The sequence below is a fragment of the Sphingomonas sp. Leaf62 genome (assembly GCF_001421915.1).
In the GTDB taxonomy this organism is placed as follows: domain Bacteria; phylum Pseudomonadota; class Alphaproteobacteria; order Sphingomonadales; family Sphingomonadaceae; genus Sphingomonas.
Genome location: NZ_LMLN01000003.1, coordinates 39850 through 96984 on the forward strand (window position 1 = coordinate 39850; position 57135 = coordinate 96984).

The 57135-nt window shown below is 67.3% G+C and carries 52 protein-coding genes and 3 tRNA genes (1 of these 55 only partly in view); 24 read left to right on the plus strand and 31 right to left on the minus strand.

What is annotated here, in order from left to right:
- Positions 1-91: 91 nt before the first annotated feature.
- The 5 genes from lgt to ASE91_RS02495 all read left to right on the plus strand — a co-directional run bounded on the left by lgt (position 92) and on the right by ASE91_RS02495 (position 4976).
- Complete coding sequence (gene lgt / locus ASE91_RS02475) at positions 92-991, plus strand: prolipoprotein diacylglyceryl transferase (protein ID WP_056003567.1); 900 nt, start codon at positions 92-94, stop codon at positions 989-991.
- A gap of 202 nt (positions 992-1193) precedes the next feature.
- Entirely contained in the window at positions 1194-2240 is a 1047-nt protein-coding gene (locus ASE91_RS02480) for a class I SAM-dependent methyltransferase (protein ID WP_056622364.1), read from the plus strand.
- Positions 2237-2746 (plus strand): GNAT family N-acetyltransferase, encoded by a 510-nt coding sequence (locus ASE91_RS02485; RefSeq protein ID WP_056622365.1) that lies wholly within the window; start codon positions 2237-2239, stop codon positions 2744-2746. The genes ASE91_RS02480 and ASE91_RS02485 overlap by 4 nt, the downstream gene beginning before the upstream one ends.
- Before the next feature lie 11 nt (positions 2747-2757).
- Complete coding sequence (pgeF, locus tag ASE91_RS02490) at positions 2758-3528, plus strand: peptidoglycan editing factor PgeF (RefSeq protein WP_056622528.1); 771 nt, start codon at positions 2758-2760, stop codon at positions 3526-3528.
- A 128-nt stretch (positions 3529-3656) separates the two neighbouring features.
- Positions 3657-4976 carry a cystathionine gamma-synthase family protein gene (locus ASE91_RS02495; RefSeq protein ID WP_056622367.1) on the plus strand — a complete coding sequence of 440 codons (1320 nt, stop codon included), beginning with the start codon at positions 3657-3659 and terminating at the stop codon, positions 4974-4976.
- A 137-nt stretch (positions 4977-5113) separates the two neighbouring features.
- Here the strand turns inward: ASE91_RS02495 and ASE91_RS20040 are convergent, their stop codons facing one another.
- Positions 5114-5275, minus strand: coding sequence for a hypothetical protein (locus ASE91_RS20040; RefSeq protein WP_200911176.1), 162 nt, complete (start codon positions 5273-5275; stop codon positions 5114-5116).
- Between the two features lie 70 nt (positions 5276-5345).
- Between ASE91_RS20040 and tgt the strand changes: the two genes are divergently transcribed.
- The 6 genes from tgt to ASE91_RS02525 all read left to right on the plus strand — a co-directional run bounded on the left by tgt (position 5346) and on the right by ASE91_RS02525 (position 12411).
- Positions 5346-6479 carry a tRNA guanosine(34) transglycosylase Tgt gene (gene tgt, locus ASE91_RS02500; protein ID WP_056622369.1) on the plus strand — a complete coding sequence of 378 codons (1134 nt, stop codon included), beginning with the start codon at positions 5346-5348 and terminating at the stop codon, positions 6477-6479.
- A 21-nt stretch (positions 6480-6500) separates the two neighbouring features.
- Positions 6501-6701, plus strand: a complete 201-nt coding sequence (locus ASE91_RS02505; protein WP_056003549.1) for a hypothetical protein — start codon at positions 6501-6503, stop codon at positions 6699-6701.
- A gap of 118 nt (positions 6702-6819) precedes the next feature.
- Positions 6820-9654: a M16 family metallopeptidase gene (locus tag ASE91_RS02510; RefSeq protein WP_056622371.1), complete on the plus strand. Its 2835-nt coding sequence runs from the start codon at positions 6820-6822 to the stop codon at positions 9652-9654.
- A 183-nt stretch (positions 9655-9837) separates the two neighbouring features.
- Positions 9838-10758, plus strand: coding sequence for a cell wall hydrolase (locus tag ASE91_RS02515; protein ID WP_443024517.1), 921 nt, complete (start codon positions 9838-9840; stop codon positions 10756-10758).
- Between the two features lie 57 nt (positions 10759-10815).
- Positions 10816-11769 carry a glutathione synthase gene (gshB, locus tag ASE91_RS02520; protein ID WP_056622375.1) on the plus strand — a complete coding sequence of 318 codons (954 nt, stop codon included), beginning with the start codon at positions 10816-10818 and terminating at the stop codon, positions 11767-11769.
- 36 nt (positions 11770-11805) lie between these two features.
- Positions 11806-12411, plus strand: coding sequence for a DedA family protein (locus ASE91_RS02525; RefSeq protein ID WP_056003534.1), 606 nt, complete (start codon positions 11806-11808; stop codon positions 12409-12411).
- Positions 12412-12559: 148 nt separating this feature from the next.
- Here ASE91_RS02525 and ASE91_RS02530 read toward each other — a convergent pair whose 3' ends face one another.
- The 4 genes from ASE91_RS02530 to hisS all read right to left on the minus strand — a co-directional run bounded on the left by ASE91_RS02530 (position 12560) and on the right by hisS (position 17363).
- Positions 12560-13561 carry a DUF4167 domain-containing protein gene (locus ASE91_RS02530; protein ID WP_327196753.1) on the minus strand — a complete coding sequence of 334 codons (1002 nt, stop codon included), beginning with the start codon at positions 13559-13561 and terminating at the stop codon, positions 12560-12562.
- A gap of 243 nt (positions 13562-13804) precedes the next feature.
- Positions 13805-14623, minus strand: coding sequence for a peptide chain release factor N(5)-glutamine methyltransferase (gene prmC / locus ASE91_RS02535; RefSeq protein WP_056622380.1), 819 nt, complete (start codon positions 14621-14623; stop codon positions 13805-13807).
- Positions 14624-14857: 234 nt separating this feature from the next.
- Positions 14858-15928: a peptide chain release factor 1 gene (prfA, locus tag ASE91_RS02540; protein ID WP_056622382.1), complete on the minus strand. Its 1071-nt coding sequence runs from the start codon at positions 15926-15928 to the stop codon at positions 14858-14860.
- 112 nt (positions 15929-16040) lie between these two features.
- Entirely contained in the window at positions 16041-17363 is a 1323-nt protein-coding gene (gene hisS / locus ASE91_RS02545) for a histidine--tRNA ligase (protein ID WP_056622384.1), read from the minus strand.
- Between the two features lie 161 nt (positions 17364-17524).
- Here hisS and ASE91_RS02550 point away from each other — a divergent pair.
- Positions 17525-17598: transfer RNA gene (locus tag ASE91_RS02550), tRNA-Gly, on the plus strand.
- 193 nt (positions 17599-17791) lie between these two features.
- Here ASE91_RS02550 and ASE91_RS02555 read toward each other — a convergent pair.
- On the minus strand, positions 17792-18133 hold the full coding sequence (locus tag ASE91_RS02555; RefSeq protein WP_443024518.1) for a YnfA family protein: 342 nt from the start codon (positions 18131-18133) through the stop codon (positions 17792-17794).
- Positions 18134-18155: 22 nt separating this feature from the next.
- A tRNA-Tyr gene (locus ASE91_RS02560) sits at positions 18156-18242 on the minus strand.
- Positions 18243-18378: 136 nt separating this feature from the next.
- On the opposite strand from ASE91_RS02560, the gene ASE91_RS02565 reads away from it, so the two are divergent.
- Both ASE91_RS02565 and rlmB read left to right on the plus strand, forming a co-directional pair.
- On the plus strand, positions 18379-19974 hold the full coding sequence (locus tag ASE91_RS02565) for a M20/M25/M40 family metallo-hydrolase (RefSeq protein ID WP_056622386.1): 1596 nt from the start codon (positions 18379-18381) through the stop codon (positions 19972-19974).
- Position 19975: 1 nt separating this feature from the next.
- Positions 19976-20728 (plus strand): 23S rRNA (guanosine(2251)-2'-O)-methyltransferase RlmB, encoded by a 753-nt coding sequence (rlmB, locus tag ASE91_RS02570; protein WP_056003516.1) that lies wholly within the window; start codon positions 19976-19978, stop codon positions 20726-20728.
- A gap of 352 nt (positions 20729-21080) precedes the next feature.
- Here rlmB and ASE91_RS02575 read toward each other — a convergent pair whose 3' ends face one another.
- Complete coding sequence (locus ASE91_RS02575) at positions 21081-21398, minus strand: 2Fe-2S iron-sulfur cluster-binding protein (protein WP_056622387.1); 318 nt, start codon at positions 21396-21398, stop codon at positions 21081-21083.
- 59 nt (positions 21399-21457) lie between these two features.
- On the opposite strand from ASE91_RS02575, the gene ASE91_RS02580 reads away from it, so the two are divergent.
- Positions 21458-22102, plus strand: a complete 645-nt coding sequence (locus tag ASE91_RS02580) for a DNA-3-methyladenine glycosylase family protein (RefSeq protein WP_056622389.1) — start codon at positions 21458-21460, stop codon at positions 22100-22102.
- A 259-nt stretch (positions 22103-22361) separates the two neighbouring features.
- Here the strand turns inward: ASE91_RS02580 and ASE91_RS02585 are convergent, their stop codons facing one another.
- The 4 genes from ASE91_RS02585 to ASE91_RS02600 all read right to left on the minus strand — a co-directional run bounded on the left by ASE91_RS02585 (position 22362) and on the right by ASE91_RS02600 (position 26598).
- On the minus strand, positions 22362-22994 hold the full coding sequence (locus ASE91_RS02585; protein WP_156357620.1) for a hypothetical protein: 633 nt from the start codon (positions 22992-22994) through the stop codon (positions 22362-22364).
- Between the two features lie 44 nt (positions 22995-23038).
- A complete protein-coding gene (locus ASE91_RS02590; protein ID WP_056622393.1) occupies positions 23039-23353 on the minus strand; it encodes a hypothetical protein in 315 nt (104 codons plus the stop codon).
- Positions 23350-25014 carry a DNA repair protein RecN gene (gene recN, locus ASE91_RS02595; RefSeq protein WP_056003504.1) on the minus strand — a complete coding sequence of 555 codons (1665 nt, stop codon included), beginning with the start codon at positions 25012-25014 and terminating at the stop codon, positions 23350-23352. The genes ASE91_RS02590 and recN overlap by 4 nt, the downstream gene beginning before the upstream one ends.
- A gap of 576 nt (positions 25015-25590) precedes the next feature.
- Positions 25591-26598 (minus strand): outer membrane protein assembly factor BamD, encoded by a 1008-nt coding sequence (locus tag ASE91_RS02600; protein ID WP_082453765.1) that lies wholly within the window; start codon positions 26596-26598, stop codon positions 25591-25593.
- A gap of 128 nt (positions 26599-26726) precedes the next feature.
- On the opposite strand from ASE91_RS02600, the gene ASE91_RS02605 reads away from it, so the two are divergent.
- Both ASE91_RS02605 and ASE91_RS02610 read left to right on the plus strand, forming a co-directional pair.
- Positions 26727-27551, plus strand: a complete 825-nt coding sequence (locus ASE91_RS02605; RefSeq protein WP_056622394.1) for a class I mannose-6-phosphate isomerase — start codon at positions 26727-26729, stop codon at positions 27549-27551.
- 93 nt (positions 27552-27644) lie between these two features.
- A complete protein-coding gene (locus tag ASE91_RS02610) occupies positions 27645-28208 on the plus strand; it encodes a glycine zipper 2TM domain-containing protein (protein WP_056622396.1) in 564 nt (187 codons plus the stop codon).
- 12 nt (positions 28209-28220) lie between these two features.
- Here the strand turns inward: ASE91_RS02610 and rarD are convergent, their stop codons facing one another.
- Together rarD and ASE91_RS02620 are read right to left on the minus strand one after the other, a co-directional pair.
- Positions 28221-29123, minus strand: a complete 903-nt coding sequence (gene rarD, locus ASE91_RS02615) for an EamA family transporter RarD (protein ID WP_056622399.1) — start codon at positions 29121-29123, stop codon at positions 28221-28223.
- A 4-nt stretch (positions 29124-29127) separates the two neighbouring features.
- Positions 29128-29349: a hypothetical protein gene (locus ASE91_RS02620; RefSeq protein ID WP_056622401.1), complete on the minus strand. Its 222-nt coding sequence runs from the start codon at positions 29347-29349 to the stop codon at positions 29128-29130.
- A gap of 124 nt (positions 29350-29473) precedes the next feature.
- On the opposite strand from ASE91_RS02620, the gene ASE91_RS02625 reads away from it, so the two are divergent.
- Complete coding sequence (locus ASE91_RS02625; protein ID WP_056622403.1) at positions 29474-30184, plus strand: hypothetical protein; 711 nt, start codon at positions 29474-29476, stop codon at positions 30182-30184.
- Between the two features lie 49 nt (positions 30185-30233).
- Entirely contained in the window at positions 30234-30680 is a 447-nt protein-coding gene (locus ASE91_RS02630) for a hypothetical protein (RefSeq protein ID WP_056622405.1), read from the plus strand.
- Positions 30681-30946: 266 nt separating this feature from the next.
- Here the strand turns inward: ASE91_RS02630 and ASE91_RS02635 are convergent, their stop codons facing one another.
- The 6 genes from ASE91_RS02635 to ASE91_RS02660 all read right to left on the minus strand — a co-directional run bounded on the left by ASE91_RS02635 (position 30947) and on the right by ASE91_RS02660 (position 40724).
- Positions 30947-32521 (minus strand): efflux transporter outer membrane subunit, encoded by a 1575-nt coding sequence (locus ASE91_RS02635; protein ID WP_056622406.1) that lies wholly within the window; start codon positions 32519-32521, stop codon positions 30947-30949.
- On the minus strand, positions 32518-35706 hold the full coding sequence (locus ASE91_RS02640) for an efflux RND transporter permease subunit (protein WP_056622408.1): 3189 nt from the start codon (positions 35704-35706) through the stop codon (positions 32518-32520). Before ASE91_RS02640 ends, ASE91_RS02635 begins: the two co-directional genes overlap by 4 nt.
- Before the next feature lie 45 nt (positions 35707-35751).
- Positions 35752-36966: an efflux RND transporter periplasmic adaptor subunit gene (locus ASE91_RS02645; protein WP_235530283.1), complete on the minus strand. Its 1215-nt coding sequence runs from the start codon at positions 36964-36966 to the stop codon at positions 35752-35754.
- Positions 36967-37115: 149 nt separating this feature from the next.
- Positions 37116-38396: an L-fuconate dehydratase gene (locus tag ASE91_RS02650; RefSeq protein ID WP_056622410.1), complete on the minus strand. Its 1281-nt coding sequence runs from the start codon at positions 38394-38396 to the stop codon at positions 37116-37118.
- Between the two features lie 628 nt (positions 38397-39024).
- Positions 39025-39855, minus strand: coding sequence for a glycosidase (locus tag ASE91_RS02655; RefSeq protein WP_056622532.1), 831 nt, complete (start codon positions 39853-39855; stop codon positions 39025-39027).
- A 119-nt stretch (positions 39856-39974) separates the two neighbouring features.
- Positions 39975-40724 carry an SDR family oxidoreductase gene (locus ASE91_RS02660; protein ID WP_056622411.1) on the minus strand — a complete coding sequence of 250 codons (750 nt, stop codon included), beginning with the start codon at positions 40722-40724 and terminating at the stop codon, positions 39975-39977.
- Between the two features lie 230 nt (positions 40725-40954).
- On the opposite strand from ASE91_RS02660, the gene nadC reads away from it, so the two are divergent.
- Genes nadC through ASE91_RS02675 form a run of 3 tightly spaced genes read left to right on the plus strand, consistent with a single transcriptional unit; the run spans position 40955 to position 42979 of the window.
- Positions 40955-41797: a carboxylating nicotinate-nucleotide diphosphorylase gene (gene nadC, locus ASE91_RS02665; protein WP_056622413.1), complete on the plus strand. Its 843-nt coding sequence runs from the start codon at positions 40955-40957 to the stop codon at positions 41795-41797.
- Between the two features lie 31 nt (positions 41798-41828).
- Positions 41829-42263, plus strand: a complete 435-nt coding sequence (locus ASE91_RS02670) for a hypothetical protein (protein WP_056622415.1) — start codon at positions 41829-41831, stop codon at positions 42261-42263.
- Positions 42260-42979, plus strand: coding sequence for a ribonuclease T2 family protein (locus ASE91_RS02675; protein WP_056622417.1), 720 nt, complete (start codon positions 42260-42262; stop codon positions 42977-42979). Before ASE91_RS02670 ends, ASE91_RS02675 begins: the two co-directional genes overlap by 4 nt.
- Here ASE91_RS02675 and ASE91_RS02680 read toward each other — a convergent pair whose 3' ends face one another.
- The 10 genes from ASE91_RS02680 to ASE91_RS02725 form a co-directional block, all read right to left on the minus strand.
- Positions 42980-43405: a DUF4112 domain-containing protein gene (locus ASE91_RS02680; RefSeq protein ID WP_056622419.1), complete on the minus strand. Its 426-nt coding sequence runs from the start codon at positions 43403-43405 to the stop codon at positions 42980-42982. It lies immediately after the preceding gene.
- Positions 43406-43410: 5 nt separating this feature from the next.
- Positions 43411-44802, minus strand: a complete 1392-nt coding sequence (locus ASE91_RS02685) for an ABC transporter substrate-binding protein (protein ID WP_056622421.1) — start codon at positions 44800-44802, stop codon at positions 43411-43413.
- 42 nt (positions 44803-44844) lie between these two features.
- Positions 44845-44930 (minus strand) — tRNA-Leu (locus tag ASE91_RS02690).
- 51 nt (positions 44931-44981) lie between these two features.
- Positions 44982-45857, minus strand: coding sequence for a 3-hydroxyisobutyrate dehydrogenase (gene mmsB, locus ASE91_RS02695; RefSeq protein ID WP_056622423.1), 876 nt, complete (start codon positions 45855-45857; stop codon positions 44982-44984).
- A gap of 170 nt (positions 45858-46027) precedes the next feature.
- Positions 46028-46804: an enoyl-CoA hydratase gene (locus ASE91_RS02700; RefSeq protein WP_056622425.1), complete on the minus strand. Its 777-nt coding sequence runs from the start codon at positions 46802-46804 to the stop codon at positions 46028-46030.
- Positions 46805-46927: 123 nt separating this feature from the next.
- Entirely contained in the window at positions 46928-47965 is a 1038-nt protein-coding gene (locus ASE91_RS02705) for an enoyl-CoA hydratase/isomerase family protein (RefSeq protein WP_056622427.1), read from the minus strand.
- On the minus strand, positions 47962-49101 hold the full coding sequence (locus tag ASE91_RS02710) for an acyl-CoA dehydrogenase family protein (RefSeq protein ID WP_056622429.1): 1140 nt from the start codon (positions 49099-49101) through the stop codon (positions 47962-47964). The genes ASE91_RS02705 and ASE91_RS02710 overlap by 4 nt, the downstream gene beginning before the upstream one ends.
- Positions 49098-49493, minus strand: coding sequence for a RidA family protein (locus tag ASE91_RS02715; protein WP_056622431.1), 396 nt, complete (start codon positions 49491-49493; stop codon positions 49098-49100). Before ASE91_RS02715 ends, ASE91_RS02710 begins: the two co-directional genes overlap by 4 nt.
- Positions 49490-50431 carry a polysaccharide deacetylase family protein gene (locus ASE91_RS02720; RefSeq protein ID WP_082453767.1) on the minus strand — a complete coding sequence of 314 codons (942 nt, stop codon included), beginning with the start codon at positions 50429-50431 and terminating at the stop codon, positions 49490-49492. The genes ASE91_RS02715 and ASE91_RS02720 overlap by 4 nt, the downstream gene beginning before the upstream one ends.
- Before the next feature lie 307 nt (positions 50432-50738).
- A complete protein-coding gene (locus ASE91_RS02725; protein ID WP_056622433.1) occupies positions 50739-52268 on the minus strand; it encodes a CoA-acylating methylmalonate-semialdehyde dehydrogenase in 1530 nt (509 codons plus the stop codon).
- 271 nt (positions 52269-52539) lie between these two features.
- On the opposite strand from ASE91_RS02725, the gene ASE91_RS02730 reads away from it, so the two are divergent.
- On the plus strand, positions 52540-54042 hold the full coding sequence (locus tag ASE91_RS02730) for a tryptophan halogenase family protein (protein WP_268795935.1): 1503 nt from the start codon (positions 52540-52542) through the stop codon (positions 54040-54042).
- Between the two features lie 113 nt (positions 54043-54155).
- The gene (locus ASE91_RS02735; protein ID WP_056622435.1) at positions 54156-56681 is read left to right on the plus strand and encodes a TonB-dependent receptor domain-containing protein; all 2526 of its coding nucleotides are present in this window, start codon (positions 54156-54158) and stop codon (positions 56679-56681) included.
- A gap of 342 nt (positions 56682-57023) precedes the next feature.
- On the opposite strand, the gene ASE91_RS02740 is transcribed toward ASE91_RS02735, so the two are convergent.
- Positions 57024-57135 carry the final stretch of a glycoside hydrolase family 68 protein gene (locus ASE91_RS02740; protein WP_235530271.1) on the minus strand. 1034 nt of this gene lie beyond the right edge of the window, so 112 of the gene's 1146 nt are visible here — the last part of the coding sequence; its start codon lies beyond the right edge, outside the window; the stop codon is at positions 57024-57026.

Sequence of the window (57135 nt, forward strand, 5' to 3'; positions counted from 1 at the left end):
CTGGTCCCCCTCCCCGTGCCGGGGAGGATCGGGTGTTCCCCTGCACGCGCTTCCCCGATATTACCCGCCGCCACACAGCCGGAGCGTTCCCTTGATCCTTTCCACCCTCGCCGCTGCGACCGGCGATATCGGCATGGCCGCGGGCCATATCCGCTACAGCGATCTGGGGCTGGACCCGGTCGCACTGAACCTCGGCTTCTTTCAGCTCAAATGGTATTCGCTAGCCTATATCACCGGCATCCTCGCCGGCTGGTGGTATATGCTCAGGCTCCTCGACCAGCCCGGCGCGCCGATGGCGCGGCGGCATGCCGACGATCTTGTCTTCTATGCGACGCTCGGCATCATCCTCGGCGGGCGGATCGGCTACGTCCTGTTCTATGCGCCGGAAATGATTACCGACCCGATCAAGATCCTGCGCCTGTGGGATGGCGGCATGTCGTTCCATGGCGGGATGGTCGGCCTGATTCTCGGCATCTGGTGGCTGTCGCGCAAACACGGCCTGCGCGCGCTTCGCGTCACCGACTATGTCACCTGCGTCGCGCCGATCGGCCAGTTTCTCGGCCGGCTCGCGAATTTCGTGAATGGCGAGCTGTGGGGCAAGCCCAGCGACGCACCATGGGCGATCGTGTTCCCGCGCACCGTCGCCGGTGGTCTCGATCCGGCGCGTCACCCCAGCCAGCTGTATGAGGCGATGGGCGAAGGGCTGATCCTGTTCCTGATCCTCGCCTTCCTCTTCTGGCGGACCGATGCGCGGTACAAGCCGGGCTTCCTGCTCGGCACCGGCATGGCCGGGTTCGGCGTGGCGCGGTTCGTCATCGAATTCTGGCGCGAACCCGATGCCCAGCTGGTCGAATTCGCACAGGCGACCGGGCTGCATATGGGCCAGTGGCTGACCCTGCCGATGATCGCGGTCGGCGCGTACCTGATGGCGACCGCCAAGAAGCGCCGCGTCCGCGTGGAGCCGATTGCGGGCACGGAGAGCGTGGCATGAAGCTCCTCCCCGGCACGGAGCATCGGGTCGGCCATGCCCCGCATGGCCGAGGATCGTCCGGGGGACGATCCGACCCGATGCTGGGGACCATGCGCAGCATGGTGGAGGGGGTTCGCCTGCTCCACCACGGCTGCGTCTGCGGATACCCCCCTCCACCGTCCTGCGGACGGTCCCCCTCCCCGCGCAGCGGGGAGGATTTCGCATGACCGACGCCGCCCTGCCCGAACGCCTCGCCCGCGCGATCACGCTGGCCGGGCCGATCAGCCTCGCCCAGTTCATGGGGGCGGCCAACGCCCATTATTATGCCACGCGCGACCCGCTCGGCGCGAAGGGCGATTTCACGACCGCGCCCGAAATCAGCCAGATGTTCGGCGAGCTGATCGGCCTGTCGCTGGCCGACGGGTGGGATCGCGCCGGGCGACCTGCGGCGCGCTATGTCGAATTCGGTCCGGGTCGCGGCACCCTCGCCGCCGATGCGCTCCGTGCCATGGCATCGGCGGGCTGTACCCCCGGCGTCCATTTCGTCGAGACCTCGCCGACGCTGCGGGCCGAACAGGCGAAACGCGTGCCGCAGGCCGAATGGGCGATGGACGGGGTCGGCCTGCCCGACGACGGAGCGCTGCTGGTCGTCGCCAACGAATTTTTCGACGCGCTGCCGATCCGGCAACTCGTGAAGACGGCGGAGGGCTGGCGCGAACGGCTGGTCGCGTGTCAGGATACGCTGTTCCTGCCGATCGTCGGCACGCGTGGTTTCGACCCGATCATCCCCCCGCATCTGCAGGGGGCGCCGCTCGGCTCGGTCCTCGAAACCGCCCCGGCCGCCGTCGCCATCCTGCGCCAGCTGGCCAAGCGGATCGTCGCGCAGGGCGGCTGCGCGCTCATCATCGACTATGGCTATAGCGGCCCGGCGATCGGCGACACGTTGCAGGCGGTGCGCGGGCACGGCTTCGTCAACCCGTATGAAAACCCGGGCGAGCAGGACCTGACCGCGCATGTCGACTTCGCGACGCTCGCCGAAGCCGCGCGGGCCGAGGACGCTATGGCCTATGGCCCGGTCGAACAGGGCGCGCTGCTGAAGGCGCTTGGCATCGATGCGCGGGTACAGGCATTGTCGGCGCGGTCGCCCGACCGCGGCGCCGGGCTGCGTGCCGATCGCGACCGGTTGGTGGAGGACGAGCAGATGGGCAGCCTGTTCAAGGCGATCGCGATCACCAGCCCCGGCTGGCCGGTTCCGGCGGGGTTCGCATGACCCCGGTGCTGCGCCCGGCAACCGCCGCCGATGCCGCGCTGCTGGCAAGGATCGGGGCGGAAACCTTTACCGAGACGTTCGGCACGCTCTACGACCCGGCCGATCTCGCCGCATTCCTGACCAACCACACGCCCGACAAGTGGACCGGGGAACTGAGCGATCCGCGCTTCCATGTCGTGATGGCGATGGCCGGCGACAACGCGGCCGGCTACGCCAAGCTCGGGCCGCCGTCGCTGCCGTTCGAACCGCGGGGACGGCCGATCGAATTGCGCCAATTCTATGTGCGAACCGCATGGCAGGGCAGCGGGCTCGCCGCGCGGATGATGGAGCATATGCTGGCGACGGCGCGCGCGACCGGTGCCGACGAACTCTATCTGTCGGTGTTCGTCGACAATCATCGCGCCCGGCGGTTTTACGAACGTTATGGTTTCGAACGGGTCGGCAGCTACGACTTCATGGTCGGCAATCATCGGGATGTGGATGACGTGATGCGGGTGGCCCTGTGACAGACAAGGACGTGCACGATGTCGAGGTGATCCGCGCCGCTGCGCTGGACGGCGTGGCGCACGGCTTTCTCGGGCGGCGCGGCGGCGTGTCGAGCGGGGTCGTTGCCGGCCTCAATGTCGGCCTCGGCTCGGCCGATAATCCGGCGGCGGTGGCGGAAAATCGCGCGCGGGCCGTGGCGGCGGTACTGCCCGGCGCGGCGTTGTGCGGGCTGTACCAGACGCATTCGGCCTCGGTCGTGCGGGTGCTGACCGCCTTTCCCGATGCCGACCGGCCGCAGGGCGACGCGATGGTCACCGAACGGCCCGACATCCTGCTCGGCATCGTCACCGCCGATTGCGCGCCGGTGCTGCTCGCCGATCCGGAGGCCGGCGTAGTCGGTGCGGCCCATGCCGGGTGGAAAGGCGCGCTGGCGGGCATTACCGACGCGACGATCGCGCAGATGGAAAAGCTCGGGGCGCGCAGCGGCCGGATCGCCGCCGCGATCGGCCCGTGCATCGCGCGGGCAAGCTATGAGGTCGATATGGGCTTCGTCGAACGCTTCTGTTCGACCGATCCGGCCAATGAGCGGTTCTTCGCCGAAAACCGACCCGGCCATGCCCGGTTCGATCTGGAAGCCTATGTGGTGCACCGGCTGGCAGCGGCGGGCGTGCGGCGGATCGAGGCGCTGGGGCTCGACACCTATGCGCAGGCGGATCGCTTTTTCAGCTTCCGCCGCGCGACGCATCGCGGCGAGGCGGATTATGGCCGGCAATTGTCGGTGATCGGGATCCCCCAACCGTAACGCTCGTCATCCCGGCGAAGGCCGGGATCCATTGTGTCGGGTGCTCCCGTTTTTGCCGCGACGTCACCCGATTTGGTTTCTCCCGTAACTATCGCTACGCTCTCCCGAAAAAGCAGGAGAGACTCACGATGTCCGACGAAACCGAAGCCGACCTGACCGGCGTTCCGCCGCGCCGTCGCCCCAAGCCTTCGGTCGACACCGTCGGCGGTCGCCGGCTGAAGCCCGCGACGCTGATGATGGGCCATGGCTATGATCCGGTCCTGTCCGAAGGATCGCTGAAACCGCCGATCTTCGCGACCTCGACCTATGTCTTTCCCAACGCAGCGGCAGGCAAGCGCCATTTCGAGGGCGTGACCGGCAAGCGGCCGGGCGGTGCGGAGGGGCTGGTCTATTCGCGCTTCAACGGCCCCAATCAGGAAATCCTCGAAGACCGGCTGGGCGTCTGGGAAGCGGCGGAGGACGCGCTGGTCTTTTCCAGCGGCATGTCGGCGATCGCGACGCTGTTTCTGGCGATGGTCCAGCCCGGCGACACGGTCATCCATTCGGGACCGCTCTATGCGGCGACCGAAACGCTGATCGGCCGCGTGCTCGGCCGCTTCGGGGTGAAGTATCTCGACTTCCCGGCCGGCGCGACCCGCGACGAGATCGAGGCGGTGCTGCGGCAGGCCGACGGTCCGGTACCGCTGATCTATCTCGAAAGTCCCGCCAACCCGACCAACGCGCTGGTCGATATCGAAGCGGTCGCGGCCGCCCGCGATGCGGTGTTCGGCGACGGGGCGGAAAAACCGCCGATTGCGATCGACAACACGTTTTTGGGGCCGCTTTGGCAGCAACCGCTGCAACACGGTGCCGATCTGGTCGTCTACTCGCTGACCAAATATGCCGGCGGACACAGTGACCTGGTGGCCGGCGGCGTGCTGGGATCGAAGGCACACATCAACACAATCCGCTCCATGCGCAACACCATCGGCACGATTTGTGACCCGAACACCGCATGGATGCTGCTGCGCAGTCTCGAAACGCTCGAACTCCGCATGAGCCGGGCGGGCGAGAATGCCGAAAAGGTCTGCGCGTTCCTGCGCGATCATCCGAAGGTCGAGCGCGTCGGCTATCTCGGTTTCCTTAAAGGTGCCGAAGGCATGGCGCGGCAGGCCGACATCTATGCGCGCCATTGCACCGGCGGGGGATCGACCTTTTCGCTGTACCTGAAGGGCGGCGAGCGCGAGGCGTTCGCGTTCCTCGACGCGCTGGTCATCGCCAAGCTGGCGGTCAGCCTTGGCGGGACCGAGACGCTGGCCAGCCATCCGGCGGGCATGACGCATCTGTCGGTGCCCGATGCGCGCAAGGCGGCGCTGGGGATTACCGACAATCTGGTGCGGATTTCGATCGGGGTCGAGGATGCGGACGACCTGATCGCCGATTTCGAGCAGGCTTTGGAAGCGATCTAGCGGAAAATCCTCGCCGCTCCGCGGGGAGGGGAACCAGCCGAAGGCTGGTGGAGGGGGGCTTCCGCAAGCGGAACGTATGCGGACACCCTCCTCCACCACCGCTTCGCGGCGGTCCCCCTCCCCGTGCCGGGGAGGATTTATGCGCCGCCGATGCCTTCGATCACCTTGCCGGTGCCGCCGCAATTTTGGCATTCGCCGCCTTCGATCATACCCTTGCCGCCGCAGCGCGGGCAGATATCCTCACCCGTCCCCGGCGTACCGGGGGCGGCGTCGTCGCCGGGATTGAGGGGTTCGGCCATGATCGTCTCCTCCACGAAACGGCGACAACGGTCGACAGCGCGGGTAAGGTCCGGCATGACGCGACCCCTTATGCCGCCCCGTTTCGCCTTCACCGTCACCGCCACCTCCGGCCGCGCCCGCACCGGCACGATCGCCATGCAGCGTGGCGAGATCCGCACCCCCGCCTTCATGCCGGTCGGCACCGCCGCCACGGTCAAGGCGGTCAAGCCGCAGGACGTGCGCGCCGCCGGTGCCGACATCCTGCTCGGCAATACCTATCACCTGATGCTGCGGCCCAGCGCCGAACGTGTCGCGCGACTGGGCGGGTTGCACGCCTTCATGGGCTGGGACCGGCCGATCCTGACCGACAGCGGCGGCTATCAGGTGATGAGCCTGTCCGAACTGACCAAGCGGTCGGAGGATGGCGTCGAATTCAAGAGCCATCTGGACGGCACCCGCCACCTGATGAGTCCCGAGCGATCGATGGAGATCCAGCGGTTGCTGGGCAGCGATATCGTCATGGCGTTCGACGAACTGGTACCGACGACGTCGACCCCCGACGTGCAGGCCCGCGCGATGGAGCGGTCGATGCGCTGGGCGCGCCGCAGCCGTGCCGGGTTCGATTCGGGCGAGGAGCACGCCTCACGCGCCGCCCTGTTCGGCATTCAGCAGGGAGCGCTCGACGAAAAGCTGCGCAAGGCGTCCGCCGATGCGCTGATCGATATCGGCTTCGATGGCTATGCGGTCGGCGGCCTTGCCGTGGGTGAGGGGCAGGAGGCGATGTTCGGCGTGCTCGATTATGCACCGGGCCAGTTGCCGGTCGACAAACCCCGCTATTTGATGGGGGTCGGCAAGCCCGACGACATCGTCGGGGCGGTCGAACGCGGCATCGACATGTTCGACTGCGTGCTGCCGACCCGATCGGGTCGCACCGGACAGGCGTTTACCCGCGGCGGCCCGATCAACATCCGCAATGCCAAATTCGCCGAGGATCTGGGCCCCGCCGACCCGGAATGCGCCTGTCCGACCTGCCGCAATTTTAGCCGCGCCTATCTCCACCATCTGGTCCGTGCCGGGGAGATTCTCGGCGCGATGCTGATGACCGAACATAATCTCTATTTCTATCAGGCGTTGATGGCCGATCTGCGGGCCGCCATCGCCAGCGACACGCTGCACATTTTCGCCGACGATTTCCGGGCACGCTACACGGCCGGCAAGCGTTGAGCATAAAAGAGGGAGAGGATCATGACCGAAAAAACCGCACTGAACGAGGTCGCCGCCGCGGCAAAGGAAGCCAAGCGCCTCGCCGACGCCGCGGCCGATACCCGGCAGCCGTCGAAGGGACAGGCATGGCCGCTGGTGCCGATCGGCGTCGGTATCGGCATCGGATCGGCCGCGCTTGCCGCTGCGCTGCTCTACGCCAATGCCGGCCGTAAAAAGGGCTGATCGGCCGGCGGGAGCGTCACGGGGGCTGATCCGGCGTGACGCCCGTAGCCGATGATACATTGACACCCGCCGCCCGCGCGGCCCACATCTCCGGCATTCTTCCTGTCGGAGTTTCCCAATGCGTCTCGGCCTTGCGTTGCTGATTTCGACCGCCCTGTTCGCCCCCGCCTATGCGCAGCCGCGTGCCGTGCCCGCGGCGGCGCAGGCGACGGTCCCGCCGATCGCCTATACCGAACGCACCCTGCCCAACGGCCTGCGCGTCTATGCCATTCGCGACACGTCGAGCGCGAACGTGTCGGTGCAGGTCTGGTACGATGTCGGGTCGAAGGACGATCCCGCCGGGCGGTCGGGCTTTGCGCACATGTTCGAACACCTGATGTTCAAGGCGACGCGCAATCTGGTGCCCGAACAGCTCGACCGGCTGACCGAGGATGTCGGCGGGTACAACAACGCGTCGACTGCCGACGACTACACCAATTATTTCGAGGTGGTGCCGGCCAACCATCTGCAACGGCTGTTGTTCGCCGAGGCCGACCGGATGGCGACGCTGGTCGTCGATCCCAAGACCTTCGCGTCGGAACGCGAGGTCGTGAAGGAGGAATTGCGCAGCCGCATCCTCGCGCAGCCCTATGGCAAGCTGTTCGGCCTGTATGCGCCGATGGTGTCGTATAGCCGCCATCCCTATGCCCGGCCCGGCATCGGATCGATCGCCGATCTGGACGCGGCGACGATCGACGATATCCGCGCCTTCCACGCGACCTATTACCGGCCCGACAATGCCGTGCTGGTGGTCGCCGGCAATTTCGATCCCGCGCAACTGAACCGATGGGTCGACCAGTATTTCGGTCCGATCGCCAAGCCCGGCCGCCCGATCCCCCGCGTGACGATCGACGAACCCGTTCGCCAGCAATCGGTGACGAAGACGGTGTACGAGGCGAACACGCCATTGCCCGCTGTCCTGATCAGCTATCCCCTGCCGCCCGCCAATCATCCCGATCAGGCGGCGCTCAAGGTGCTCGACGCGATCCTGTCGGGCAGCGACAATTCGCGGCTGCACCAGTCGCTGGTCTATCGCGACCAGATCGCGCAGGATGTCGGCGTCCAGCTCGACGCCAAACAGGGGCCGGGCACGCTGTCGCTTTACGCGATCCTTGCCGGCGGCAAATCGGTGTCGGATGGCGAGGCGGCGCTCAAGCGCGAGGTCGCCAGCCTGATCGCGACCCCGCCGACGGCGGCCGAACTGGCCGAGGCGAAGAACGAGATCACCACTGCCGAACTGCTGTCGCGCGAAACGGCGGAGGGCAAGGCGTCGGCGCTGGCGCAGGGTGTCATCGTCGAGCGCGATCCGCAGGCAGCGGACAAGGGCCTGGCCGCGATCGGCCGCGTCACCGCCGCCGATGTGCAGCGCATCGCCAGGACCTGGCTGGCTGCCAACCGCGCGGCGACCGTCCGCTATCTGCCCGAAACCGCCAAACCGACGAACGCGACCAGCGACACGATCGCCGTCGCCAGCAGCGTCGTCACCACGCCGCTGGCGGTGCCGCCCGGCATCGCGGTCTACACCCCTGCCCCCGAAGGCCAGCGCATCCTGCCCCCCACCCCGGCCGCACCGGTGCAGGTCGCGATCCCCATCCCCGTCGAACGTCGCCTGCCGAACGGCATGCGCGTCGTTGTGGTCGAGAAGCGCGGCCTGCCGGTCGTCACCGCCGCGTTGGTCGGTGGCGGCGGGGCGGTCGCCGATCCCGAGGGCCGTGCCGGCGTCGGCGAACTGACCGCCGGGCTGCTGACGCAGGGCACGAAGACCCGTTCGGCGACCGAGATCGCCCGCGCGGTTGAATCGCTGGGCGGCAGCATCGGCAGCGGCGCGGGCTGGGATTCGCAGAGCGTGACGCTGACCGTCGGATCGGCACAGGCCGCGCCCGCGCTCGCCATCCTTGCCGATGTCGCGCGCAACCCGGCCTTTGCTCAGGACGAGATCGAGCGGCTGCGGACACGGACCATCGACGGCGTGTCGGTGGCGCTGACCGATCCGGGGCAGCTGGCGGGCCTAGTCGCCGATCGTGTCGTGTTCGGCGCATCGCCCTATGGCCATCCGGCAACGGGCACGCCGACATCGCTGAAGGCGATCACGCGCGACGATGTCGTCACCGCCTATCGTCGGGCGTGGCAGCCGGCGGAGGCGACGCTGGTGCTGGTCGGCGATCTGACGGCGGACGCCGGGATGGCGCTGGCCACGCGATTGTTCGGCGACTGGACGGCGCAACCCGGGTCTGCCGCCGCGCCCGCGCCGGTATATGCGGCGCCGGAACCCCGCGTGATCGTGGTCGACATGCCCGGTGCCGGACAGGCGGGTGTGGTCGTCGCCCGCCCCGGCATCGCGCGGGACGACAAGGATTATTTCGCCGCCGCCGTTGCCAACGCGACGCTCGGTGTCGGTTTCTCCTCGCGGCTCAACCAGGAAATCCGCATCAAGCGCGGCCTCGCCTATGGTGCGCGATCCGAACTGGACGCCCGGCGCTGGGGCGGTGCCATCGGCGCGTCGACCCAGACCAAGAACCCGTCGGCACCCGAGGTGGTCAAGATCATCACCGACGAGTTCCGCCGACTGGGCAGCGAACCCGCGCCGCAAGCCGAACTAACGACGCGCAAGGCGGTGCTGACCGGCAATTTCGGGCGGACGATCGAACGGACCAGCGGTATTGCCGGCACCATCGCCACCTATGTCGCCGACGGCGTGCCGCTGGCGCGCATCGCGACCTTCCTCCCCTCGGTCGAGGCGGTCGGGCCGGCGGCGGTCCAGTCGGTTGCGGCGCGGGTCATGGACCCGAAGGCGGCGAGCATCGTCGTGGTCGGCGACGCCAAGCAGTTCCTCGAACCGCTGCGGGCGGCCTATCCCAGGCTGGTGGTGATACCGGCGGGGTCGGTCGATCTGGGAAGCGTGAACTTGCGTTGAAAGGCTCCTGCCTGCTCGCAGGGAGGGGGACCGCCGTGTAGCGGTGGTGGGGCTTTCGCAGGCGGACCGCTTGTGGACACCCCCCTCCACCAGCTGCGCTGGTCCCCCTCCCCGTGCCGGGGAAGATTTCGTTTACGGCGCGGGCAGCATTTTCGGGTAGAGCGCGACGGAATGGCGGCGTTCGTGACCCTTTCCAGGAACCGGTGGATCGTCATCGGCGGCGCGGCTTTCCTGTCCGCCGGGATCGCGCTCGCCGTCTTCGCATCGCGCGAACCACAACCCGCACCCCCGCCGGTCGGGTTCGGGTACGAAGCCGACGACCATTTTCCCGGTGCGGCGCTGTTGCTGCTCGACGCACCGGTCCGGCAGGGGGCGACGGGCACGACCGCCCTGCCCGCACTGCCGGTCCCCGCCGACGTCGCCGATACCTCCTTCCGTGCGGCACGGCCGTTCATCCTACGCGGCAGCCAGATCGACCGCGCCCGCGCGTTGCAGTGTCTGACGAGCGCGATCTATTACGAGGCCGGCAACGAACCCGATGCCGGGCAGCGTGCGGTGGCGCAGGTCGTATTGAACCGCGTGCGGCATCCCGCTTTCCCGGCAACGGTCTGTGGCGTGGTGTTTCAGGGTTCGGATCACCCGCGCTGCCAGTTCAGCTTTGCCTGCGACGGGGCGATGGCACGGACGCCGGCTCCGGCAGTCTGGCTGCGCGCGCGGCGGGTCGCGGCGCGGGCGCTGGCAGGCGAGGTGTTCGCGCCGGTCGGGCTGGCGACGCATTACCATACCTATGCCGTCACCCCGTCGTGGAACCGGACGCTGGTGATGACCGGCGTGTTCGGCGCGCATTTCTTCCATCGGTGGAAGGGCGGATGGGGCACGCCCGCCGCCTTTCGCGACCGCTATATCGGTGGCGAGCCGCTGCCGGGGCCGCTACAGGCCGTGCCGCTGCCCGTAACGACGGTACCGACGGTGACGATACCACCCCCGATCGCGGCGCTGCCGCTGCCCGTGCCGGTTGCAACGGCGACACCTGCGCCGGTCACGCTACCGACGGATTCGCAGATCCTCGACCGGTGGAAGGATTCGGGTCGGCCGCTGCGCTGACGTGACATTCGCGTGTCCCGCGCCTACCTGCACCGCGAACCATCGGAGAGTTTTTCCATGTCGCTGACCGTCGCCGTCCAGATGGACCCCATATCGGGCATCAACATCGCGGGCGATTCGACCTTCGCGCTGATGCTGTCGGCGCAGGCGCGCGGGCATCGGTTGTTCCAATACGCCGCCGAAGACCTGAACCAATCGGGCGATCGGGTATGGGCGCGGGCACAGCCGGTGACGGTGCAGCGGGTGGTCGGCGATCACTTCACGCTCGCCGATCCGGTTTCGCTCGATCTTGGCGAGCAGGCCGATGTCGTGCTGATGCGGCAGGACCCGCCGTTCGATCTCGGCTACATCACCGCGACGCACCTGCTGGAGCGGATCAGCGACCGGACGCTGGTGGTCAATGATCCGGCATCGGTCCGCAATGCGCCGGAAAAGCTGTTCGTGCTCGACTATCAGCGGTTCATGCCGCCGACGCTGATCACCCGGTCGGTCGACGAAACGCGCGCGTTCCTCGCCGAACACGGTTCGGTCGTGGTGAAGCCGCTGCACGGCAATGGCGGCAAGGCGATCTTCAAGATCGACAGCGATGCGCAGAACCTGTCGTCGCTGATCGAAGTGTTCAACACCGCCTACCGCGAACCGCATATGGTGCAGGCGTTCCTGCCCGCGGTGGCGAAGGGTGACAAGCGGATCGTGCTGGTCGATGGCGAGGTCGCGGGCGCAGTCAATCGCCTGCCGGGCGCGGGGGAGATCCGGTCGAACCTCGCGGTCGGCGGCACCGCCGCCAAGACCGAACTGACGGCGCGCGAGCGCGAGATTTGTGCGGCTCTGGGGCCGGAACTGAAGCGGCGCGGGCTGATCTTCGTCGGGATCGACGTGATCGGCGGCGAATGGCTGACCGAAATCAACGTCACCTCCCCCACCGGCATCGTCGCGATCGAGAAATTCGACGGCACCGACGTCGCGGGCATGATCTGGGACGCGATCGAGGCACGGGTGGCGGCGCGGTAACGGCACGAAACCCGGTTCCGCACGTTCCCAGACCTCATGACGACCTTCATTCTCGATGCCATCGCGCGCGGCGGCTATATCGGCATCTTCCTGTTGATGGCGCTGGAAAATGTCGTGCCGCCGATCCCGTCGGAGGTCATCATGGGCCTTGGCGGGATGGCGGTGGCGCGCGGCGACATGACGATGGTGCCGTTGCTGCTATGGGGCACCGCCGGGACCACGGCCGGCAATTACTTCTGGTACGCGATCGGACGGCGGTTCGGCTATCACGGGCTCAAGCCGTTCGTCGATCGCTGGGGCCGGTGGTTGACCGTCGAATGGGAAGATGTCGAGAAGCTGCACCGCTTTTTTCGCAAACACGGTGGTAAAACCGTGTTCGTGTTCCGGTTCATGCCGACCTTCCGCACGTTGATTTCGCTGCCCGCCGGTATGGCGTGTATGCCGCGCTGGCGCTTCTTCCTCGCGACGTTCACCGGCAGCATCGTGTGGAACGCAGTGCTCGCCTATGCGGGGCTGTGGCTGGGATCGAATTTCGAACAGCTCGACCATTATGTCGGCCCGGTCGCGATCGGCATGTCGGTCGCGATCGTGATCTTCTACGTGTACCGCGTCGTCACGTGGAAGCCGCGGGCGCAGCGCTGACGTCGATCGCGTACGGTACCGCGCAGCAGCGATGCCAAGTCCTTCGACCGCCAGCCTGCGACGCGGCCTATGCGAACCGATACCGCCGACATGAAAATCGCCCCGGTGTGACCCGGGGCGATTTCGTTTTCGTGCCGTACGTGCCCGATCAGGCGACGGGCGGGGCGGCCTCTTCTTCCGTGCGCACGCGGCGGCGGCGGCGCGGACGGTCGGCAGCATCGTCGCCGGTCGACAGCGCCGGCGGCAGACGATCGGCTTCGATCGACGGTGCCGCTTCCTCGACGGGGGCCGGCGTGGCTTCGGCGCGGGCGCGCGGCGTGCGGCGACGGACCGGCTTCGCTTCGGTCGCTTCGGCAGCAACCGGAACGGGTGCCGGTTCGGCTACCGGAGCCACGTCGATCTGCTGCTCGGCCTGCTGCGTGCCGACTTCGCCCTCGACACCGCGCCGTTCGCCCGGATCGGCGGCAGGCTGCTGCATCCGGCCACCGTCGCGACGCAGACGCTCGCGCGGCTGACGTTCTTCCCGCGTCGCGCGGTCGTCACGCGACTGACGCTCTTCGCGTGGCTGACGGTCCTCGCGGGGGGCGCGGTCGTCGCGAGCCTGACGTTCTTCACGCGGCTGGCGATCCTCGCGGGGAGCGCGGTCGTCACGCACCTGACGCTCTTCGCGCTGGCCACGATCGTCGCGCTGGCCGCGGTCGTCGCGCGGCTGGCGATCGTCCCGGGCGTAGCGATCGTCGCGCTGGGCGCGCGGCTGGCGGTCGTCGCGATTGCCGCGATCTTCGCGCGGGCGATCGTCGCGCTGGTTGCCACGATCGTTGCCGGCCTCGTTCTCGTCGAGATCGAAATCCTCGTCATCGGCACCGTCGAAATCGTCGCGGGCGCGACGCTGTTCCTCGACGCGCGAGCGACCGGCTTCGAGCACGCGGAAATAATGGTCGGCGAACTGGAGGTAATATTCGGTGTTCACCCGATCGCCGGCGCGTTGGGCGTCGGCGGCAAGGTTCTTATACTTTTCCAGCAACTGCGCCGCATTGCCACGCGCGCGATTGTCGATGCGATTGCCGTTGTCGCGCGAATTGCCGCCGCCGGTTCCCGGCTGACGCTGAGTACCGCGACCGCGACGGCGGCCGGCCTGACGATTGTTCATCAAGGGTTGGTTGTCCTGTCCTTACCTGTCCGTCGATCTACCGATCGCGGATGCGAGCAAATCCGCAAGGCGATGCACGGGCACCGTCCGCCTGCCATGACCACCGGACGACAGTGGCGCACATGACGATGGAAGGAGCCACGCCCCGCAATCAACGACCTGGTCGATGGTGCCTGCCCCAAGCCGGTCTTAGCGGCTGCGCACGGCTTCTCCAAGAAAAATATGGCTTCGAAGTGCTGGATTTCAACCGGCAACGATACAGCGTGGCCGGTCGCCGAGGTCGCGTACCAGTCGCGCCGACAGGCCGGCGGCACGGACCAGCGCGAGGACGGCATCGCCCTGTTCATGCCCGATCTCGATCGCGGCGATCCCACCGGGCGCGAGCAGGCGCGGCAGGTCGGGGACAATACGGCGATACTCGTCGAGGCCGTCCACTCCGGCGAACAATGCCGCGGCGGGTTCGTGACCGGCCACTTCGTGCGGCAACGTTTCCGCCGTCCCGATATAGGGCGGATTGGCGAGGATCAGGTCGAAGCGTTCGTCGATCCCGGCGGTCCAGTCGCCCCGCCGCAGGACGGCACGATCCGCCATCCCGAGCGCCGCGGCGTTGCGGCGGGCATAATCGAGCGCCGTTTCCGACGCGTCGATGCCCAGCCCGCTCGCCTGCGGCCATTCGGCCAGCGCCGCCAGCAGCAGCGTGCCGGGTCCGGTGCCGAGGTCGAGGATGCGAACGGGCGGGCGTGCCGCGAAATGATCGACCGCCGCCTCGATCAGCGTCTCGCTATCGGCGCGGGGCACCAGCACGCCGGGACCGACCGCGAGGTCGATCGTCCAGAAGGCACGGCTGCCGGTGATATAGGCGACAGGTTCATGCGCGAGCCTTCGGTCGACCAGTTCGGCGAAGGTCGCGGGAACCGGGTCGTCGAGCCTCGCCAGCAACATCGCTTCGCGGGTGCAGCCAAGGGCATGGGCCGCGAGCAGTTCTGCGTCGAGGCGGGGGGATGGCGAGACGCTGGCGATGCGGGCCGTTGCCTCGGTCAGCGCCCGGCGCAGCGTGGTCATGGGTTCACGCGAAGGCGCGAAGGCGCAAAGAAGGTTCGATTTCGCGCAGAGGCGCGGAGGCGCGGAGGGGTTGCGTTCCGGGTGAAGTTCCGCGCGTTCAGGTGCCTTCCAACTTCGTTGCAATGGCGGTCGAGAAAGATCGCTGCGCGATCGGCGTTCGCTCCTTCTCCGCGCCTCTGCGCCTCTGCGCGAAAACTGCCTGCTTCCCTTCGCGTCTTCGCGCCTTCGCGTGAATCACCCATCCAGCGTCGCCAGCCGCTCCGCTTCGTCCTGCGCGATCAACGCGCTGATCAGTTCTTCCATTTCGCCTTCCAGAATCTCCGGCAGGCGATGCAGCGTCAGGTTGATGCGGTGATCGGTCACCCGCCCCTGCGGGAAATTATAGGTGCGGATGCGTTCGGACCGGTCACCCGATCCGACCATCGACCGGCGCGTGCCGGCGCGCTCATCGGCAAGGCGCGCGCGTTCTGCCTCATACAGCCGGGTGCGCAAGACCTTCAACGCCTTGGCCTTGTTCTTGTGCTGCGACTTTTCGTCCTGCTGGATCACGACCAGCCCGGTCGGCAAGTGGGTGATGCGCACCGCCGAATCGGTGGTGTTGACGGACTGCCCTCCCGGTCCCGACGAGCGATAGACGTCGATACGCAGATCCTTGTCGTCGATCTGGACGTCGACTTCCTCGGCCTCGGGCAGGACGGCGACGGTCGCGGCGCTGGTGTGGATGCGCCCGCCGCTTTCGGTCGCGGGGACACGCTGGACGCGGTGGACGCCGCTTTCGAATTTCAGCCGCGCGAACACGCCCGCACCGGTCACGCTGGCCACTACTTCCTTGTAACCGCCCGCGTCCGACACCGATGCCGAGATCAGTTCGACCCGCCAGCCGCGATTGTCGGCATAGCGTTGGTACATGCGGAACAGGTCGCCGGCGAACAGCGCCGCTTCGTCGCCGCCGGTGCCGGCGCGGATTTCGAGCATCGCCGCGCGTTCGTCGGCGGCGTCGCGCGGCAGCAGCGCCAGCGCCAGCGCGCGTTCGGCCGCGTCGAGTTGCTGGCGGTTGGCGTGCAGTTCCTCGACCGCCATCGCGCGCAGGTCGTCATCGGCGTCCTGCGTCATATAAGCGAGGCTCTCGCTCTCGGCGCGCAACCGCCGCACCTCGCCCGCCGCCGCCGCAACGGGTTCGAGTTCGGCATATTCCTTCGACACCGCGACGAAGCGGTCGCCGGGCAGGTCGCCGGTCGCCATCTGCGCTGCCAGTTCGTCGCGCCGCGCCTCGATCTGGGCGATGCGTTCGGGAGCGATGGTCATGCGGCCCACCCGGCATTCCCGCGCAGGGGAGAATCCAGTGCCGCTGCGGTTGCGGCTCGATCGAAAGACCGGCGTGTATGGATCCCCGCCTGCGCGGGGATGACGAAGGGGATCATCGAACGGCCAGCCTGTCCGCAAGCGCGGGAAGCGCCGCGTCATTATCCTCGGCAAGCTCGTCCTCGAACAGCAGGTCGAACATCCCCTGCGGTATCCAGTCGAGCGGCATCTTCGCCTGTTCACCCGACCGCAGCGCCTTCACGACGATCTGTTCCTGCGCGAGTTCGTCATCGCCGAGGATCAGGGCGTAGCGCGCGCCGGCGGTATCCGCCTTGGCAAGCCGCCGCTTCATATTACCCTTGTACGCCATGTCGGCGGCGATGCCCGCACGGCGGAGATCGGCGAGAATCGCGGTGGCGCGGGCTTCCGCCGCGCTCCCCATTGGGATCACCACCGCATCGATCGACTCTGCCGTCGGGTCGTCCAGCAGCATCGCCAGCCGCTCGATCCCCGCCGCCCAGCCGACGCCCGGCGTCGCGGGACCACCGAGGCTTTCGACCAGCCCGTCATAGCGCCCGCCGGCCAGCACGGTGCCCTGCGCGCCCAGCCGGTCGGTGACGAATTCGAATGCGGTGTGGCGGTAATAGTCCAACCCGCGCACCAGCCGGTCGTTGCGGGTCCACTTGACCCCCGCCGCATCCAGCCCGCCGGTCACCGCCGCGAAGAAGTCGGCTGCCTCCGCCGTCAGATACCCGTCGATACCCGGTGCCGAATCGGCGATCGGGCGGTCGCGCGGGTCCTTCGAATCGAGAATGCGCATCGGATTCTTGTCGAGCCGCTTGAGGCTGTCCTCCGACAGGTCGCCGCGATGGCCCATGAAATGCTCGACCAGCGCGGTGCGCCATGCGTCGCGCGTCGCGGCATCGCCCAGCGTATTGAGCTGCAACGTCACGCCGTCGGCGATGCCGAGTTCGTGGAGCAGCTGATCGGCCATCGCCAGCAATTCAACATCGGCCATCGGCTCGGCCGCGCCGATCACCTCGGCGTCGATCTGGTGGAACTGGCGATAGCGGCCCTTTTGCGGGCGTTCGTAGCGGAACACGGGGCCGTGCGTCGCGAGCTTGAGCGGCGCATATTGCTGCCACCCCTCGGTCAGGTACGCGCGGGCGATGCCGGCGGTGAATTCGGGACGCAGCGTCAGCGAATCACCGCCGCGATCCTCGAACGAATACATTTCCTTCGACACGACGTCGGTCGTCTCGCCCAGCGAGCGGGCAAAGACCGCGGTCGATTCGAACACCGGCACCTCGACCCGCGCGAAGCAGTACAGGCGGCGGACGCGTTCGAACGTTTCGGCGACATGGGTAAAGCGCCGTTCGAAATCGCCGAATATGTCCTGGGTGCCCCGGACGGGGCGGGGGGTGGTGATCTTGGCCATTGGGCGGCGGTATTTATGGTCTTCGCCGTCCGAACGCCAGCGATTAGCGCGGGGGCACGGTGGTTGCATCGCTCCGGTTCGGAGGAATGTCGCGAACGGGCACCATTGACCATGTCCGCCCGACTGTGGCAGTGGCATCGCCTCCACGCCGCAGCGTGCGGGCGGGTATAGTACAATGGTAGTACAGCAGCCTTCCAAGCTGAATACACGGGTTCGATTCCCGTTACCCGCTCCAATCCCCTAGAGCATGGCCGGACCATGTTGAACCACCGTCATCGCCCTGCGGGCGACCGCGGCGCGGCGGGGTGCTTTCGACGTGATGCTGCGTTGCTCGTCGGTCACGATGCTTCGGCATCGCTCCCTTCTCGCGCCTTGCCTCACGCCGAAATCACCGCCGTGCCGATGATCCAACATGGTCCGGTCATGCTCTATCGCGGACCGAACAGGATCACCGCGCAGCCGGCGACACATAGCGCGGCCCCGGTCAGGTCGAACCGGTCAGGCACCAGCCCTTCGACCGCCCAGCCCCACAGCACCGCGCTCAGGATATAGACGCCGCCATAGGCCGCATAGGCGCGCCCTGCCCCGGCGGCATCGCTTTGCGCCAGCACCCACGCGAACGCCGCCAGCGCGGCGACGCCCGGCAACAGCCACCATGGCGAACGGTCGAGCCGCCACCATGCCCAGAAGGCGAAACAGCCGCCGATTTCGAGCAGCGCGGCGATAGCGAAGAGGATCGGGGTCGGGATGAGCTTTTCCCGTAAAAACACCGCCGCGCCGAAGCGCGGGCGGTGGTGGACAGGGCTGGATTCGAACCAGCGTACGGGAAACCCGGGCAGATTTACAGTCTGCTGCCTTTAACCACTCGGCCACCTGTCCAGCCGCCACCTGAACGGGCGGGCCGTTCAAGCGAGCGCGCCCATTGCCGGTCCGCAGCGGCGCTGTCAACGCCTTGCGCCACTTTGTCGGGCAACTTAGCGTCGTCGACACGTATTTTTGACGCGAGGAACCCGAATTGCGCGCAATCCTGCTGGCCACCACCCTGATCGCCGCGCCGTTGGCGGCACAAAGCGTCGATCGCGACGCCGTGAACCGGATCATCGACGAAGGCACCAGCCATACGCAGGTCATGCCGATCGCCCAGCATCTGACCGACCGGATCGGCCCGCGCCTGCCCAATTCGCCGGCGATGCGCGAGGCGGAACGCTGGACCGAGGCCAAGTTCCGCGAATGGGGATTGAGCGTAGCCAAGGAAGGATTCGAGTTCGGTCGCGGCTGGACGATCGAACGTTCCAGCGTCCGCATGGTCACGCCGCGGCCGGTACAGCTGACCGCGATTCCGATCGCATGGACGCCCGGCACCAGCGGTCGCATCACCGCGTCGGTGATCGTCGCGCCGATCGCGGAGGAAAAGGACTTTGCCGACTGGCGCGGCAAGCTGTCGGGCAAGGTCGTGATGGTGACGCGGCCGGGCGAAGGGTCGGAGCCGGGCGAAGCGCCGTTCCGCCGCCTGACCGGCGAGGATCTGGCCAAGGCGGACAGCTGGCGCGAGCCGGTGTTCGATCCCGCCGATACCGATCGCCGCGCCAGGCGGCTCGACTTCGCGCGCAAGCTCGATGCGTTCCTGAAGAGCGAAGGCGCGGTGGCGATGGCGACGATGTCGTCGCGCGACGGCAAGCTGCTGCACGGGTCGGGCTATCTGTTCACCCGCGACGTCGCGCCCGCCGTTCCGGCGATCGAGATCGCGGCGGAGGATTATCGCCGGCTCGCGCGCCTGTCGGTCGGCGGTGCCGCTCCGACGATCGAGATCGATACGCAGGTCCGCTTCGACGATAGCGATGCAACGGCGTACAACATCATCGCCGACCTGCCCGGCACCGATCCCAAGGCGGGCTATGTCATGGCCGGCGCGCATTTCGACAGCTGGGTCGCGGGTGACGGGGCCGCCGACAATGCCGCGGGCACGGCGGTGGTAATGGAGGCGGCGCGCATCCTGTCGACGCTGAAGGTCCGGCCGAAGCGGACCATCCGCTTCGCGCTGTGGAATGCCGAGGAACAGGGGCTGCTTGGCAGCCTCGCCTATGTCGAACAGCATATCGCGGCGCGGCCCGAACCGGCGGGCGGCAGGGACGGTGGCCTTGCGCGCTTCTATGGCTGGACCAACCGGTTTCCGATCACGAAGAAGCCCGGCTATGACGCGATGACCGCGTATTTCAACATCGACAACGGGTCGGGCAGGATTCGCGGGATCAATGCCGAGAACAATGTCGCCGCGGTGCCGACCCTGCGCGAATGGCTCAGCCCCTTCGCATCGATGGGCGCGACCACCGTCGCCAATAGGCGGACCGGATCGACCGATCACTATTTCTTCCAGTCGGTCGGGCTGCAGGGCTATCAGTTCATTCAGGACCCGCTCGACTATGGCAGCCGCTTGCACCATACGAGCGTCGATACCTACGATCACCTCGAAGGCCCCGATATGCGGCAGAACGCGATCATCCTCGCGTCGATCCTGCTGAGCGCGGCCAATGCCGAACGGCCGCTGCCGCGTCCGCCCCTGCCCACCCAGCCGGTCGCCACCGACCCCTACGCTATCCCCGAGAAAGACTGACATGGCCCGCAAAGGACACCGCCCCAGCAAGGCTTCACCGCAGCGTCCGCGCTTCTGGGGCCGGCATGCTGCCTTCGCCGCGCTCGACAATCCCGAGCGGGTGATCCGCAAGATCTGGTGCACCCACGAAATGGGCGCGCAGCTGGTGCTGCCCGAGGGCGTGCCGGTGGTCTATGCCGAGGTCGCCGATCTGGCGCGGCTGGTCCCGGCCGATGCGCCGCACCAGGGCATCGTGATCGAGGCCGATCCGCTGGAGGATATCTGGCTGGCCGACCTGATCGAACAGGGGCGCGACGACGACCGGCCGATCCTGCTGCTCGATCAGGTGACCGACCCGCATAATGTCGGCGCGATCCTGCGATCGGCGGCGGCGTTCGACGCGCTGGGCATCGTCACGCAGGACCGCCACGCCCCGCCCGAATCGGGCACGGTCGCAAGGTCGGCTTCGGGGGCGCTGGAAAGCGTGCCGTGGGTGCGGGTGGTGAACCTGTCGCGGGCGCTGGTCGAGCTGGGCGAGGCCGGATATTGGCGCGTCGGGCTGACCGGCAAGACCGACACGACGCTGGCACAGGCGCTGGGGCCGAAGCGGGTCGCACTGGTGCTGGGTGCCGAGGGCGAGGGCATGCGGCAGAATACCGAGGCGCATTGCGACATCCTCGCCAAGCTGCCGATTTCGGACCGGGTCGAGAGTCTGAACGTGTCGAACGCCGCGGCGATTGCGTTGTATGCAGTCGCGATGGCGAAGGGAGACTGACGAAGCAGCGAAGCTGGTTCGCAGCCCTCCCAAGCCCGGCCGGCGGGGCGCAGCCCCGACCGACGACATGGGCTTTGCCCATGGCGGGTTGTGGTTGGGGCGACGGGTTCTCGACGGACGCTTCTCGACTTCACTCGAAGCTGCTCGAACCGAACGGTTGGAATGTTGCTCCCCTACCCCCAACCCACCCCGTTTGGTTCGAGTAGGGATCGAGCGTAGTCGAGAGCCCGTATCGAGAACGGGGTTCCGCATACGCAGCCCGACATGGGCGAAGCCCATGTCGTCGGTCGGGCCGATGGCCCGCCGGCCGGGCGGGGCATGGTGCGACCGGGGCTATCGCTGTGCTGCGTCTCTAATCTTCGTCTGCAATCTCGACCCGCATGCCATCCAGCCCCGCCTCGAACCGCACCTGACACGACAGCCGCGACGTATCCCGCCGATCGTCGACCGCATCCAACAGATCGTCCTCGTCCGCGCCCATCGGCGGCAGGCGGTCGAGGTACGCCGGGTCGACATAGACATGGCAGGTCGCGCACGAACAGCCGCCGCCGCACAGCGCCAGCAGTTCGTCGAAGCCGTTCATCTTCAACACTTCCATGACCGACAGCCCGGCTTCGCCGTCCACGGTTCGTTCTTCCCCGGCGCGGGTGACGACGGTAAGCTTGGGCATCGTTCGTTCTCCTGTCGCCGCCCCATGCCGGGACGGTCGATGCTTTTCAAGGACCGGTCATGGGGCTTTCCGCCGAACAATTGCGCAGCTCGCTCGACGCGCTGGCACGGATCGAGCCGGCGTTCGCGGCGGCCCTGGCCCATGCCGGCTATCCCGAGCCGCGCATCCGCGACCGGGGCTATGCAACGCTGCTGCGGACCATCGTCGGGCAGCAGGTCAGCTACAAGGCGGCGGATGCGGTGTGGGCGAAGCTGGAGGCGGTGCTGGTCGACGCGACCGATCCGGCGCGGATCGCGGCGACCAGCGACGAGGACCTGCGCGCCGCCGGGCTGTCGCGGCAGAAGACCGGCTATGCCCGCAGCCTTGCCGAGGAAGTGCTGAGCGGGCGGCTCGACCTCGCCAACCTGCCCGCCGACGATGAGGAAGCGATCGCGCAACTGGTGCGGATCAAGGGGATCGGGCGGTGGTCGGCCGAAATCTACCTGCTGTTCGCTGAGGGGCGGACCGATGTCTGGCCGGCGGGCGATCTGGCGGTGCAGGTCGAGATCGGGCGGATCTTGGGCCTGCCCGAACGACCGAGTGAAAAGACGATCCGCGAACTGGCGGAGAAATGGCGGCCGCACCGCAGCGCCGCGACGGTGTTCGCGTGGCACCATTATATGTTCGATCCGGCCACGCAGTCGGCGAAGAACAGCGCGATTTAGGGCGCGCCGGGCAAGGTGCAGCAAGCTGCACCGCGCCGAACTAGGCGCGCCCGGCCGGCGGCGCCGAAAGCGCCGTCCGACGGCACGGGCTTTGCCCGTGGCGGGACCTGGAAAAACCCGGAAATCCGCCAAAGGTCACAAAAGTCACACTCGCCAAGCTTTCGCGTTGTGAGCGGATCGGGTTGCGGGTCTCGCGGCGATTCGAGTTGTCAAAGAGCGTCGGCGAGGATGGCAGCACGCGAGAATGTAGGACAGTAGTTCAATCGCTTTTAGCAACCAGCGTCAGTGTGCCACGTGCCGGAAGCGCAAGCATTCGTCGGGCGAGCGTCAAAAGATCGGCTCGCGAATGAACCACGCAATAGCGGGTAGGCCAGATGTCGAAGCGCTTGCCTTCTCGATACCAACCCGTTGGGCAGCGTTGCTGTAGCACCCGGAACGCAGATGGGGTCGTCTCCTCCGGATCATGCGCCAACAAGCGATACTCACTTCCGGGGCGGGTGCCGGACTGGATAGCCCATAGATCCCATATATGCTCATCCCGCCTGCCGGTGCCGATTTTCACGAAATAGCCGTAGCGCCATTCGGCATTTTCCAGTTCCTTGCGATCATCCGCAGTGCGAAAGATGGCAGCACAATGGATCACGCCGTAGTTCGAAAATCGCTCCCATCGCGCGTCCTCGTTCGGGTTGTCCGAAGCAGGGGTAAATTGCCAGTCGCCGAAACGGATGGCCGATAGGCATCCAAAATCATCGCCTGACGTAAAACTGCGCGGCCACATATTCTCCCATTCAAAAGTATAGAGGGGTACATCGGCGTGCAGCATATCCGCGAACATTTCCGGCGGCTCGTCGGCCCAACACGGCTTACCCAGCGTCAGCATCGCGACAGCCATGACCATCCACAACATTCGCATCGCTCTTCGGCTCCGAAAAGGCGCTACCGTCCCGCCCACCAACCCGCGTAGGGCGTGTTCTCTACCTTGCGCCGGTTATAGTCGGGTGCGCCGTCGTCCCACCACACCGGGCCACGCTCGCCCAACGCCACCTTGACCACATCGACCGCCTTGCGCGCCTTTGCCACCGCTGTATCGTCGCCGGCGCGCTTGCCCGCGCCGACCGCACGCCGCGCGTCCATCAGGTCGTGGACCAGTCGGTCGCGTTCGACCTCCGACAGGTCCGGGCGCGTCGCGCGCCACACCACGCCGTCGACCACGATATAGCGGCCATCGGGCGTGCGGGGCGGGTCGGTCATGCCGGTTCGATCAGTCGCCGGGCCTGTGCGCGGGCTTCGTCGGTGATTTCCGCGCCCGAGAGCATTCGTGCGATTTCCTCGCGGCGTTCGTCGCTCGACAGCGGGCGGACGCCGGTGCGGGTGACGATGCCGTCATGCGCCTTGGCGATCAGCAGATGGCGGTCGCCGCGCGCCGCGACCTGCGGGCTATGGGTCACGACCAGCAACTGGGTCGCGCGCGACAGGCGGGCGAGCCGGTCGCCGATCGCCGAAGCGACCGCGCCGCCGACGCCGCGATCGATTTCGTCGAAGATCATCGTCGCCGCCCCGCCCTCTTCCGCCAGCGCGACCTTCAGCGCGAGGATGAAGCGCGACAATTCGCCGCCGCTCGCGATCTTGGCGAGCGGGGCGAAGGGCGCGCCGGGGTTGGTCGAGATTTCGAATTCCACCCGGTCGCGACCCGCGGACGACCATTGTCCTTCGTCGAGATCGGCGACAACGGTGCGGAAGCGCGCGGCGTCGAGTTTCAGCGGGGCGAGTTCGCCCGCCACCGCCGCGTCGAGTCGCGTCGCCGCTTCGGCGCGGGCGGCATGGACCCGATCGGCCTGTGCCAGATACGCCGTGCGCGCGGCCGCGACCTTCGCCTCCAGCGCGCCGATCCCAGCCTCCCCCGATTCAAGCAGCGCCAGCCGCGCGGCGAGGTCGTCGGTCAGCGTGGCAAGATCGTCGGGCTGGACCCGGTGCTTGCGCGCCATTGCCCGCAGCGCGAACAGCCGCGCCTCGTCGTCCTCCAGCGCGCCGGCATCGAAGGCCAGCGCGTCGGCGGCATCGCGCAGTGCGGTTTCGGCGGCTTCGGCCTCGACCAGCGCGCGGTCGACGGCGGCGAGCGATTCGGTCAGTGCCGGATGCGCTTCGGATATGCGTTCGAGCGCGCGTCCCGCCTGTCGCAGTGCCGACAGCGCGCCATTGGGGCCGTCGAGCCGTTCCTCGACCTGGGCCAGATCGCCGGCGACCTTTTCGGCGCGCTGCATCGAGCGGCGGCGTTCGGCGAGCGCCTCCTCTTCGCCCGCTTCGGGGGCGAGCGCGGTCAGTTCGCCGACGGCATGTTCGAGCCAGTCGCGGTCGCGCTGCGCCACCTCGATCTCCGCCAGCGCCACGCCGCGCGCCGCCTCCGCATCGCGCCAGTCGCGATAGGTGCGGGTGAGCGGCGCGGTATCGATCCGACCGAACCCGTCGAGCAGCGCGCGGTGGCCGCGCGGATTGAGCAGGCCGCGATCGTCATGCTGGCCGTGAATCTCGACCAGATGCGGGGCGAGGTCGCGCAGCAAGCCAGCGGATGCCGGCTGATCGTTGACGAACCCGCGGCTGCCGCCATCGGCCTTGACGATGCGGCGGATGATGAGCGGTTCGCCGGGTTCGAGGTCGAGCCCATTATCGTCGAACAGCCGCGCGACCGGGCCGTCCTGTGCCGGGGCGGCGAAGATCGCGGTCACCGCCGCCTGCTTGGCGCCATGCCGGACCAATGCGGTGTCGCCGCGCGCGCCGAGCGCGAGGCCGAGCGCGTCGAGCAGGATCGATTTGCCCGCGCCGGTTTCCCCGGTCAGCACGCCGAGGCCGGCGACGAAGTCGAGGTCGAGTGCCTCGATCAGCACCACGTCACGAATGGAAAGCGCCGTCAGCATCGCGCCCTCCTTACCCGCGGAACAGCCGGAGAACAAACCCCTTCGTGCGGGTCGGTGCGGGTTTTGGGGTCCGCGACGTGGGGCCGCCGAGGCTATCTCGTCATCCCGGACGTGATCGAGACCCTCGCGAACGTCTCGAACCCCTCCCCCTACCGTACCCCCGCGCAGGCGGGGGTCCAGGGTTCCAAGCGCGAGCCGTCGTTCTGCTTGGCTCTGGACCCCCGCTTGCGCGGGGGGCCGGCAGGGGCCGATCGACATTCAGCAATAACCACGGAGGTTCGTCATTCCCGCGCAGGCGGGAATCCATAGACGCCGACGTGCTGGCCGGATTCACGACGCTGGCGTATATGGACTCCCGCCTGCGCGGGAGTGACGAACGGGTGTCGAACGCTATTCCTGCGCCCAGCGAACCGAATGTCGATCCCGCCTAGTTTGCAGCTATGATTACGACGTTCGCAGAGGTCTCGACTTGATCCGGCGTCCTGCTTTTCCAGCAGTCGAAGAAGCAGCGGGACCCCGGGTCAAGCCCGGGGGTGACGATAGCGTGCGGCTTCCCGAATGCGGCGAACCGCCCGGTCAGTTGCGCGGCGTGCCGCCCGGTCCGCCGGGGCTGCCGCCCGATGCGCCGGTGGTCGGGCCGGTCAGCGACCCGGTGACCGGCGGCGGGGTGGTCGCGGGCGGGGCCGGCCGGGTCGACGGGTTGATCTTCGCGTCGGGCGTATCCTCGGCCGGCTCGACCGTCACGGTGCCGACCGGCGGTGGGGCCGGGTCGGCATATTTGACCGGGATCGGCTTGGGCGGCGGCGGCGTCTTGTCGTTGATCAGGTCGTAGGCGCGCTTGTACCAGTCGGTGCCCGGATAGTTGGCACCGAGCACGGCGGCCGACTTCTTGGCTTCGCCGGGAACGCCCAGCGCCAGATAGGTTTCGGTCAGGCGCATCAGCGCCTCGGGCGCGTGGGTCGTCGTCTGATACTGATCGATGACCGAGCGGAAGCGCATCGACGCGCCGAGCCACTGGCCGCGCTGCTGATAGAAGCGACCGATCTCCATCTCCTTGCCCGCGAGGTGATCGCGGACGAGGTCGAGTTTCAGCCGGGCATCGGCGGCATAGGCGGTGTTGGGGTAGCGGCGCGACAATTCGCCCAGCGCGTCCATCGCCTGCATCGTGATCTTCTGATCGCGGGTCACGTCGCTGATCTGTTCGTAATAGGACAGCGCGATCAGGTAATAGGCATAGGGCGCATCGCGGTTGCCGGGGTGGACCGACAGGAAGCGCTGCGCGCCGGCGATCGACTTCGTATAGTCGCCGTCGAGATAATAGCTGAACGCCCCCATCAACTGCGCGCGGCGCGCCCAGACCGAATAGGGGTGCTGGCGCTCCACCTCGTCGAACAGGGCCGCCGCCACCTTGTACTGCTGGCGGTCGAGCCGGCCCTTCGCAGCGGTGTACAGCGTGCCCACGTCGCGGGCGACATAGGGCAGGTCGCGGCCGGCACCGGCGCCACCACGGGCACAGGCGGAAAGGCCGACGCCGGCGAAAGCGACGAGGATGAGCGCGGATGCGCGGGACGATACGGTACGCATGGGCGACGCTTCTACTGCGCAAGGGGTAGCGCGAACAGTCCCTTTCGCGCGTTGGCCGGGGGTGGCGTAACCCCGGCGTTTCGCGCATGGGGTGCGCGACCTGTTCAACGCCGATCCGGAGCGCGTTTATGCCCGTTACCAAGCTCGAAATGCACCGCGTCGAAAAGCCGTGGGGCCGCCACCACCTCGGCTTCGGTTTCGCAGACCAGCCGGCGGACCGCGATCCCGTCGGCGAAATCTGGTACAAGACGCCGGGTGACGACACCCCCGACCTGCTGGTCAAATATCTGTTTACGTCGGAAAAACTGTCGGTGCAGGTCCATCCCGACGACAAGCAGGCGCAGGCCCGCGGACTGCCGCGCGGCAAGGACGAATGCTGGACGCTGCTGGCCGCCGAGACTGATTCGACGATCGCGCTGGGCACGCTCGAACCGATGACTGCCGAACAGCTCCGCGATGCGGCGCTGGACGGGTCGATCGAGCAGAAGCTGGACTGGAAACCGGTGAAGGCCGGCGATTTCTTTTATGCGAAGTCGGGCACGGTCCATGCGATCGGCGCGGGCATCACGCTGATCGAGATTCAGCAGAATTCGGAAACGACCTATCGGCTGTACGATTATGGCCGGCCGCGCGAACTGCATCTGGAAGACGGGGTCGCGGTGTCCGACGCGCGGCCGTTCGTCGCGCCGGACGCGCCGGGCAAGATCGCCGAGGATCGCAGCATCCTCGTCGACGGACCGAAATTCGTGCTGGAACGCTGGACCGGCGGTGCGCGCACGGTGACGGTGCCGGCAGGGGTCAAGGGCTGGTTCGTGCCGGTCACGGGCAAGGGCAGCGCCGACGGCGTCGCATGGGCGGCGGGCGACTGCCTGACGTTCGAAGGACAAGTTACCGTCACCGCCGACGAAGATTCCGACCTGCTCTTCGCCTATCCGGGTGAACAGTATAGCTGACCCAAAAGTGAACGGAACGTAGTTTTACGTTCACGCAACTTGGGCACGGGGTACGCCGTTTTACTTTCCGTCCTCACGGAGTGGAGAAACAAGATGCGTACCCCGATCCTTGCCGCGCTGGTCGCGGCGATTGCCCTGCCGACGATTGCCGCCGCACCGGCCATGGCGCAGACCCCGCGTCAGGAATATCGCGACGACATTCGCGACGCGCGACGCGACTATCGCCGCGACGTCCGCCGGGCCGACGACCGTCGTGACGTGCGCCGGGCCGACAACGAATATCGCCGCGACGTGCGCGAGGCGCGCCGCGACCTGCGCCAGAATCAGCGCGACTGGCGCGGCTATCGCAACTATGACTACAACCGGTTCGAACCGGGCAGGAACCGCTATTTCGCCGACCGCTATTATCGCGACGGCCAATATTACCGGACCCGCGCGCTGAGCCGTAACGACCGCATCTATCGCGGGCAGGACAACCGCTATTATTGCCGGCGCAGCGACGGCACGACCGGCCTGATCATCGGTGGTCTGGGCGGCGGCGTGCTCGGCAACGTTATCGCGGGCGGTGATTCGCGGCTGCTCGGCACGCTGATCGGTGGCGGCGCGGGTGCGCTGCTCGGCCGGTCGGTCGATCGCGGGCAGGTGGTCTGCCGCTGATCCGCTGATCGCCTAGCGGGTGGCCGGGGCGGTGGATTGCCGCCCCGGCCGACGCCCGCCGACGACATAGACGGCGAGCCCGGCCCAGATCAGGCCGAAACAGGCCAGCCGCATCGGGGTCAATGTCTCGCCGAACACGGCGATCGCGAGCAGGAATTGCAGCGACGGCGCGATGAACTGCAACATGCCCATCGTCGCCAGTCGCAGGCGGCGGGCGGCGGCAGCGAACAGCAGCAGCGGTGCGGTGGTGACCGCGCCGGCCAGCACCAGCTTCGCCGCCATGCCCGCCCCCTGTTCGAACGCCATCGGCTGCTGGCTGCCGAGCCACAGCAGATAGCCGAGCGCGACCGGGGCCAGCAGCGTGGTTTCGACCATCAATCCTTCGAGCGCGCCGACCGATACCGTCTTACGGATCAGGCCGTACAGCGCGAAGCTGATCGCGAGGCTGAGGCTGATGCCGAGCGCGATCCACGACGATCCGAACGCGAACAGCGCCACCCCCGCCCCGGCCAGCGCAACCGCGACCGCCTGCATCCGGTTCATGCGCTCACCCAGCAGGACGACGCCGAGCAGGACGCTGAGCAACGGGTTGAGGAAATAGGCCAGGCTGGCGGCGAGCACCTGTCCGTGCAGGACCGCCCAGACATAGACCAGCCAGTTGATCGCGATGAACGCGGCACTGGCGATCAGGTAGGCGAGTGCCTTGCGGTCGGCAAAAGCCGCGCGCAACCGCGGTCCGCGACGCACGGCGATGACGATACCGGCGACCAGCAGCGCCGACCACAGCACGCGCTGTGCGACGATCTCGCCCGCGTCGATCGGCCCCAGCAACCGGAAATACAGGGGCAGCAACCCCCACAGCACATAGGCGCCGACGCCGAACGTCAGCCCCTGCCGTTCCGCCCCTTCGTTCACCGGATCAGATCAGCCCGCCGGTAAGGAACAGGCGCAGGCCGCTGACGATCAGGATGACGATGTTCAGGTTGCGGCCCGAGGTCTTGGACGACAACAGCCCGACCACGAAGCCGACCAGCGCGATCGGGAACACGATCCAGTTCATCAGCGAGATGAAGGGGATCAGCGCCGGGATGGCGAGCACCAGCGCGACGAGGCCGATCAGGATCGAGAACAGGTTCAGCATGGCACAGGACATGGCCCACCGCCCGGCGCGGAGCAATGGCAGCAATGGTTTTTTACAGTAGTATGGATTCTTAACGCGCGACCTCCACGGTCGCGGCCGACTGTCCCCGTGGAGCCACCCGTCGATGATTCGCGCCCTGCCCTTCACGTTGCTGTTGCTGCTGGGCGGATGCGGCGGTGCGGACGCGCCGGGTAACGATCGCGACACGCTGGATGCGCAACTGGCGCAGGCCAATACGACCGATCCGGCGGTGACGGCAGCGTTGCAGGACCAGATCATGGTCGATCCGACGCTGACCGCCCAAGCCAATGGCGATGCGGTGCGCCCGCCCGACCGGCCGTACAGCGCCGCCGCCCCCGCACCGACCGTCGCCGCGGGCAGCGCCGCGCCGGAGGAAACATTGCAATCCGCACCGGCACCAGGCGCCTGTCCGTCGTGCAAGGGCGGGCGCGAGGCGTTGACGCTGGGCGAACTGGCCAGGGTTCAGCGTGGCGGGAACCGGCAATGCGCGAGCAAGGTCGGCTATTCGGCCGGCTGGGCCAACCGCCTGCCCACCCCCTTCGCGCTGCACCCCGATGCCCGCGTCACCGAAGCGGCGGGGACCGATGCCGATGGCTGTCGCCTGCGCGTAGTCAGCTTCACGATCGGGCAGCCGGTCGGGCGAATGGTCGACTGGATGTATACGCGGGCGACGAAGGGCGGATATTCGGCGCAGCATCAGGCCGATGGCGACCAGCATGTGCTGGGCGGCACGCGTGGCAAAGCCGCCTTTGCGGTGTTCCTGTCGCCCGAGGGACAGGGCACGTCGGTCGACCTGATCGTCGACGGCGGCTGATCTTTACGGGCGGTGGCCGGCTCCCTATTTCGTTGCGGAGGGGAAACATATGTTGATCGTCAGCGCCGTCCTGATCGCCTGTATCGCCATCCTGCGGCTATGGCCCGACCTGCCGCTGGCGCAGGCGCTGGCGGCGATGCTGGTCGTGCCGGTGGCGCGGCGGATGGCAAGGCTGACGCCGGGGCACTGGCTGTTGTTCCTGATCGTGTCGGCGGCAACGGGCACGGTGCTGTGGATGGGCGGCGACATGATTATCGTGTCGGCGCTCGGCGCGCCGGAGATGGCGGGCGTGCTGGCGATGATCGATGTCGCGGCGTATCTCGACGCGATGCTGGCGGCGTTCGCGGTGGCGGGCGCGGTGCGCGGGACGGCGTTGCGGCTGTGGGTCGGGCGGTTGCTGCCCCGGGCGCGCAGCCGGCGGACGCGGCGGGTGCGGGTCGCGCGGAAGGCCGCGAATGACGATGAGCCGGCGGGGGGCTGGCTGGCGGTGGCCTGAACAGATGGTTGCCCCGTACCTCTGCGAAAGTCGTAATCGTAGCTGCAAACTGGCCGTACCCCCGCGTAGGCGGGGGTCCAGAACCAAGCAGAACAACGGCTTGCGCTTGGAACCCTGGACCCCCGCCTGCGCGGGGGTACGGTAGTGAAAGGGGTTCGGGACTCTCGCAGAGGTCCCGAATCGATCCGGGTTCCTACGAACGTGCCGGTTCCCTGCCTTCCGCCGTACCCCCGCGCAGGCGGGGGTTCGGGGCGATACAACGCAGCCTATCGATTGTGGCTCTGGACCCCCGCCTGCGCGGGGGCACGGTTGGTGGCTGGGGCGACGGTATCCGCCACCGGCACCGGCCCGTTCGCGCCGGCCTCCAGCAGCGAATCGCCGCCCAGCGTCCGGTACAGCGTCACCCGGTTGGTCGCCGCGACGAGCTGCGTCGCGACCAGCCGGCGCTGTGCGGTGTAATAGGATCGCTGCGCGTCGAGGCTGGTCAGGAAGGTGTCGATGCCGCCGCGATAGCGCGCCTCGGTCAGGCGGAAGGTGTCCTGTGCCGCGAGCAGGTTGGCGCGATCGGCGCGGGTTTGTTCGGCGATGGTCCCCTGTCGGGCGAGCGCGTCGGATACGTCGCGGAACGCCGACTGGATGGTGCGTTCATAGGTGGCGAGCAGCGCGTCGCGCTGTGCCTGGCTGAATTCGACACCGGCGCGACCGGCCCCGGCACGGAAGATCGGATAGCTGAGCGACGGCGCGACCGAATAGTTGAACGCCCCGCCGGTGAACAGCGTGCGCAGCGCATCGCTGGCAAAACCGACCAGCCCGGTCAGCGACAGGCGCGGGAACAGCGCCGCGCGCGCCGCACCGATATCGGCATTGGCGGCGAGCAGTTCATATTCGGCCTGCACCACGTCGGGCCGGCGCAGCAATATTCCCGAATCGATCCCCGCCGGCAGGTCGGCAATGGTCGGCAGCACGATGTCGATCGATGCGGGCAGCAACGCCGGATCGACCGGGGCACCGACCAGCAATTGCAGCGCGTTGACGTCCTGCGCCACTTGCGTGCGCTGTTCGGCAAGGTCGCTTTGCGCGGTGGCGAGGATCTGTTCGGCCTGTCGCAGGTCGGTGCGCGGGGCGATGCCGCCCTGTAGCCGCGCACGGGTCAGGGCGACGCTGCGTCGGGCGCTGGCTGCCGTCGCTTCCGATACGGCCATCAGGCTGCGGTCGGCACCATAGGCGGCCCATGCCTCGGCAATGTCGCCGACCAGCGTCAGGCGGGTGGCGCGCGCGCCGGCTTCGGTCGCGAAATAGCGATTCTGTTCGGCCTCGGTCAGCGACCGGATGCGGCCGAACAGATCGATTTCGAACGCGGTCGCGCCGAGATCGAGCGAGAAGCTGCTAGGCGAACGGTTGCTGGTGACGATCGTCCCGCCGGTGCCACCCGTGCCGGTGCCGCCGGTGCCGGTGCCCGTCCCGGTGCCGCCGGTCCCGGGAATGGTCGTCGTGGTCGCGCCGTCGCCGGTGCCGCGATAGCTGTAGCGGGCGGAGCCATCGAGCTGCGGGAACAGATCGGCGCGCTGGATGCGATATTGGGCGCGCGCCGCCCGGATATTGGCGGCGGCGATGCGCAGGTCGCGGTTGTTGACCAGGGCCTGCCCGACCAGCGTGCGCAGGCGCGGGTCGGTAAACACCTGTTCGAACGTCAGCGCGGGCAGCGTCGCCTCGCGCTGCTTCAGATAGGCATCGCCGACCGGCCACGACGGCGGCACCACCGCCTGCGGCCGTTCATAGGCCGGGGTCATCGAACAGCCCGCCAGCAACAGCGCGGGCAGCGCGCGCGTCAGCCGCTTCATGCCGGCACCTCCTTGCGGCCGCGCAGTTTGGCGAGGCCGTCGCGCACCCCGCGCCGGACCAGCACGAAGAACAGCGGGATGTAGAAGATCGCCAGCACCGTCGCAGTGAACATGCCGCCGATCACCGCCGTGCCGATGGCGATGCGGCTGTTCGCCCCCGCCCCGGTCGAGATGGCCAGCGGCAACACACCGAAGATGAAGGCGAGCGAGGTCATCAGGATCGGACGCAGGCGGATGCGCGCCGCCTCCAGCGCGGCATCGATGACCCGCGCGCCCTTCTTTTCCGCCTGTTCGGCGAATTCGATCATCAGGATCGCGTTCTTGGCGGCAAGGCCCATCGTCGTCAGCAATCCGATCTGGAGATAGACGTCGTTCTCCAACCCACGCAGCGTCACGAACGCGATCGCGCCGATCAGGCCGAGCGGGATGACCAGCAGCACCGCGATCGGGATCGACCAGCTTTCGTACAGCGCGGCAAGGCACAGGAACACGACGAGAATCGACAGGCCGTAGAGGATCGGTGCCTGTCCCGACGACAGCCGTTCCTGAAACGACAGCCCGGCCCATGCGACGCTGGTGCCCGGTATCTGTCCGGCGAGTTCGGCGATGCGGTCCATCGCTTCGCCCGAGCTGACGCCCGACGCCGCCTGCCCCTGAAATTCGAACGAGGGCAGGCCCTGAAAGCGCGACAGCGTGGTCGGCGCGACGGTCCAGCCGGTCCGCGAGAAGGAGGAGAAGGGCACCATCTGCCCGTTGCTGCCCCGCACGAACCACTGCGACAGGTCGCCGGGTTCGCTGCGATAGGGTGCGTCCCCCTGCACGAACACGCGCTTCACCCGGCCGCGATCGATGAAGTCGTTGACGTAGCGACCGCCCCATGCGGTCGACAGCGTGTTGTTGACGTCGCCCTGCGTCAGCCCCAGCGTCGACAGCCGCTGCTGATCGAGATCGACGTTCAGCGTGGCGATATCGGGCAGTTCGGACAGGCGCACGCCGGTCAGCATCGGATCGGCGCTGGCGGCGGCGAGCAGCTTGTCGCGCGCGGCGGCGAAGTCGGCGGCGCTCATCCCGCTCGCGTTCTGCAATTCCATGGTGAAGCCGTTCGCCTGCCCCAGCCCGCGCACGGCGGGCGGCAGCAGCGCGAAGACCTGCGCATCGCGGAAATTGCGGAACGCGGACGAGGCGCGGTCGATGATCGCATCGGCGCCGTTGTCCTTGCCCGGACGGTCCGCCCAGTCGGTGAAGTTGATGAACCCCTGTCCGGTATTCTGGCCCGCAGCCCCGCCACCGCCGCCACCCGCGACGGTCAGCAGCGTGCGGACATTGTCCTTTTCATAGGTCATCAGATATTTTTCGACCGCGCGCTGCACCTCTTCGGTGCGGCCGCGCGTCGATCCGGCGGGCAGCTGGAAGCGGATCGTCGCCGCGCCCTGATCCTCGGTCGGCAGGAAGCTGGTCGGCAGCCGGACGAACAGCAGCGCGAGGATCGCCAGCACTGCCGCATAGAGCAGCAGATACAGCCATTTGCGGTCGATGACATGGATGACGCCGCGTTCGTATTTCGCGACGCCCCGGTCGAACCGGCTGTTGAAGCCGCCCCGCAGCCGTTCGCCGACATGCGCGACGCGCGGGAATTTACGCTCCAGCCAGCCCCCTTCGAGGCTGCCGTCCTCGCCGCGCTTCTTCTGCTTCAGCAGCGTCGCGGTGAGCGCGGGCGAGAGGATCAGCGCGACGAGCACCGACAGGATCATCGCCGCGACGATCGTCACCGAAAACTGGCGATAGATGACGCCGGTCGATCCGCCAAAGAACGCCATCGGCAGGAACACCGCCGACAGGACGATGCCGATCGCGATCAGCGCGACCTGAATCTCCTCCATCGACTGGATCGTCGCGTCGCGGGGCGAAAGGTCGGGATTTTCCTCCATCAACCGTTCGACATTCTCGACGACGACGATCGCGTCGTCGACCAACAGGCCGATGGCAAGGACGAGGCCGAACAGCGTCAACGTGTTGATCGAGAAGCCGAAGAGATAGAAAACGCCGAACGTGCCGAGCAGCACCACCGGCACCGCGATCGTCGGGATCAGCGTCGCGCGCCAGCTTTGCAGGAACACGAACATGACGATGACGACGAGGATGACCGCCTCGATCAGCGTCTTGACCACTTCCTCGATCGACAGCTTGATGAAGGCGGTGGTGTCGTTGGCATAGGCATAGGTCAGGCCGGCGGGGAACTTGCCCGACTGCCGTTCGACCTCCGCCTTCACCAGCTCGGCGGTTTCCAGCGCGTCGGCACCGGGCGCAAGGCTGATGGCGAGGCCAGCACCGGGATGGGCGTTGACCCGGCTCAACGCCGAATAATTTTCCTGCCCCAGTTCGATGCGCGCGACGTCGGACAACCGGACGGTCGACCCGTCGGGCAGCGTCTTCAGGATGATCGCCTTGAACTGCGCCGGGGTCTGGAGCCGCGACTGCGCGGTGACGGTCGCGTTCAGCTGCTGTTCGGGGCCGGACGGCTGCCCGCCCAGCTCGCCGGCGGCGACTTCGGTATTCTGGTTCTGGATCGCGGTGATGACGTCGCCGGGCATCAGCGAGAAGGAGGCGAGCCGCGCCGGATCGAGCCAGATGCGCATCGCATATTGCGATCCGAACACGTTGGTTTCGCCGACGCCGTTGATCCGCGCCAGCGGCTCGACGAGGTTCGCCTCCATGTAATCCGACACGTCGCCATTGGTGCGCTGGTCGGTTTCGTCGAAGATGCCGACGATCATCAGGAAGTCGGGGTTCGATTTGGTGACGCGGATGCCCTGTTGCTGGACCTGTTGCGGCAGGCGCGACAGGGCCTGCTGCACCTGATTCTGGACCTGCACCTGCGCAATGTCGGGATCGACGCCCTTGTCGAAGGTCGCGCTGATCGTCACCTGCCCGCGCGACGAGCTTTGCGAGCTGAAATAGAGCAGGCCGTCGATGCCGGTCAGCTGCTGTTCGATGATCTGGGTGACGGAGTTCTGGATCGTCTCGGCATTCGCACCGGGATAGGTCGCGCGGATATTGACCTGTGGCGGGGCGACGTCGGGATATTGCGCGATCGGCAGCGACAGGATCGCGCCGAGGCCCGCCAGCATGGTGATGATCGCGATCACCCATGCAAAGATCGGGCGATCTATGAAGATACGGGACATGCGTCAGGCGATCCGGGCCGGGGCGATGAAAATGCGGGACATGCCTTATCCCGCCTTTGCGGGCGCGGAAGCCCCATCGCCGGCCGGTTTGGGGGCGATATTCTGCGGTGCGTTCGCCGGCATCGGCCTGATCTTCGCGTTCGGGCGCAGGTTCGCGGTGCCCTGCGTAATGACCTTGTCGCCGGGGTTCAGGCCGCCGGTCACGACCCAGAACTGGCCCTGGGTGCGATCGGCCTGCACCGTCTTCTGCACGGCGGTGTCGTTCGGCCCGACCACGAAAACCGTCGCCAGCCCCTTGGGATCGCGCTTGACCGCCTGTTGCGGCACGAGGATCGCCCGCGTGTCGATCGCCTGCGCGAATTTGGCGCGGACGAACATGCCGGGCAACAGCACGCCCTGCGGATTGGGGAAGCGGGCGCGCAGCGTCACCGTGCCGGTCTGCGCGTTCACCATCACCTCGGCGAACTGGACGCTGCCGGTCCGGCCGTAATCGCTGCCGTCCTCCAGCGTCAGGCGCACCGCCGCCGATGCCGGCACCGCCCCGCCGCTCGCCAGCTGCCGGCGCAGCGCCAGCAGGTCGGCGCTCGATTGCTGGATATCGACGAAGATCGGGTCGAGCCGCTGGATCACCGCCAGCGGATCGGTCTGGTTGGTCGTGACCAGCGCGCCTTCGGTGAAATAGCTGCGCCCGATCCGCCCGGTGATCGGCGCGGGCACGTTGGTGAACGACAGGTTGACGCGCGCCGTCTCCAGCTGCGCGCGGCTCTGCGCGACGGCGGCGGCGGCCTGCCGTGCCTGGGCGGCGGCATCGGTATAGTCCTGACGGCTGACCGCCTCGATCTCGGCAAGGGGGCGATAGCGTTCGGCGCGGACGCGCGTCGCCTCGGCATTGGCCTGCGCGCTGTTCAGGTTCGCGACCGCTTCGTTGGTCTGCGCCCGGTAGAGGCGCGGGTCGATCTCGTAGAGCGTCTGTCCGGCGCGGACCAAGGCGCCTTCGGTAAAGAAGCGGCGGCGGATGAGTCCGGCGACCTGCGGGCGGACTTCGGATTGCTGGAAGGCGACGACGCGCGCGGCGAGGTCGGCGGTCTGGGCGACGCTGGTCGGCTGGGCGACGACGAAACCGACCGCGGCCGGTCCCTGATTGCCGCGCCCGTTCTTGCCCTTTTCCTTCGCATCGCCGCCGCTGCCGCAACTCGACAGGAGCAGGACGGACGACAGCAGCAACAGGCACGGGCGAACGCGCGACGACGCGGATCGGATCAAGGCGGCAACCTTTGCGACGGAATACGGCGCGGATGCGCCGGCCGCATAACCGGCCGGACACCCGAAAGTTTCGTGAACCGTTTTCATACGCCTGACGTCGAGCGACGCAATGCGCGAGTTGTCGCAATTTGTCGCGGCAATGTCGCCTAACTGGGATTCCAGCGATGCGCGTCGCGCGATTCGGGTTTCATCTCGATCGAATAGCCCGGACGGGTCGGCGCGCGATAGGCACCCCGCTCGACGACGCACGGGTCGACGAAATGCTCGTGCAGGTGATCGACGAACTCGGCCGCGCGGTCGTGCTTCACGCCCGAAAAGCACAGATAGTCGATCATCGACAGGTGCTGGACATATTCGCACAGCCCGACGCCGCCGGCGTGCGGCCAGACGGCAAGGTCGTATTTCGCGGCCATCAGCAGCACCGCCAGCACCTCGTTCACGCCGCCCAGCCGGCAGGCATCGATCTGCACCACGTCGAGCGCGTGGCGCATGATGAACTGTTTGAAGACGATGCGGTTCTGGCACATCTCGCCGGTGGCGACCTGCACCGGCTTCACCCCCTCGCGGATCGCGCGATGCCCCTCGACATCGTCGGGCGAGGTCGGTTCCTCGATGAAGCGCAGTTTGGCGAAGGCGAGGTCGTTGACGCGCGCGATGGCGTCGGACACTTCCCACACCTGATTGGCGTCGATCATCAGGTCGATGTCCGGCCCGACCGTGTCCCGCGCCAGCGCCACGCGACGGCGGTCGTTGGCGGGGTCACCACCGACCTTCAGCTTGATATGGGTGAAGCCGTCGGCCACCGCCTCGCGGCACAACCGGACCAGCTTCTCGTCCGAATAGCCGAGCCAGCCGGGTGAGGTGGTATAGGCCGGATAGCCCTCCGCCAGCAGCGTCTGCCGCCGCTCCGCCTTGCCGATCGCGCGTTCCTCGAGCAGTGCCACGGCCTCGTCGGGGGTGATGCAGTCGGTCATGTAGCGGAAGTCGATCAGGCCGACGATCTCGGCCGCCGACATCGACCCGATATAGTCCCACAACGGCAGGCCCGCCGCCTTGGCCAGCAAATCCCACACCGCATTGACGACCGCGCCGGTCGCAAGGTGGATGATCCCCTTTTCCGGGCCGACCCAGCGCAGCTGGCTGTCGCCGGTCATCCGCCGCCAGAAGCCCGCGCCGTCGCTGCGGATATCGTCGAGCGACAATCCCTCGACCAGCGGGGCCAGCGTCCGGATCGCGGCGCAGCACAGGTCGTTGCCGCGCCCGATGGTGAAGGTCAGGCCATGCCCCTCCAGCGCCGGCGTATCGGTTTCGAGGATGCAATAGGCCGCCGAATAGTCCGGCTCCGGGTTCATCGCGTCCGATCCGTCAAGGAACGCCGAGGTCGGAAACCGGATGTCGTGCACCGATAGCCGGGTGATGATCGTCATGTGCAGCCCCCATGGGGCATCGCCGGTGATGATCGATCCGCCCCGTTCCGGTCACCGCGATATGGGCGCCGAACCGTTTTCATATGTGAACGAATTTTCGCTTGCAACCGGAAAGCGGGGCCGGGATCCGACGAACGTGATTCACGGTCTTTCGTGGCCCTTGGCCGAGCCGGGATTGTTGCCAAATCGTCGGCCCGTGCCGCGGCGAAGGTCGGGCCCGGTTGGGGCAGGTCGGCAACTGACGAAGAAGCCTTCAGCCTGCGGCTATCACAGGCCCTTGGACTTCTAGCGGCAAGCGCAGGAAGCCTCGTGCCCAGAGACAAGGGGCAGCGCAGGCACCCGGCCGCTTGCCCCCTTCTCCAGGCGGGATCAACCTTCAGTTCGCCGGGCGCAGGAATAGCGTTCGATCCCCGTTCGTCACTCCCGCGCAGGCGGGAGCCCATATACGCCAGCGTCGCGAATCCAGCCGGACCGTCGGCGTCTATGGAGTCCCGCCTGCGCGGGAAGGACGAAATTCCGTTGTTATCGCTGAATATGGATCGGTCCTGGTTCGGTACTCGACAAGCTCGCAGCCACCGGATGGCGGATGACGGGAGATCGGATAGAGGCGCAGGTTCGGGCGCCCCCCTCAACTCCGCCGGATCAACGCCCGCGCCAGTTTCCGATCCTCCAGCGAATAATACAGCCAGATCGCCCCTTCCACGACGACCACCGACGCCGCGAACGCGATGTCCGTCGCGCTCCGGTCATCCACCGGTGGCGGGGTGATCAGCGGCTCGATTCCCCGCGCCACCACGCCGCGAAACTCGGCGTCGAACGCCACCCAGCCGATCCGCCAGCGCGCATCGCGCGTCGCCCCGTTATAGAACATCACCGGCATCGCCGGATCGTCGGTCAACAGCGGACCCGTGGACAGATGCCAGTCGTCCCAGCTGTCGGTGCGCGGCATGAACGGGGTCGGCTGTTCGTCCCATGGTCCCGCCACGTCCGCGCCGATCGCCATGCCGATCCGCGACGCCTCGTCGGCGGCATATTCGTAGAACAGCCGCCAGCGCCCGTCGGCAGTGCGGTCGATCGTCGCTTCCTTGGTATTGCCCTCCGACTTGGACGACGCCAGCACGACGCCGCTCTTGGTCAACCGGTCGAGCGACGGACCGGTGGCATAGGACAGTTCGCCATGGGCGTGGTCGCCCAGCACGCCCGAATAATAGACGACATAGCCGTCGTCGCGGCGCACCACCGTCGGGTCCTCGACACCGCCCGCATCCTCTTCGCCCGGCCCCGGCACGATCGACGGTTCGGGCAGCATCGCGAAGTGCCGCCCGTCGTCGCTCCACCCGGACCAGATCACGCCGGTATCGGTCATCGGCTCGCCCGGCCGCGTCACCGCGCGGACCATCATGCCGAACCGGCCGTCCGCCTCCTGCCAGACATAGGGGCTCATCAGGTCGCGCGTCATCAGCGCTGGCGGACCGTCCAGCGTCACCTCCTCGATCCGGCGGACGTTGAAATCCAGTTCGATCTCGCAATCGGCGACGACGTCCTTGCGATGCGGATCGCCGATGTTGGCACCCCCGCTCATGCGCCGACCGCCTGCATCAGCGACAGTCCGCCATCGATCACGATCCGCGCCCCGGTGATGTAGCGCGCCCGGTCGCTCGCCAGGAACACCGCCAGATCGGCGACCTCCTGCGGCTGTCCCGCGCGCTGCATCGGGATATTCTGCTCCAGCGCCTGGCGATAGGCGGCATCGCTCTGGGCGCGGGCGTTCATCGGCGTCAGGATCATGCCCGGCTCGATCGCGTTGACGCGGATGCCCCGCGCCGCCTCTTCGATCGCCAGCGTTTCCATCAGGTTGGTCAGCCCGCCCTTCGCCGCGCAATAATCCGCCCCGCCCGCGCGCACCGCATAGGCATGGATCGACGAGATGTGCAGGATCGTCGCGTCGCCGCTCTTGTCGCCGCGTCCGGTCAGGAAGCGGCGCGACGTCAGGAACGCTCCCGTCAGGTCGGTGTCGATCAGCCGCCGCCACTGGTCCAGCGCCATGTCGCGGACCTTGACCCCCGTCATGTTCAGCCCGGCCGAATTGACCAGCACGTCCGCCGGCCCCCATGCCGCCTCGACCCGTGCGAAGGCGGCGTCGACCGACGCCTCACCGTCAACATCGGCCTGGATGGTGATCGCTTCGCCACCCGCGTCGCGCACAGCCTGCGCGCTGTTTTCCGCTCCGTCCCGGTCCGAATGATACAGGATCGCCACCCGGTCGCCCTCGCGTCCGAATGCCGCCGCACAGGCCGCGCCGATCCCGGATTCCGCGCCCGTTACCACTATTGTTCGTCCGCCCACGCCGACCTCCGATTTCGTTCGGGCAGGGAAACGATCGGCGCGGCGCTTGGCTTCATGAACTTTCCTACACCTTTGGATGACGTCATACTGGTGAGCCGCAGGCGCCATCCGCGATCCCGGGGAGACGCCCCGCGACGTCGACCACGTGTCACCTTCACCAACTTCGCGCCCCGCCCTATAGCCGCTCCACTTTCCCCATATCGGACAATGCCATGCTCCCCGGTTTCGACCTCCCCGCCTTCGTCGCCGCCACCCTGTCCGAGGATATGGGAGAGGCGGGCGACATCACCGCCGCCGCCGTCATCCCCGCCGACGCGGTCTTCACCGGCGTGATGGACAGCCGCGACGCGATCACCGTCGCCGGCCTCGACCTCGCCGCCGCCTTCTTCCGCCATCTCGACCCCCACGCCGTTCTGGAACCGCTGGTAGCCGACGGCGACCGCGTCGCCGCCGGCACCGCACTGCTCCGCCTGCGCGGCAATGCCCGTGCGCTGCTGACCGCCGAACGCTCGGCGCTGAACACCGTCCAGCACCTGTCGGGCATCGCCACCCTAACCGCCCGCTATGTCGCCGAAATCGCCGGCACCGGCGCGACGCTGCTCGACACGCGCAAGACGATCCCCGGCCTGCGCGTCCTCGAAAAATACGCGACCCGGATGGGTGGTGCCACCAATCACCGCATGGGCCTGTGGGACGCGGCGATGATCAAGGACAATCACGTCGCCGTTGCCGGATCGGTCGGCGAAGCCACCGCCCGCGCGAAGGCGGCCGGCATCGAGCGGATCATCGTCGAGATCGATTCGCTCGACCAGATCGAACCCGCGCTGAGCGCCGGCGCGACGCACCTGCTGCTCGACAACATGACCCCGCCGACCCTGCGCGAAGCGGTGGCGATGATCGCCGGTCGCGTCCCCGCCGAGGCGTCGGGCGGCGTGAATCTCGATACGATCCGCGCCATCGCCGAAACCGGCGTGACCTATATCAGCGTCGGCCGCCTTACCCAGTCGGCGCCCGCCGCCGATATCGGGCTGGATTTCACCCTCGACGCCGCATAACCACCGGACAGCGCTCCACAGAGGGAACTCCATGCGTCCAAGCTCGATCGTCCGGTTCGACCGGCTCTACCTCGCCTCGATCGTCGTCGGGCTGGTCGGCAATGTCATCGAATGGCCGGTGACGATGGCCCGCCTGACCGAAAACCCGCAAACGGCGGCGCTCGGCTCGGGCGCGGCGGTCGCTGCCGGCGGCATGATCGCGACCGGCGTGCTGATCGCGCTGCTGCTGTGGTTCTTCGCGGCAAAGCGCGCCAGCAACGTCGCGCGCTGGATCGTCGCAGCCTTTACCGCCTTCTCGGTCGGCAGCCTGCTCCTTGGGCTCGCCGGCGGTGCGGTCATCCTCGACGCCGGCGGGATCATCCGTCTCGTCGCGGTCGCGTTGCAGGCGGCAGCGACCGTCTTCCTGTTCCGCCCCGACGCCGCCGCATGGTTCACGCCGTTCGAACCCGTGGAGGACGACGCATGAAGCGAATCGCCCTCACCCTCGCCACCCTGCTGCTACCCGCCGCCGGTCAGGCACAAACGCTGCAATGCTCGGTCCCGTCACAGATCGAACGCCCGCGCCCCGACCTGCCCAGCCCGTCGCAGCCGCGCCGAGTGCTTCCGATCGGCAGCTATACGCTGGCGATCACATGGAGCCCCGAATTTTGCCGGACGCGCGCCGACGACCCGCGCAACGCATTCCAGTGCGGCGGCAGCAACCGCTTCGGCTTCACGCTGCACGGCCTGTGGCCCGATGGCGAGGGCAAGGACTGGCCGCAATATTGCACCTCGACGCCGATCCTGCCGCCGGCGGTGATCGCCAGGAACCTCTGCGTCACCCCTTCGGCACAACTGCTCCAGCACGAATATGCCAAGCATGGCACCTGCATGGGCGTCTCGCCCGCGGCCTATTTCGATGAATCGCGTACGCTGTTCGGGAAACTGCGCTTCCCGGACATGATGGCGCTGTCGCGTCGCCCCAACCTGACCGCCGGACAGCTTGCCGCCGCGATCGCCCGCGTCAATCCGGGCATCACCCCGCAATCGATGCGGATCACCACCAATAAGCGCGGCTGGCTGGACGAAGTCTGGCTCTGTCTCGACAAGCGTCGCCGCTACGCCGCTTGTCCCGCGCAGCAGGGTGGCGTGACGCCCGGCACCCGGATCAAGATCTGGCGCGGCGGACGTCAGGCGGCGTAATCAGAGTTCGACCGTCGCCGTCGCGGGATGGTGACGGTCGAGATGCTTGCGGATGATCCGCAGGTTGCGGGTGTTCGACCGGAAGAAGAAGTCGGGGACCGCCCCGACCACCGGGATCAGCCCCAGCGCCCAGTCGGTGCCAACATTGCCCGCCATCCGCGCCATCTGCCACCGCGACATGCCAAGGTTGCGCGCTTCCCACAGCATATAGCTGCCCATCGCCGCGCCGATGAAGCTGCCGACCACGGGGATGAAGTTCAGCAGGAAATCGAGGCCCACCGGACGGTTGATGCCGGGAATGGTCATCGACCGTTCCATCAGTCGCTCGATCGCCACCACGCGGCGGCGGACGGCGGCGGGATCACGGTCGAGATGTCCGGCGATCTGCTCGAACAGTTCGGGGGAGATGCGGGTCGGCTTTGCCATGCCCCCTATTTGGTATCGCCACGCAGGTGGTTCAACGGATGGACCGCGCGCGGATTGATCTGGAACCCGCGCAGGCGCGGCGCGACCAGCGACCAGCGCCACGGCCGCGCTACGGACACGAACGCGACATCGGCCGCCAGCGCCGCATCCGCTGCTGCCAGCCGCTGCGCCCGTTCGGGCAACGACGTCGCATCGCGTGCCGCCGCGATCAGCGTCATCGCATCCATCGCGCAACCCCGGCACGCCGTCGCCAGATACCAGCGCGCGCTGTCATAGGGGGCGACCCGGTCGATCAGCAGCAGGTCGGCGGGCGCATCGATCGCGACCCGCTGCCCGCGTATCCCGATCCGCGCCAGTGCCGCGGCCATCCGTCCCCACAACAACGTCGCGCCGGGACCATCGGGCAGCGCGACCCGCACCGTCACCGGTCGGCCCCACGCCGCGACCTGCGCCCGCGCGGTCTGCCAGCGCTGGTCCTCGGTCAGCTTGCGCCACGGCGGCAGCGCCGGGTCGCTGGCCGAATCGAACGCTTCGGGCAGGATGGTGTCGATGCTGGCCCAGCCGCCATCGATCGCGGCGGGCAGATTGCCGGTCTGGATCGCCATGGCCACCGCCGCCCGGTTCAGCGGTGCGGCAAGAAACCCATCGCGCCCGACAAAGGCGAAACCGAACAGCCCGCGCGCCGGATCGACGCGAATGTCCGTCGTCCGCAGCCCGGCCGCCGCGACGATCGGCCAGTCGGCCAGCGCGCCCCCCAGCACGAGATCGCTCCGCTTCGCCCCGAACCGCGCCACGGCCAGTGCCGCGCGCGCACCGTTCAGCCGCACCTCGTCGGCGGGAACCGGTGCCGGTGCGTCCGAATCCACCGGCGCGCGCAGCCGCACGCCCTCCCCCCGCAGCCGCCGCATCGGCCCGCTGCCCTGCGCACCGTGCATCACAGCCAGTTCGGGCTGCGCCAGCAGGGTCAGCAGCTCGGTATTCGGCCGTTTCAACCGTATCTCGATGACCTGCGGCGTCATCGCCACGATCTCGTCGATCGAGCGCAGGAACGGGGTCAGCCGGTGTCCGGCCTCGATCCGTGCCGCGCGGCGCAGCGCGGTGACGACCTGATCGGCAGTGACCGGTCGCCCGTCGCTCCACGTCGCCGTGCCCAGCCGAAAGATATAGCTGCGCCCGTCATCGACCATGTTCCAGCGTTCGGCGATCGCCGGTTCGACCTGCCCTGCCGCGTCGAACCGTACCAGCCCTTGTGCCAGCGCACTGCGCAGCAGGACGCGTTCGGTATTGCCGTTGCCGTCCCGTTCGATCGCGTCGACCACCACCGGCCGCTCGTCCGCCCCCCGGTCGCATGCGGCGAGCGTCAGCAACAGGGGGCCAAGAAACAGCAAGCGGGTCATGCGTCGCTCCATGCCACGAAAGGCGTGGCGGCGGCCAGCCCGTGGTACGGACGGCGGGACTTGAACCCGCACTCCCGATGGGAAGCGGATTTTAAGTCCGCTGCGTCTACCGATTTCGCCACGTCCGCGTGGAGGAGGCTGCGTTCCAAGCGGATCGGCGCGCGCCCGTCAAGCCGCCGCTACCGCAGCGTCTGGATGATGCCGGAGAAATCGGTCGCGGCATGGCCATCCTCGACGAAGCGCGCGTAAAGCTCGGCGGCGCGCGCGCCCATCGGCGTGTCGGCTCCTGCCCCGGCCGCTGCCTGCATGGCGAGGCGCAGGTCCTTCAGCATCAGCGCGGCGGCGAACCCGCCCTGAAATCCCCGATCGGCGGGCGTTTCGGGGCCGACGCCCGCCACCGGGCAATAGCTGGTCATCGACCAGCACTGGCCCGAACTGACCGACGAAATATCGTAGAAGGTCTGTGCATCCAGCCCCAGCTTCTCGGCCAGCGCGAACGCTTCGCACGTCGCGATCATCGACGCGCCGAGCAGCATGTTGTTGCACATCTTCGCCGCCTGCCCCGCGCCGTTCGCGCCGGCATGGATTACCGCCTTGCCCATGTCCTTCAGGAACGGCGCGGCCCTGGCGAATGCCGCCGGGCTGCCGCCGACCATGAAGGTCAGCGCGCCCGCATTCGCCGCGGCGATGCCGCCCGATACCGGCGCGTCGACCGCCTGCAAGCCCTTCGCGCGGGCCGCCTCGGCGACCTGACGGGCGGTGTCGACGTCGATCGTCGAACAATCGATCAGCACCGCACCGGTATCGACCGCATCGAACAGCGCGTCGGCATAGATCTGCGCGACATGGGCACCGGCGGGCAGCATCGTCACCACCGCTTGCGCCCCTTCCGCCGCCTCGTCAGCATCGGCAACAGGCAGGCAGCCCGTGGCCTTCGCCCGGGCCAGCGCATCGCCCGACAGGTCGAAGGCACGGACGTCATGCCCCGCCTTCGCCAGATTGGCCGCCATGCCGCCGCCCATATTGCCGAGGCCGATGAATCCGATCCGTGCCATGCGAAATTCTCCTGTGACGCCGTTACGTCAAACCAACCCGTTCGTCCTGAGTAGCCACTGAGCTCGTCGAAGGGGCGTATCGAAGGATCGCCAAGCGTACTTCGATACGGGTCTTCGACTTCGCTCAGCCCCTACTCAGCACGAACGGTTCTTTTCCGAAGGTTCCTCAACTACCGCCCCGTCCAGTTGCCGGGACGCTTCTCGACGAAGGCGGTCATGCCTTCCTTCTGATCGGCCGTCCCGAACAGGCCGTGGAACAGGCGGCGTTCGAACTGGACCCCCTGCGTCAACGTCGTGTCGAACGCGGCGTTGACCATTTCCTTGTTCGCCTTGACCGCCAGCGGCGCCATGGCGGCGATGGTCTGTGCGGTCTTCACCGCGTCCTCAACGAGATCGTCCGCGGGCACGATCCGCGCGACCAGACCGCAGCGCTCCGCTTCCTCCGCGCCGATCATCCGGCCGGTCAGGCACATCTCCATCGCCTTGGCCTTCCCCACCGCGCGCGCCAGCCGCTGCGACCCGCCCATGCCGGGGGTGACGCCCAGCTTGATCTCGGGCTGGCCGAACTTCGCGGTATCGGCGGCAAGGATAAAGTCGCACATCATCGCCAGCTCGCACCCGCCGCCCAGCGCGAAGCCGGCGACGGCGGCGATGACCGGCTTGCGGGTGCGGGTGAACGCGTCCCAGCCGCTGAAATGGTCGCCGCCATACATGGCGGCGAAGTCCATTTCCTGCATCTCCTTGATATCCGCCCCGGCGGCGAACGCCTTGGCCGATCCGGTGATGACCGCGCAGCCTTGGGACGGATCGGCATCGAACGCCCGCATCGCGTCGAGCAGTTCGGTCAGAATCTGCGCATTGAGCGCGTTCAGCGCCTGCGGCCGGTTGAGCGTGACCAGCGTCACCGCGTCGCGGCGCTCGACGATAATGGTTTCATACGTAGACATGGCAACTCCAGCGTAATTCGTCATTCCGGCGCAGGCCGGAATCCATGGACGCGAAACGTCGGCGATAGAGACGACGCCCCCCGACACAATGGATTCCGGCCTTCGCCGGAATGACGGGAAAGGTCATCGCGGCTGCCATTCGTCGGCTGCATCCAGCGGCGCGAAGATGCGGTCGATCATATGGTCGCTGACCGCCTGGGCCGTCGCCGGGTCCCATTTCGGCGCGTGATCCTTGTCGACGATCACCGCCCGGACACCCTCGACGATGTCCGGCCGCTGGACGATGCGGGTGACGACCGCATATTCCTGCCGCATCTCGTCCTCGAAGGTCGGCATGGTCGCCCCGTCGAGCAGCAGCTTCAGCGAAACCTTGCACGACAGCGGCGAACGCTGGCGCAGCGTCGCCAGTTGCGCCTTTGCCCAGTCGGAACCGTCGGCCTCCAGCGCCGACAGGATTTCCTCGAAATCGTCGCTGGCGAACAGGCGGTCGATCGCCTCGCGCTGCGTCAGGATCGCCGCTTCGCCGGGCGGGACGGCATGACCGGACAGGATCGCTTCTATCGCCAGCGGGTCGGCCGCAATCGCCGCCTTGATCGTGTCGAGCGCCGCCGCCGGCACCAGATGCGTCGCCAGCCCCAGCGCCAGCATCTCGCTCCCGTCCAGCCGCGCCCCGGTAAGCGCCAGATACTGGCCGATGCGCCCGGGCAGGCGCGACAGATACCAGCCGCCCCCGACATCGGGGAACAGGCCGATCGCGGTCTCCGGCATGGCGAAGCGCGTATTCCCGGTCGCGATGCGGATATCGCACGGTTGCGAAATGCCGACGCCACCCCCCATCGTCACCCCGTCCATCACCGCGATGGTCGGTTTGGCATAGGTGAACAGCCGGTGGTTGAGCCGATATTCGGTAGCGAAGAAGGCACGCGCGGCAACACCGTCGTTCGCGCTGCTGTCGGCGATCATGCGAATGTCGCCGCCCGCGCAAAAACCACGCCCCTCGGCATGGTCGATCAGGATGGCGTGGACCGCCGGATCGTCGCGCCACTGTTCGAGCGCGGCAAGCATCGCCTCGCACATGGCGTGGTCCAGCGCGTGCAGCGCCCTGGCCCGATTCAACCGGATGCGGCCGAGATGGCCGTCGACCGACGTGAGGATCATCATCGCACCAACTCCCGCCCGACAATCATCCGCATCACCTGATTCGTCCCTTCCAGAATCGAATGCACGCGCAGATCGCGCCAGAAGCGTTCGATCGGATAGTCCATCAGATAGCCATAACCGCCATGCAGTTGCAGCGCCTGATCGACCACCTTCGATCCGGTGTCGGTGGCGAAGCGTTTCGCCATCGCGGCGAAGCGCGTCTTGTCGGGGGCATTCGCGGTCACCTTGGCCGCGGCGGTGTAGAGCAGCGCGCGCGCCGCCTCCAGCTCGGTCGCCATGTCGGCCAGCGTGAACTGCGTGTTCTGAAATTCCGCGACGGGCTTGCCGAACTGCTGCCGCGCCTTGGTATAGGCGATGGCTTCGTCGAGACAGCGCTGCGCCCCGCCCAGCGAGCACGCCCCGATATTGAGCCGCCCGCCGTCCAGCCCCTGCATCGCGATCGAAAAACCCTGCCCCTCGACCCCGACCAGATTGGCAGCCGGCACCCGCACCTGATCCAGAATGACCGCCCGCGTCGGCTGCGAATGCCAGCCGAGCTTGCGTTCGTTCGCGCCGAACGACACGCCGGGCATATCCTTCTCGACCAGCAGGCACGAAATCCCCTTCGGCCCTTCGCCACCGGTGCGGACCATCACCAGATAGACCTCGTTGTCGCCCGCGCCGGAGATGAACTGCTTGGTCCCGGTGACGATATAGTCATCGCCGTCGCGCACCGCCTTCGTCTTCAGCGCCGCCGCGTCCGACCCCGATGACGGCTCGGTCAGGCAATAGCTGGCGAGCTTGTCCATGGTGACGAGGTCGGGGAGGTACCGCGCCTTCAGTTCGGCCGAACCGAACGCGTCGACCATCCACGCCGCCATGTTGTGAATCGAAATGAACGCGCTGGTCGACGGACAGCCATAGGCCATCGCCTCCATGATCAGCGCCGATTCCATCCGGCCAAGGCCGATGCCGCCCGACTCTTCGGACACATAGATCGCGGCAAAGCCGAGGTTCGCCGCCTGCTTGATCGTATCGCGTGGAAAGATGTGCTGCTCGTCCCATTCGGCGGCATGCGGGGTGATCGCATCCGTCGTGAACCGGCGCGCCAGTTCCTGAATGTCACGCTGGTCGTCGGTAAGGTCAAAGGGGTTCACGCGTCACTCTCCACTATCGCTTCGGCCTCGATCTCCACGCGCCATTCGGGGCGAAGCAGCGCGGCCACCACCAGCATCGTCGCGGCGGGCCGCACGCTGCCGAATATCCGTCCATGCACCCGGCCGACCGCATTGGCGTCGCTTGGATCGGTCAGGTACAGGCGCGTGCGGACGACATCGTCGATCCGCCCGCCCAGTTGCCCGATCGCCTCGGCGATGATCGCGAAGCACCGCTCGGCCTGCACCGCCGCGTCGCCGGGCGTGCTGCTGCCGTCCGGCTCGACCGGCGCGGTGCCCGACACGAGAATGCGGTCGCCCACCCGCACCGCCCGCGCAAAGCCGATCGTCGCTTCATAGGGCGAGGTGGAGGCGGTATGCCGACGTACCATCATGGCCGCTCGTGCAACACCCGCGCCCGGAACAGCGGGTCGGCGATCGACAGGGTATTGCGTTCGTACCAGCGCGGTGCCGGTACACCCTTTTCCCACGCGATCGCCTCCAGCAGATTGCCCTGCGCGGACGGCGTATCGGGCCGCAGCTTCGCGATCGGATCGCGATAGGCGACATCGGTCTTGACGATCGTCCAGCCCTTCTTGCGCAATCCGGCGACCAGATCGGCGATCCAATAGGCGGCTAGATCGGTCTCGTGCAGCAACATCACCTGCACTGGCTGCCGCCCCAGCGCCTGCCGGCCCAGACGATCGGCGAACTCGGCGGCCTCGACATGCGTCTCGACATACAGGTCGCGCAGGGCGTCCATGTCGATCGGCTTGCCCGCCTTGCCCGCCTTGCGCGCCGCGCCGGCAAGGTTTTCGATGTTCCAGTCGGACCCGTCGACGGTGACATAGCCGTTCGACAGGCCCCGCGCGGCAAGGCCCGCCCGCACCGCATCCCGCTTCGCCTTGTCGGTGCCGCCTTCGTCGAGGAACGGGTAGCGATACCATGGCCGCAACCCCTTGCGCCCCTGCAACCACGCACCGGCGCGATCGATATCGGCCAGATAGGCATCGGCGGTCATCGCCTTCAGCCCCGGATGGCTGAAGCTGTGGTTGGCGATGACATGCACCGCCGCGACATAGGCCGCGACCCGCTGTTCGCCCCCTGCCCCATCGGGCGCGGCCAGATTGCCCGGCACGACGAAGAACGCCGCCTGTCGCACCCCCGCCTTGCGCAACCCGGCGATGATCCGCGCGGTACGTTCGTCGGGCGTCAGGAACGGCCCGCGCGCACGCGGCGCGTCGTCGAAGGTCAGCGCGATCCGTTTCTGCGCGACGGCGGGCGACGCCATCGCCAGCAACATCAGGATCGCCGCCATCAGGCGTCGCATCATCACGGCAATTCCTCCTGGCACATGCCGGCTATCGAGCATCAACTATCACGTCCCTCCACATCGTCACCCCGGACCGGATCGAGACCTCTGCAAAAATAGCGATCCCTGCCCCCCTGCCGTACCCCCGCGCAGGCGGGGGTCCAGGGTTCCAGGCGCAAGCCGTTGTTCTTCCTGGCTCTGGACCCCCGCCTGCGCGGGGGTACGGTGAGTTTTTGTCCAAGCTTGCGGCTTTCACAAAGGTCTCGACCCGATCCGGGGCGACGAACGGCGACTGAACGAGGGTCGCATCGGCCCGGCATACTGCGCCTTACCCCATTGTCGGAATGACGAACGCATCCTGCGTCCGCGCCGCCGCGCCATCCTCGGCCTGGGTGCCCGCCACCGATCCGTCGGGCCAGCGCTGGGTGATCGTCTTGACCTTCGTCCAGAAGCGCACGCCTTCCTCGCCATGCTGGTTCACGTCGCCGAACGCGCTGCGCTTCCATCCGCCGAAGCTGTGATAGGCCACCGGCACCGGGATCGGCACGTTGATGCCGACCATGCCGACGTTCACCCGCGCGGCGAACTCGCGCGCGGCATGGCCGTTGCGCGTGAAGATCGCGACGCCATTGCCATATTGATGCTCGCTCGGCAGGCGGACGGCGCTCTCGAAATCGTTCGCGCGGACGATTTGCAGCACCGGGCCAAAGATTTCCTCGCGATAGGATTCCATCGCCGGCGTCACATGATCGAACAGCGTCGGACCGATGAAGAAGCCGCGTTCATGCCCCTGCAACCGGAACCCGCGGCCATCGACGACCAGCTCGGCGCCTTCCTCGACCCCCTTGGCGATCCAGCCTTCGACCCGCGCCTTGTGCTGCGCGTTGACCACCGGGCCGTAATGGGCGTCCGCGTCGGTCGATACCCCGACCCGCAGCGCATCGATCGCGGGGATCAGTTTCTCGCGCAGCGCGACGGCGGTCTTCTCGCCGACCGGTACGACGACCGGCAGCGCCATGCACCGCTCGCCCGCCGATCCGAATGCCGCGCCGGCAAGGTCGGCAACGACCTGGTCGAGGTCGGCATCGGGCATGACGATGCCGTGATTCTTGGCCCCGCCCATCGCCTGCACGCGCTTGCCCGCCGCCACGCCGCGTTTGTAGACATAATGCGCGATGTCGCTCGACCCGACGAAGCTGACCGCGCCGATCGCGGGATGGTCGAGGATCGCGTCGACCACCGTCTTGTCGCCATGCACGACCTGCAGGATGCCTTCGGGCGCGCCGGCCTCCAGCATCAGTTCGGCCAGCCGCACCGGGACCGACGGATCGCGTTCGCTGGGTTTCAGGATGAACGCGTTGCCGCAGGCGATGGCGACCCCGAACATCCACATCGGGATCATCGCCGGAAAGTTGAACGGGGTGATGCCCGCGCCGATGCCGACGGGCAACCGCATCGAATAGACGTCGATGCCGGGGCCTGCCCCCTGCGTATAATCACCCTTCAACAAGTGCGGCACCCCGCACGCGAATTCGATGACGTCCAGCCCGCGCTGGATATCGCCCTTGGCATCGGCAATGACCTTGCCATGTTCGCTCGACAACAGTTCGGCGAGCGCGTCCATGTTCGCTTCGACCAGTTGCTTGAACGCGAACAGCACGCGGGCGCGCTTCTGCGGATTGGTCGCGGCCCAGCCGGGCTGCGCCGCCTGCGCGGCGGTGACGGCGCGATCGATATCGGCGGCGGTGCCCAGCCGGGCATGCGCCTGCACCTCGCCACGATTGGGATCGAACACGGCACCGGTCGCCCCGTCCGCACTGCCTGAACCGCCCGCGATCACATGATCGATGACCCGCATACACTCTCCTGCCGATCGCGAAGGCCGGTCTGTCGCCGACTCACCCGCGTGTAATTTTATTGCTTTTGGCATGACGAGGTGCCCGTGTCAGCGGCAAATCGGACACGCGCCGAATGCCGCCCATGTCGACAGTCGGATGCTGCGGACCCCGTGACACCGCATACCGACACGAACATCATCCCGTACACAAATCGCATTCGATTGCAGTACCGTCCGTTGCCCACTACACTTTCCCGAACCGTGGCAAACGCGGACCAACGGAGAGCACAGCGTGGACCAACCGCAATCGGCAATTCGCTCGATCCTGATCGTCGGCGGCGGCACGGCGGGATGGATGAGCGCGGCGGCGCTGTCGCACGCGCTCGGCACACGCTGCGCGATCACGCTGGTCGAATCCGACGACATCGGCACCGTCGGTGTCGGTGAGGCGACGATCCCGCCGATCAAGCTGTTCAACGACACGCTCGGCATCGACGAGGCCGAATTCCTGCGCGAGACCAGGGGCAGCTTCAAACTCGGCATCGAATTCGTCGACTGGGCGCGGCGCGGCCATCGCTATTTCCACCCGTTCGGCACGTTCGGCAAACCGTTCGATCTGGTCGCGGTGCATCAACATTGGCTCGCCGCGCGCGCCGCCGGGTCGCCGGTCCCGCTCGACGATCTGTCGATGGCGTGGGGCGCGGCGAAACATGGCCGGTTCGCCCGGCCGATGGGCGATCCGCGCAGCGTCGCCTCGACCTTCGACTATGCCTATCATTTCGACGCCGGCCTCTACGCCGCCTTCCTGCGCCGCTATGCCGAGGCGCGCGGCGTGGTGCGGGTCGAGGGCAAGGTCGCCGATGCTGCGCTGGACGGGCAGACCGGCCACGTCGCCAGCGTCACGCTGCACGACGGCCGCACCCTTGCCGCCGACCTGTTCTTCGACTGTTCAGGGTTTCGCGGGCTACTGATCGAGGGGGCGCTGGCGACCGGCTATGACGACTGGACGCACTGGCTGCCGTGCGACCGCGCGGTGGCGGTGCCGTGCGCGACCGGTGGCGACGGGCTGACCCCCTATACGCGATCGACCGCACGTGCCGCCGGGTGGCAATGGCGCATCCCGCTGCAACATCGCACCGGCAACGGCTATGTCTATTGCAGCCGCCATCTGTCCGACGACGAGGCCGCCGCGACGCTGATGGCGAATCTGGATGGACCGGCGCTCGCCGATCCACGCTTCCTGCGCTTCACCACCGGGCGGCGACGGCGCTTCTGGAACCGCAACGTCGTCGCGATCGGCCTTGCCAGCGGGTTCATGGAGCCGCTCGAATCGACCAGCATCCACCTGATCCAGACCGGCATCGCCAAGCTGCTGGCCTATTTCCCGACACGCGATTTCGACCCGTTGCTGATCGACGAATATAACCGCGTCGCCGTCACCGAATATGAACGGATCCGCGACTTCCTGATCCTGCATTACAAGCTGACGACGCGCGACGATGCGCCGCTGTGGCGGGACTGCTTAGGCATGGACGTGCCCGACACGGTCGCGCTCAAGATCGCGCATTTCCGCCATGGCGGCCGCCTCGTCGCGCGCGACATGGACCTGTTCGGCCCGCCCAGCTGGCTGGCCGTGCATATCGGTCAGTTGAACAACCCCGTCTCGCTCGACCCCCTGCTCGACCCCACCAACAGCGCCAGCTTCGTCGACCGCCTGTCGGCCGCGATCGACGCGATGGCGAAATCGATGCCGACCCATGCGGCATTTCTGCAACAGATCGGCGCGACCCGCTGATCGCCTCGACCGTTTGTTGCAATCCTTTGCATTACCCCTTGCAAACGATTGCTAAGCCGGTATGCAGCGATTAACAGGCTCTCGCGAGTGGAGCCGTCGATGGAGGGTTTGCCATGAAGATGCCGGTTCTGCTTGTCTGTGTGTCGCCGATCGCCTTGCTCGTCGCCGCGCCGGCCGTTGCCCAGACGGGCGCCCCCGAAGCTCAAACGACCAGCCAAGCCCCCGGCGCAATCCCGGATGCTGCCGAGGCCAGCGACGAAATCGTCGTCACCGCCAGCAGCGGCGAACGCTCGCGCTTCCGCAGCTCGATCTCGGTCACGCAGCTCAGCAACGAAGCGATCACCAATTTCACGCCGCGTTCTGAAGCCGAAGTGCTGCGCAACATCCCGGGTCTTCAGCCCAGCGACACCGCCGGCCCCGGCGGCAACGCGAACATCGGCGTGCGCGGCATTCCGGTGTCGACCGGTGGTTCGGAATATGTCGCCTTGCAGGAAGACGGCCTGCCCACCGTCCTGTTCGGCGACATCAACTTCGGCAACAACGACTATTGGCTGCGTTTCGACCAGAACGTCCAGCGCGTCGAGGCGGTGCGCGGCGGTTCGGCCTCGACCTTCTCCAGCCAGGCACCGGGCGCGGTCATCAACTATCTGAGCAAGACCGGCGACAAGGCGGGCGGTCAGGTCGCCTATTCGAACGGCATCGGCTTTCGCGAACATCGCGTCGATTTCGATTACGGCGCGCCGATCAACGACACGCTGCGCTTCCATGTCGGTGGCTATGCCCGCAACGGCGGCGGTCTGACCAACGAACGCTTCAACATCCTGCGCGGCTATCAGATCAAGGCGAACATCACCAAGGATCTGCCCGACGGTCGCGGCTTCGTTCGCCTGTATTTCAAGCGGCTGGACGAACAGGCCCCGACCAACACCACCACCCCGTCGATCGCGACGCTGGAGGGGAACAAGGTCACCGGTTTCGCCCCGCTGCCTAATTTCGATGGCCGCGACGGGTCGTCCTATTCGATCTACAACCGCCGGTTCCAGTATCTCGACTATGACGGCGGCGGTCTGCGCAGTGCCGAGGTGCAGGGCATCCACCCGCGCGTCACCGGCCTCGGCGCGCAGTTCCACTACGACCTGACCGACAACATCACGCTCGACAACGTGCTGCGTTACCAGTGGATCAGCGGCAATTTCACGACCCAGTTCATCAACGTCGCGCCGCGCACCGGCGCGGGCGGGGTGATCGGGTCGACCGTCAACGGGCAGGTCGTCGGTTCGCTGCGCTACGCCGCCGGTCCGAACCAGGGCCAGCTGTTCACCGGCGCCTATGTGAACAATAATCCGAACATCAACACGTTGATGAAGAACATGAACAACTTCGCCAACAACCTCGCGGTGAACGGCAAGTTCGACGTGGGCGGTGGCAAGGCGACGGTGTCGACCGGGGTGTTCGTGATGAAGCAGAACATCGAGCAGGACTGGCACGTCAACCGCAACTTCGCCGAACTGAACGGCGAGAATGCCGCACCGCTCGACCTGTTCAACACGATCGGGACGCAGCTGACCGCCGCGGGTCAGGCCGGGTTCAACGACAATTGGGGCAGCTGCTGCGCCCGCCGCGTCGACCTGAGCTATACCGACGTCGCCCCGTTCCTGCAGGTCGGTTATGAAACCGGCGGGCTGAACCTCGACGCATCGGTCCGCTACGACAATGTCAGCGGCAAGGGGACCGCACAGGGCGGCGTCACCGGCCCCGTCACCCGCGTCAGCGACGCGCTGGGATCGGCGTTCATTCCATCGCTGGCGCTCAGCCCGACGGTCGAGAAGGTCGATTACAGCGACAGCTATGTCAGCTGGTCGCTCGGCGCGCTCTATGCGTTCAGCGGCAATACCAGCGCGTTCGCCCGCGTCAGCCGCGGCGGCCGGTTCAACGCCGATCGCCGCGTCCTGTCGGGCAATTTCAACGCCGACGGCTCGCTCAATGCGCAGGGTGAATCGACCTCGGTCAACTTCCTGAACCAGCAGGAAATCGGCCTGAAGCAGCGCGGCAGCATGTTCGGCGATGCGTCCTACACGGTCGAAATCACCGGCTTCCGCTCGACGCTGACCGAAAACAATTACGACTTCACCCGCATCAACAATCCGGCTCCGAACAACGACCCGAACATCTCGAACGGCTATCGCTCGTTCGGCGTCGAGTTTTCGAGCCGGTTGAACTACGGCAATTTTCACCTCGCCGCCGATGCGACCTATTCGAATTCGAAGATCGTCAGCAGCGTCACCCCGGCACTGGTCGGCAACCGTCCCGGTGGCCTGCCCGAATTCCTGTTCGTCGTCTCGCCCTCCTATGACGCGGGCGTGGTCGCGTTCGGTGTCAGCGTGAACGGACAGACGGCGACCCCGTCGGACGACTTCAACCTCTACACGATCAAGGGCTCGACCTTCGTCAACGGCTTCCTGACGGTACGTCCGGTCGACCGCATCGAACTGGGGCTGAACGTCAACAACCTGTTCGACAAGCTCGGCTTCCGTGGCGGTGGCAGCCTGAACCCGATCCTGTCGTCGACCAGCGCCGTGTTCAACAACACCGCGCTCTATGGCCGGACGGTGACCGGCTCGATCCGCTACCGTTTCTAACGCCCTCCCGAGCCTTACGGGCGGCACGGCTTCGGCCGGGCCGCCCTTTTTTGTGTGCGGCAGGTAGCTGCCCTTCCGAGCCCCGAACGTTATCGAAGCACGGGCGGGGATCTTCCGGTGATGGCGCACAGCAGGAGCCTTGGGAGGCGCACCGACCCCGCCGACCCGGTCGTCATCCCAGCGAAGGCTGGGATCTCCCGGTAATAGCACGGTGCAAGAACCGCGAGAGGCCCCAGCCTGCGCTGGGGCGACGCATCTGGCAAAAGAGCCATTGGCCGAACACAAAAAAGGCGCCGCCGGACCGAACCGGCGACGTCCCACATTATCCCAAAACCAGTCGGCTCACATCACCCAGCGCGCCCTGTCCCCGTCGAGCACCAGCCGGAACCATGGTGCCGCCGTCCCCCCGAAATGCTTCCGCCGCGTTGCGCCATCGTTCGGCTCCGCCCCGTTC

Excerpts from the sequence above, each read along its gene's own strand:
- ASE91_RS02640 (WP_056622408.1), bottom strand. The coding sequence starts at position 35,706 with ATGTCCCGTATCTTCATAGATCGCCCGATCTTTGCATGGGTGATCGCG.
- ASE91_RS02685 (WP_056622421.1), bottom strand. The coding sequence starts at position 44,802 with ATGACCCGCTTGCTGTTTCTTGGCCCCCTGTTGCTGACGCTCGCCGCA.
- ASE91_RS02675 (WP_056622417.1), top strand. The coding sequence starts at position 42,260 with ATGAAGCGAATCGCCCTCACCCTCGCCACCCTGCTGCTACCCGCCGCC.
- tgt (WP_056622369.1), top strand. The coding sequence starts at position 5,346 with ATGCCGCCCCGTTTCGCCTTCACCGTCACCGCCACCTCCGGCCGCGCC.
- ASE91_RS02585 (WP_156357620.1), bottom strand. The coding sequence starts at position 22,994 with ATGGCTGTCGCGATGCTGACGCTGGGTAAGCCGTGTTGGGCCGACGAG.
- ASE91_RS02700 (WP_056622425.1), bottom strand. The coding sequence starts at position 46,804 with ATGTCTACGTATGAAACCATTATCGTCGAGCGCCGCGACGCGGTGACG.
- ASE91_RS02510 (WP_056622371.1), top strand. The coding sequence starts at position 6,820 with ATGCGTCTCGGCCTTGCGTTGCTGATTTCGACCGCCCTGTTCGCCCCC.
- ASE91_RS02600 (WP_082453765.1), bottom strand. The coding sequence starts at position 26,598 with ATGCGTACCGTATCGTCCCGCGCATCCGCGCTCATCCTCGTCGCTTTC.
- prmC (WP_056622380.1), bottom strand. The coding sequence starts at position 14,623 with ATGACCACGCTGCGCCGGGCGCTGACCGAGGCAACGGCCCGCATCGCC.
- ASE91_RS02680 (WP_056622419.1), bottom strand. The coding sequence starts at position 43,405 with ATGGCAAAGCCGACCCGCATCTCCCCCGAACTGTTCGAGCAGATCGCC.
- ASE91_RS02620 (WP_056622401.1), bottom strand. The coding sequence starts at position 29,349 with ATGCTGAACCTGTTCTCGATCCTGATCGGCCTCGTCGCGCTGGTGCTC.
- ASE91_RS02650 (WP_056622410.1), bottom strand. The coding sequence starts at position 38,396 with ATGACGATCATCACCCGGCTATCGGTGCACGACATCCGGTTTCCGACC.
- ASE91_RS02590 (WP_056622393.1), bottom strand. The coding sequence starts at position 23,353 with ATGACCGACCCGCCCCGCACGCCCGATGGCCGCTATATCGTGGTCGAC.
- ASE91_RS02655 (WP_056622532.1), bottom strand. The coding sequence starts at position 39,855 with ATGACGCGCGACCTGATGAGCCCCTATGTCTGGCAGGAGGCGGACGGC.
- recN (WP_056003504.1), bottom strand. The coding sequence starts at position 25,014 with ATGCTGACGGCGCTTTCCATTCGTGACGTGGTGCTGATCGAGGCACTC.
- ASE91_RS02480 (WP_056622364.1), top strand. The coding sequence starts at position 1,194 with ATGACCGACGCCGCCCTGCCCGAACGCCTCGCCCGCGCGATCACGCTG.
- gshB (WP_056622375.1), top strand. The coding sequence starts at position 10,816 with ATGTCGCTGACCGTCGCCGTCCAGATGGACCCCATATCGGGCATCAAC.
- ASE91_RS02575 (WP_056622387.1), bottom strand. The coding sequence starts at position 21,398 with ATGCCCAAGCTTACCGTCGTCACCCGCGCCGGGGAAGAACGAACCGTG.
- ASE91_RS02705 (WP_056622427.1), bottom strand. The coding sequence starts at position 47,965 with ATGATGATCCTCACGTCGGTCGACGGCCATCTCGGCCGCATCCGGTTG.
- ASE91_RS02635 (WP_056622406.1), bottom strand. The coding sequence starts at position 32,521 with ATGAAGCGGCTGACGCGCGCGCTGCCCGCGCTGTTGCTGGCGGGCTGT.
- ASE91_RS20040 (WP_200911176.1), bottom strand. The coding sequence starts at position 5,275 with ATGGCCGAACCCCTCAATCCCGGCGACGACGCCGCCCCCGGTACGCCG.
- ASE91_RS02625 (WP_056622403.1), top strand. The coding sequence starts at position 29,474 with ATGATTCGCGCCCTGCCCTTCACGTTGCTGTTGCTGCTGGGCGGATGC.
- ASE91_RS02530 (WP_327196753.1), bottom strand. The coding sequence starts at position 13,561 with ATGAACAATCGTCAGGCCGGCCGCCGTCGCGGTCGCGGTACTCAGCGT.
- ASE91_RS02610 (WP_056622396.1), top strand. The coding sequence starts at position 27,645 with ATGCGTACCCCGATCCTTGCCGCGCTGGTCGCGGCGATTGCCCTGCCG.
- ASE91_RS02630 (WP_056622405.1), top strand. The coding sequence starts at position 30,234 with ATGTTGATCGTCAGCGCCGTCCTGATCGCCTGTATCGCCATCCTGCGG.
- ASE91_RS02605 (WP_056622394.1), top strand. The coding sequence starts at position 26,727 with ATGCCCGTTACCAAGCTCGAAATGCACCGCGTCGAAAAGCCGTGGGGC.
- mmsB (WP_056622423.1), bottom strand. The coding sequence starts at position 45,857 with ATGGCACGGATCGGATTCATCGGCCTCGGCAATATGGGCGGCGGCATG.
- hisS (WP_056622384.1), bottom strand. The coding sequence starts at position 17,363 with ATGGCCAAGATCACCACCCCCCGCCCCGTCCGGGGCACCCAGGACATA.
- ASE91_RS02720 (WP_082453767.1), bottom strand. The coding sequence starts at position 50,431 with ATGATGCGACGCCTGATGGCGGCGATCCTGATGTTGCTGGCGATGGCG.
- rlmB (WP_056003516.1), top strand. The coding sequence starts at position 19,976 with ATGGCCCGCAAAGGACACCGCCCCAGCAAGGCTTCACCGCAGCGTCCG.
- ASE91_RS02485 (WP_056622365.1), top strand. The coding sequence starts at position 2,237 with ATGACCCCGGTGCTGCGCCCGGCAACCGCCGCCGATGCCGCGCTGCTG.
- ASE91_RS02735 (WP_056622435.1), top strand. The coding sequence starts at position 54,156 with ATGAAGATGCCGGTTCTGCTTGTCTGTGTGTCGCCGATCGCCTTGCTC.
- ASE91_RS02525 (WP_056003534.1), top strand. The coding sequence starts at position 11,806 with ATGACGACCTTCATTCTCGATGCCATCGCGCGCGGCGGCTATATCGGC.
- ASE91_RS02495 (WP_056622367.1), top strand. The coding sequence starts at position 3,657 with ATGTCCGACGAAACCGAAGCCGACCTGACCGGCGTTCCGCCGCGCCGT.
- ASE91_RS02670 (WP_056622415.1), top strand. The coding sequence starts at position 41,829 with ATGCGTCCAAGCTCGATCGTCCGGTTCGACCGGCTCTACCTCGCCTCG.
- nadC (WP_056622413.1), top strand. The coding sequence starts at position 40,955 with ATGCTCCCCGGTTTCGACCTCCCCGCCTTCGTCGCCGCCACCCTGTCC.
- ASE91_RS02580 (WP_056622389.1), top strand. The coding sequence starts at position 21,458 with ATGGGGCTTTCCGCCGAACAATTGCGCAGCTCGCTCGACGCGCTGGCA.
- ASE91_RS02715 (WP_056622431.1), bottom strand. The coding sequence starts at position 49,493 with ATGATGGTACGTCGGCATACCGCCTCCACCTCGCCCTATGAAGCGACG.
- prfA (WP_056622382.1), bottom strand. The coding sequence starts at position 15,928 with ATGACCATCGCTCCCGAACGCATCGCCCAGATCGAGGCGCGGCGCGAC.
- ASE91_RS02505 (WP_056003549.1), top strand. The coding sequence starts at position 6,501 with ATGACCGAAAAAACCGCACTGAACGAGGTCGCCGCCGCGGCAAAGGAA.
- ASE91_RS02725 (WP_056622433.1), bottom strand. The coding sequence starts at position 52,268 with ATGCGGGTCATCGATCATGTGATCGCGGGCGGTTCAGGCAGTGCGGAC.